Raw genomic sequence first — 43,160 nt, forward strand, 5'->3', positions numbered from 1 at the left:
TGACCCTGAAGGAAAAGGGCCTGGCGTTCGACACGCTCACCCTGGACTTGGACGCTGCGCAGAACCAGACGGCTGATTTCGCCCAACTGTCCCTGACCCAGCGTGTGCCCACCTTGGTAGAAGGTGAATTTGCACTGTCGGAGTCTTCGGCGATCACCGAGTACCTGGAGCAGGTTTATCCCGAAACGCCGGTGTACCCGGCCGACCCCAAACAGCGGGCGAGGGCGCGGCAGGTGCAGGCGTGGCTGCGCAGCGATTTGCTGCCGATTCGCCAGGAACGCTCGACGATGGTGGTGTTCTATGGGCAGAAGATGCCGCCGCTGTCACCCGTGGCCGAAGCCGCCGCCGCGAAGTTGATCAGTGCGGCACAGGCGTTGTTGGTGGGTAACCCGGCCTATCTGTTCGGCGCATGGTCAATTGCCGATGTGGACTTGGCGGTAATGCTCAATCGCTTGATTCTCAACGGCGACAACGTGCCCGCCGAGTTGGTGGAATACGCGCAGCGCCAGTGGCAGCGGCCGTCGGTGCAGGCGTGGGTCAATCAACAACGCCCTGCGCTGTAGAGCGTTCAGTGATCTGCAAGACGCGGCGGTCCAGGTCTTCCCAGTCCGCCATGCCCAGCACTCGCGTGGTGTTCAGGCCGCGCAGGTAGCCGCGCAGTTGCTGGGCGCTGGCCGTGACTCGGCTGGCATCCGCCGCGTCATCCTGCAGCACGTTTTCATAATCGACCAGGTAATCGGCGACCCGCTCGCGAAACTCCGGTAGTACGGCTTCGCGGATGCGGTCGAAGGTTTTCTGGTGGGGCTTCATGGCGTGGTCCTTATAGGTTTTATGGGTGCACTATCGGTTCAGATAATAGTCACCATCACGGATCGCAAGTTCTGTTTTTGCAGGAAAAGCGGAAAATCCCCCCATCGAGACGCTGTTCAAGGAAATGCGCGATGAGGACGTTTATTCAACTAGCTTTGATGGCCCTGATGCTTGGCACGGTCGTCGTGAACAACGTCGCACTCGCCGATGATAGCCATTTGCTACCTATCGTCAGTAGCGTAGACTCGCTACAGCACACGCAGTCGGTAGGTGTGTTGTTGAGCGATAACACCCGCGACAACCTCAGCTACCTTGAACGCTACCACGACATGGCCTTGAATGGCGCCAAGGATGCCCTCGACGGGCGCATCCGCCAGGCGTTCGTCAACAGTTCCGACCCGGAACTGGCCATCGATTGGTTGATGAACTCGCTGCAAGGCAGTTTCTTGTCGGTGACTGTCTACGACAACCTGGATGCCCTGGTGCAGGCTCATCCGGATGTGGTGGTGATGCTCGATACCCATAACCAACTGCTGACCCAGCGTAACGACCAGGTCGAGGCGCGTTTTATTGCGCGGTTCTATGACGCGAACCTGCAATACATCGCCAAGGCCGAAGGCTCGGTGCACAAGCAGGTGCCATCGGTGTGGGTACGTGACAAGGCCGCGCCAGAGATTGCCGCGCAGATCGAGCAGCAGCGGGATGTGCAGCTGGATGCCTTGAAGCAGTTCGATGCGTCGCTCAAGGCGTTAGTCCGTGCGGGTTGATGTGAACCCTTATTTTTATAGTCAGGAATTTTTCATGCGCTCTTTTTTCGCCCCGGGCTTGGCCTTTGCTTCCCTGTTGCTTGCCGGTTGTGTTTCTGCTCCCAACGCACCAACGCTGACCCTGCAAACCAGCAAGGCCCCCGAGGCTTATGTGCAATGTGTATTGCCCAAGCTGGAAAAACACGGGATTACCTCCACCGTGACACAAGGCTCGCGCCACGCCAGGGTGTTGTTGACCAGCAAGATTGCCGCCGACGATGTACTGGAAGCCTACAAGTCCCAGGAGGGCGCCAAGGTGTTCTTGTATGAGCGCAAGCCGCTGGCGTCGACGATTACGCCGTCGCGGTTGGAACTGGCTGCACAGGAATGTAAGTAACACACGATCCCTGTGGGAGCAGGCAAGCCAGCTCCCACAGTTTGGATGTGTGTAGGGCCTAGGGTTTGGCTTCGTTGCTGAAGGTGTTGACCGTCTTGATCAGCCCTTGAGCCGCCAGTGCCACCAATTCCCCACCTTTCTCTACCGTCGCCAGCGCTGGGTCCGAGCCCATGCGCCCATCTGGGAAACGCGCGCGGAAGTCCAGCGCTTCGCGGATCGGCCCGGTGTTGGCGATTTGTGGCGAGTAGTCGGCGGTCTTGATCGATTCCGGGTACGCCCACTGCGTCACCGCGATCTCCGATGGCGTGGCATGGCTGCCATGGCCCACCGGGAATTGGCGTTGAGCCAGGTCACTTACACCTTCCAGATCCCACCAGTTCAGCAGTTTCAGCGCAAACCCGGTCGGGCGGCGGGCGAAACTCGCTTCGGCGTACAGTTCGGAAAATGCCGCTTCAATGGTGGCAACATTGCCGCCGTGGCCGTTCAGGAACAGGATCTTCTCGAAACCATGCCCGGCCAGCGAACGCACCCAATCGCCAATTGCGGCCATGAAGGTGGAAGGGCGCAGGGAAATGGTGCCGGGGAAGCCCAGGTGGTGCTGGGCCATGCCGATGTTGAAGGTCGGGCCGATCAGGATGTCGGCATTCTTCTGCGCCTCATGGGCGATGATCTCCGGGCACATCCAGTCGGTACCGAGCAGGCCGGTGGGGCCGTGCTGCTCGTTTGAGCCGATGGGGATCACCACCGTGCGGCTACGCTCCAGAAATTGCCCGATCTCGATCCAGGTGGATTGGTGTAGAAGCATTCGACGCTCTCTTTTTTATCTATGGGGACAGGCTATCCGCCACGGATTGTACGACTACTCGCCACCTGTTGGGGTTTGCAATTGAGGTACGTCGAGGACTTCAACCAGCGCTGGTCGGGGTACCACGAAAACATGAACTGCCCATCCTTGAGTTTATCCACCACCTGGCGCGCCACCTGCGGGCGCACGGCCGGGCAACCCTGGCTGCGGCCGATACGGCCTTCGCGCTTGCTCCACAACGGGCTCACGTAGTCGGCGGCGTGAATCACAATGGCGCGGTCGCGGGCCTGGTCATTGAAGCCCGGCTCCAGGCCATCCATGCGCAGTGAGTAACCGTGGGTGCCCAGGTAGCTCTCCTGGGTGCGGAACAGGCCCAGGCTGGATTGATGGCTGCCCTCAAGGTTGGAGAACTGCGTGGCGAAGTTCTCTCCGGATTTGGCGCCATGGGCCACCAGGTCGCGCAGCACCAGGGTCTTCTTGCGCAAATCGAAGATCCACAGCCGACGGGCGGTCGAGGGCTGGGAGTAATCAATGACGGCCAGGCGATCGGAACGTTCTTCGCCGTTATTGACCGCGCACTGCACCGCGTTCAGGGCGCTTTTCAAGACAGTGGGATTGAGTTCTGGAGCCGAGCGCGCCAGGCTGCTATACAAGGAAGGAGGAATCCCATTGGCGGCGAGCGCAAAATTGCTCAACGTAACCAAGGGCATGGCGATCAGGCCGAGGCGGCAAAGAAAATTCAACATCTACAGTACATCCCCCCGCTGTGGATTGGAGCTAAGACAATTGTTCAAAAAACACGCATGTTACTTGAGCATTTGCCTGCTCGTTGCACCATTGGTCGCGACAGCCGAGGCACTGCCGGTTGAGCCGTTGCCGGTGACCACGCCGGCGCCGGTCGATCTGGCGCCCGTGCAACAGGCGTTGGCGCAACTGCCCAGTGTCTGCCCAGGCCTGGCAACGCAGATCGATGCCGTCGGCCAACTGCGCCTGCAAGCGTTCTACCAACAGCAGGGCAACGCGCCGTTGTGGTCAGCCGAAGAGCGCCGCCAAGCCTTGCACACCCAACTGCAAATGCTCGCCGATGACGGCCTGAACCCCACCCACTATAGCTTGCCTTCGGCGGACGCCACGGCCAACGTGCTGTGCAGCGATATCAGCATCAGCCAAAGCTACCTGCAAGCCCTGCAGGATCTGCACTACGGGCGCCTGCAGCAATCGCGCTTCGAACCGTTGTGGCATTCCCAACCGCCCACCCGCGACCCCAACATCGAAGTGCTGGCCTTTGCCGCCACCGGCCTGCAAGACATGGCCCAGGCGTTTGACCAGGCCCGTCCCAGCGCGGACCTCTACCGCAGCCTGCGTAACGCCTATTCCACTGTGCGCCAGCAGCCGTTGCCCCATTGGGACCCGGTCGCCAGCGGCCCACTGTTGCGCCCCGGCATGGAAGACCCGCGCGTGCCGGAACTGGCGCGACGCCTGATCAGTGGCGGCTACCTGGCCAAGGCCTCCAGCGGCAAGCAGTACCACGACGAGCTGGTCAAGGCGGTCAAGGCCTTCCAGCTCAGCCACTCATTGCAGGCTGACGGCGTGATCGGCGCCGGCACCGTGGCGGAACTGAATATCAGCCCGGCGATCCGCCGCGAACAACTGCGCATCAACCTTGAACGCTTCCGCTGGCTGGCCCAGGACCTGGAGCCTGAAGGCGTGCTGGTCAACGTCGCCGCTGCGCAACTGAGCGTGTATCAGAGCGGCATCCCGGTATGGCAAACTCGCCTGCAAGTGGGTCGCGCCGAACGTCAGACGCCACTGCTCAAATCGCGCATCACGCGGCTGACGCTCAACCCCACCTGGACCATCCCGCCCACCATCATGCGCGAGGACAAGCTCCCGGCCATCCGCCTCAACCCCGAATACCTGCGCCAGCAAAACCTGCAAGTGCTCGACGCCGAAGGCCACCCGCTGGCACCCGAGCAAATTGACTGGGCGCGCCCCGGCAATATCCTGCTGCGCCAGGAAGCCGGCCCGCGCAACCCGCTGGGCAAGATTGTGATGCGCTTTCCCAACCCGTTTTCGGTGTACCTGCATGACACGCCCAGCCAGCCGCTGTTTACCAAAGGGCCGCGGGCGTTCAGCTCGGGCTGTGTGCGGGTCGAGCAACCGTTGTTGCTCAGGGATTTATTGGTAAGCCCGGCTGAGCGCGCCCGTACGGATGAGCTGCTGGCGACCGGCGTGACCCATGAGTTCAGGTTGGCGACACCGGTGCCGGTGCTGTTGGGCTACTGGACGGTCGAGGTCGACCGCCAGGGTGGGTTGGTGTACGCGCCGGATATTTATGCGCGGGACCTGGTGTTGATGAAGGCGATGGGGAGTGTGCTCTGAGGCACTCGCTCGACACCACCGCGGGCCTGTAGTGAGCGGGCTTGCCCCGCGCCGGGCTGCGGAGCAGCCCTGAATTCGGGCTAGGTTCTCACGGGAGTGATGCGGGGTGGTCTTACTGGGGCTGCTTCGCAGCCCGGCGCGGGGCAAGCCCGCTCACTACAAAGACCTCTCTTGCCGTAGAGGTGAGACTTGTCAAAATCATTGCAGTTGCCTGATCTGGCGTCATGAAGGCGGTGTCGACTGTCAGCGGTGCTTCATTCCAATCTTGGTACTCATGCACCAGAACCGACGCCCAGGTTGGAGGCGCCAGGCCGGCAATATCCCCCGCACGGGCTTCTACCCGCCGTTGATGTTCCAGCCGGTCAGAGCAAATCACCCTGACATCCAGCAACGCCACCTCTGCCGTTGCCGCTACGGTCTTCCACGCTTCCCGACTTTCCTCGACCGGGTTCACGCAATCGGCCACCACGGTGTGGCCCAAGCTTAGATTACTCAACGCCAGCGCATTCGCCACGCCATAGCCGCTGGCGCCCACATCAGTCGACAGTACGCCAGCTTCGCGGATCGCCTGTTCGATCACGTCGATGCGCAGGTAAACCGCGCCGATCTGGCGCGCCAATGCCTGGGCAATCGTGGTTTTGCCGGTGCCGGGCAGTCCGCTGAAGACAATTAACATGCGTTGCTCTCGATGGGGTTGGGCCGGTTCAGAGTATCCTTCAGTTCCCCCACAGGTCGACCACTGGACAGCCGATGCCTTTGCCGTTCGTAAAAATGCACGCCCACGGCGACGATTTCATCATCGTTGACCGCCGTGGACTCGACGATCCGATTAGCCCGCAAATCGCCCGCCAGTTGGGTAACCGCCACACCGGAATCGGCTTCAACCAGCTGGCTGTGCTGCTCGACTGTGAAGACGCCGCCGCGCGCATCAAGTTCTGGAACCCCAACGGCACGCCACTGGCAACCTGCGGCAGCGCCACCCGTGGTGTGGCCGACCGTTTGATGCATGAGGCCGGCACGGATTCGGTGGTGCTGCGCACTGATCGGGGCCTGCTGACCTGCGTGCGCGCGCCGGGGCGGCAAGTGTCGGTGAATATGGGCGAGCCTTCGCTGGAGTGGTCGGCAGTACCGCTGGCTGAAGCCATGGACACACGCACCTTGCCTCTGGAAGGCAACCCGGCGGCGTGCAGCATGGGCAACCCCCATTGCACGTTTTTCGTGGAAGACATCGCGGTTGTCGACGTAGCGGCCCTGGGCCCGGCGCTGGAAAACCACCCGCTGTTCCCGGCCAAGACCAATGTGCATTTCGTGCAGGTGCTCGACCGGGGCCACATCCGCCTGCGTATCTGGGAGCGCGGCGGTGGCGTGCCGTTGGGTTCCGGCTCGTGCTGCTGTGGGGCGGTGGTCAATGGGATTCGGCGTGGGTTGCTGGATGCCACGGTGCAGGTGCAATGCGACGGCGGCACCGTGACCGTGCACTGGGCAGGCGAGGGCGATGTGGTGCTGACGGGCAGTGTGGAGCCGGTCATGCAGGGCAGCGTCTACGTGCCCTGAAACTTCACGGTAAATGTGGTGCCGAGTGTGGTACAGGAACTCACCGCCACATCCCCGCCGTGTACCTTGGCCAACTCGCGCACGATATACAGGCCAAGGCCCACACTGCGCACATCGCTGCCTTGGTCGGTGCCACGGGTCATGGGCTCGAACAGCCCGGCCAGCAGCACTTTGGGAATCGCCGCCCCATAATTGTGTACTGACACTTCGCAGGCACCATCGCCCAGCCGCGACGTCACCGTGATCGGCTGTTGCAGGTCGCCATAGGCCACGCTGTTGGCCACCAGGTTGCCGATGATCTGCTGCACGCGGTCGGCGTCCAGGTTGGCATCGCCATGGCCTTGTGCGTGATGCTCCAGTGTTGCCTTGGGAAACGCCACGCGCAGTTCATCCACGGCGCGGTGAATCACGCTGTGCAAATCCAGAGGGGCCGCCTTGATGACGATGCCCTGGCCGACACGGGCCTGGGTGAAGTCCAACAGGTCGGCGATCATGCGCTGGGCGCGCTCGGACGATTGACCGATATGCCCCAGCAGTTGGCGTTCCTTGGCCGTGCGTTCGCCACGGCTGAGAAAGTCGGACGCCATGCGGATCGCGGTGAGCGGGTTTTTCAGGTCATGGCTGACAATCGCGACCATCTGCTCGGCGAACAGCGCACGGCGTTGAGCGATGGCATAGGCCTCGCTCAACTCGGCCTGGGCTTGATGCAGTGCCAGTTCAGCGGCGGTTTTTTCCTGCAGCAGCGCTTCGGCCGTTTTGTGGGCGTTCAGCAGCTCCCGCTCGTATTTGTCGCGATCAGTCGTGCCAAACAACGCGAGGTCGTAGACCACGTGATCGGCCAGTTCGCGTTTATTGCCGTTGAGCAGCATGGTCAGCTTGTGCCCGTCGCGGTGCAGCAGGTCCAGTTTCACCTCGGCGACACTGCCGTGCATGCGCAGCATCGGCGCCAGGTGGGTCTGGTGGAAAATCCGCCCGCCCATGGTCAGCAGGTCCTGGAAACGCTTGCCGCACAATTCGGCAGTGCTGAACCCCAGCCACTCGCTGAAGCGCGCGTTGGCCTGCAGGATCGTGCCGTCTTGCGCGGTGACTGCCAGGGCGCAGGCGGCGCTGTCGAATAGCTCAGCCGGCATCGGGCACGGCCCACGGTGCCAGAAACGCTTGCATGGCAGTCGCGCAGGCGTGCGGCGCGCTCATGTGAGGGCAATGGCCGACGTTGTCCACCAGGCAATAGGTGCTGTTGGGCAGTACGCTGTGCAGGTATTCGCCCACGGCGATGGGGGCGATCAGGTCATCGGTCGATTGCAGGATCAGCACCGGGGTGGTCAGGCCGATCACGTCCTTGCGGTTGTCCGACATAAACGTGACCCGCGCGAATTGCTTGGCGATGTCGGGTTCGGTGCGGCAGAAACTGTCGGTCAGCGTGTCACTCAACGCCGGTTGGTCGGGCGCGCCCATGATCACCGGGGCCATGGCACTGGACCAGCCGAGGTAATTGCTGTCGAGGGTGTCGAGCAGGTCATTGATATCGCTGCGCTTGAAGCCGCCGACATAACCGTCTTCGTCGATATAGCGCGGCGACGGGCCGATCATCACATGGGCGGCAATACGGCCGGGGGCCAGGCGGTCGGCGAGGGTGCCGATCATCGCGCTGACCGAGTGGCCCACGTGAATGACGGGGCCGACCGCGTATTGATCAATGATCTCGTTCAGATCGCGGGCGTAGCCATCCAGAGCACTGTATTTAGCCTTGTCAAAGGCGCTGAGGTCCGACAGCCCTGCGCCAACCAAGTCGTACAGCACGACCCGAAAACGCTCGCAAAATGACGGGACCAAGTAATTCCACATGGCTTGGTTGCAGCCAAACCCGTGGGAAAACACCAGCGTCGAGGCGCCGTTGCCCATGACACTGACGTTGTTGCGCTTTTGTAAGTCCATGCAGGGCCCCGGTTATGGCGTATTGCTATGCGTGCGGCAGTTTAAATAGTCAATGCCGCAGGGTCACGCGTTATAGCGCTGATAAGGTAAAGTCGGCGCCTTCAGGAAGAAACTTCAGGTAACAAAACATGATGCGGTGTGTGCGGCAATCCGTCTTGAGTCTGCTGGTGCTGGTGATTGCCAGCCTGTTTGCCACCGCCCAGGGAGACACTTCGCCCATCGGCGTGGCCCTTGACCAGCGAGTGATCGACCTCACCAACACCCTCGATGCCATCACTACCACCCGTCTGAAAAAGCAACTTGCCGATCTGGAGCAGCGCAAAGGCTCGCAGGTTGCCGTGTTGCTGGTGCCCAGCACCGGCGGCGCGAGTATCGAGGATTTTTCCAACCAACTGTTCCGGGCCTGGAAGCTGGGGCGCAAGGGCGTTGACGACGGCATCCTACTGGTGGTGGCCAAGGACGACCGCAAAGTGCGCATCGAAGTGGGCTATGGCCTGGAAGGCACGGTCACCGATTTGCTGACGCATCAGATCATCGAAGCGCACATCAAGCCGGCGTTTGCTCAGGGGGATTTTGCAGGCGGTGTCTCCGAGGGCGTGAACGACCTGGTGGTGTTGGTGGACGGCGGCGACTTGCCCAAAATCGCGGAGCCAGGGATCAATCCCCAGTTCATTGGGATATTTCTCGCGTTTATCATCGGTGCCATTGGCGGTGTGCTGCTTGCCGCCGGCAAGCTGCATTGGCGCCGCGCCGTGATTGCCGCAGTGGCGGTCACCGGCCTGTTGGCGATTTTTTGCGGCGGCCGCGAATGGCCGATGTTCCTTATCGTAATGCCGCTGATCCTGCTGATCGGCGGCGCCGCGTTTGGCGCGTTGTGGCTGGCGCGCGGGGTGTTTTACGGCGTGACTGGGCTGCTGGCCTACACCCTTGGGTTGGTGGCGGTGGATCGTTGGTACGCAGACGTCAACTTCATCCACTGGCTGGGGTTTCCGGTGGGGGCGTTGGTGGTACTGGGCTTATACCTGATCCTGTTCGTGGTGTTGAGGGACGCCTGGAAGCAAAGCCGAGTGGGCTTTTTCGCGCGGCTGGCGGCTGCTGTGGCGGTCTATGTCGCGGCGGGGACGCTGATGGAACTCGGCCGTAATGGCTGGCTGTACGCGTTCCCCATTGCTTCGTTTGCGGCGCTGTTCATCTTTGGCAAGACCCGCGGTGGGGTGGGGTCGAGCTCGGACGACTCTTCAAGCTCAAGCTCCAGCAGTTCCAGCTCCAGCAGCAGCTCGAGCAGCAGCTCCTCTGGTGGCGGTGGTTCCAGCGGTGGCGGCGGAGCGTCCGGAAGCTGGTAGTAGCTACTGCAAATCGCCAGTGGCATTCACCTCAAGATATTCGCGATGATGTCGATAGGATCTCATCGCTCACAAGGACAGTCCTCCCGATGAAACTGCTGAAACTCGCCGCCGTATTGACCCTTCCACTGCTCGGCGCCTGCTCCGACTACCACTACAAAAACTACCAGGGCGACTGGGCCCCGGAAAAACTTCACCCCGTCGACCTCTCCAACAACGCGCCGGACGCCGTGCTGGTGTACTTCGACACCTGGCGCGAGCGCGAGCTGGGCGTGCCGTTCCACCGCCTGGTATTGGCCGTCGAAGTAGATGGCCAGCCGCTGCCCGGGGCAGGGCGTCGTTCGATCCTGGACGTCAGCGGCGAGCAAGCCCTCAAACTCACGCCGGGCAAGCACTCGCTGCGCTGGTGCAACGTGTCGATGAATGCTCTGGGCACCGGTGGCGCGTTCTGCAACAAAGGCGCGGACGACGTCGACTTCAAAGCCGGCCAGCGTTACATGGTGACCTACCGCCTGACGGCCAGCACCAAAGGTATCGGGCCTGTGGGGCCGCACTACAGCACTGAATACCGCACCTATTCGAGCATCCGGAACCTGGACACCCAGGAAGTGATTTTCCCATTGCCGGGTGAGGAAGAATGACCCCGCCGGTGCGCGTCACAACACCTTAGACAAAAACACCCGGCTGCTGCCCTGCGGTTCGCACGGTATCTCGCCGAACCGCACCCAGCCACGCCTCTCGTAAAACCCCGGCGCCTGGAAACTCAGGGTATACAACACCGCGTTAGCACAACCCCGGCGCCGGGCCTCATCTTCAAAGGCTTGCAGCAACTGGCTGCCGAGCCCAGTGCCGCGCAGCGAATCGGGCAGGTGGAACAGGTCGAGGAAGGCCATGCCCAAGGTGGTCTTGCCGGTGATGCCGCCGAGGATTTGCTGGGTGTCGGGGTCCTTGATCAGCACCGTGAGCAAGCGCCGATCGTTGTAGCCGGTGATGGCTTCGTTGAAGGCCGCCAGGCCGCTGCCCAGGATGCGCTCGGCGTCGGGGTTGGGTTGGTCGCTGACCTCAATACGCGGCACGTTCATCCCTGGAGCGCCATGACCATCTCATGCCACGCCATCCCGCCGTGATCCGACGGCGAAGGTCGCACATAGCGATAGCCCATGCGCTCGTACAGCGGCACATGCCGTTCCTTGCACATCAAGTGAATCGTCTGCTTGCCCATCCCGCGCATGCGCTGCACAAACTCGGTCATCAACGCCGTGGAATACCCCTTGCCCTGATGCGCCGGGTCGACCACCACCGACATGATCACCACATTCGGCGCCTCGGCCGAATGCCCCACCAACTCCTTGAATGCCTCGTCCGACATCACCACATCGTGAGCGCAGCCGCAGTTGATAAAACCTACCACCTCGCCATCGGCTTCCAGGATCAGAAAGCCCTGCGGATATTGCGCAATGCGCGTGGCGATTTTTTCCAGGGTGGCGGCTTCGTCGCCTTCGTAGGCGGTGGTTTCAATCTCGAAGCAACGAGCGGCGTCAGCGGGGAGGGCGTTGCGGAAAGTGAGGGCGGGCATGGGGTGTCCTGGGGGTGTTGAGCGAAAGGCCACATCATAGGCATCACGCAAGATCACTGCCAGTCATGCTGCCGTCTTCGCGGCCTCGCTAAAGCTCGACGGCTCCCACAGGGGAACTGCATTGTCTGATTGTTCGGCGATCAAAATGTGGGGAACTGACGAGCTTTAGCGAGGCTGCGAAGGCGTACAGCTCGCGGGGTGCGCCAAGACAACATCCGGGCAAGGCCAGTAAATTGCGAACCGGAGTTGGGTAATGAAAGAGGGAGATGGATGTACATAGGTGAACTTGCCAAGTTGTCGGGGGGGCACTCCCAAAGCCATTCGTTTGTTTGAAGCTGGGAAAGTAGACTTTTGGCATTTCTTCCCGCTTTGACAATTTGCCGACGCGCGTTCACACGTTCTGGGCTTGCAAGTAGAGTTTGGAAATCATCTCTTCCCTTTTTTAAAGTAGGTGCAAATGGTGACTCCCTTCGTTCTTCAAGACTTTGATGTTGGATGGGTCGCCACCGACGCCGTCGGGCAGGTTGCGCTCTTCACTACGGGTGGCCCAGGGCCGGTCCCTGATTCCGCATTGCCCTCAGTCGAGAACTCCAATAAAAACGGGGTTAAAAACGGGGTCAGACCACCATTATTTGTGTCATTTTGGCATCGCTCCAGCCCCGGTCAACCTTCCTGTTATCGGAGTGCAAGCCCGACTCCACTTATACTGCCTGCCGCCGCAAGGTCAGGATGTCAGCTCGGGTCGGCATCTGCCCGTCATGATAGACGTCTGTCGGCCAAAAGCAGCCTCTCAACGCGTCGCACATTGACCTCTGCGAAGAAAATCTTTAAGCACCGCCTGATAGAGCGTCAATGGCTGATTGCCCGTATTGAAGAGTGCAAACGGAATCATCGTGAGATGTGAAAACGACGTGGAGTTTATCGAGTAGGTTTTCTGCCTGCAAAAGCGCTGGTCCTTATTCAATATAAAATCAAACTTGAAAAGGTTTGTCCGCGTACACCAACTGGGGATCAAACCCAGACTCAGGCCCGTCAAGTAATCTTGTCCGCAAGCGCCGTCAGATGAGAACTCCGAGATCTTTATTTCTAATGCCGGCAGACTCGGGGCGGCAAGGCTGGAGTTCTTATCCTGTGCATCGGGAATAACGTTGAGTGTCGCTGCGTATGCGTCCTTGCCGAAGCGACTGTCTTTCCATGGGGAGTTTATTGCGTAACTGAAGCTGGAGATGATTTCTTGTGTTTCGGGTTCAACGGGTTCGTTGATTGTCGGCTGGGACGAATAAGATGTGCAGCCGCAACAGAGTATCGCAATGCTGACAAACACAAACCCGTTGGCTATTAAGCGACGCATACTCAGTTTTCCCTAACTATCAATTAGCCAACATACCTGTCACTTAACGCCGTATAGCATCTTATCTACACGCCGGACGGCTGAATCAGCATAACAGGGCAGACTGTACGCGCGACACTTCGGGAGAGAGAAAAGGCCGCCGCCATGCTTTCTTTACCCCAACCCAGTGCGAACCCGCGAACGTTGAAGGCAAACGCTGAACGACAACACCTGCCCAAGCTGTCCAGCGGCTCTTATTGGCCGGTTGTTGCCGGTAGCCACCGGCGACATTGACCCGATGCAGCCAGTGACAATTGGCAGTGATCGACCAGAATCGGTTGATCGTGAGGTGGATCCGAGCCCGTTCCGCTACGCGTTAGACGCAACGCTTAAAGCGAATAAACACTTCACCCGTTTTACTCGTAGATTTTTCCGCAGTACAAAAAATTAGCGAATTGCCCCCATGGGTTGGAGCCTTGAAGCCCCTGATCGACGCCAAAATTACTGGCCTCGGCCCATGCAATAGCTCCGTCTAGGAAAGCTTCTATAGTCCCGTTTTCCCAGTCGTCATTCGATTTGTCTGCCGCTAGGGCGTGGGCAAAAGCCAGAAAGGTCGCGGCGTCCTTGACCTGATCCAATTGCTCATGAAGCTCCATGGGTTTCTCCGCTCAACGTCATAAATAGCTCGTCGGATTATCCATCGAGCGACTAATGTCTGCTATGGGGCCAGGCCATGTGAAAACATTGCCGATGAATCCAAATAGCATTAGACAAACAACCTCAGGTCTTTCACATTCCATCTAAAGCGGGTCAGGAAAAAGACATGCCTTCACGTTTGGCATCCAGCTACCCAGATGTTCAACATGCATTGGACGCGATTATTCCAAGCAAAAAATTGGACGTGGCTACGCGTATTGCCCTATGGGCGGCGAGTGACGCAGGGCTAGATCCAGCCGAAATTATGGTCACGCTGTCAAAGCTAGATCCAGTGCTTTTTGACAACCTTTGTTCTGAGATGGAGATGCAGTATTTCAGACTCTTCGAGCGCGGAGATGAAATGCACCTATCGTTTTTCTGTAAGGGTCGAGCCTATAGCGCCAGCGCTTGGCTGGCTCGTGAGGCACCCTGCGAAGCAATTTACGAGTCAATCTTTGCCACAGAGAAACCACTTGTGATTGCTGATTTTTTGTAGGTGAAAGAACCTCCAATACGACATCTACTTAGCGCTGAGACTGCAACTTTCGGGGCTTCACCCAGTGAAGTCTGATGATGGGCAATTTAAAAACTGATGACACGCCGCTATCGACCAAGAGGCGTCCCGCAGAGCCGTCCGCTTTGGGGCGACTCCCTCCCATTGTGACCGGCAGAGGTCGGCCAAAGTGGTCCCGCGAACTATGCCAGCATGTGAAGCATGTCCATGAACATCGGACCTGAGAGATCACGTATCTCTCCGTCGTCAGCAACCAAGCAACCTACAGATCCAGCGAATGACTCTTGGTCATGCGCTGGGATGTCCAAGCTGCAAATGATCCTGTAGCGGAACAGCCAGCCGCAGGCGACGCGACCGCACAGTTCTACCGTTTGATGATAGCCATCAACGGACAGGGGCCAGGCACCGTGGGCCTGCGCAAGGTTATATGCTGTACTGCTGCCGGTAGATTCGCGCTGGGAAAATTCGTTGTTCATACGCACTGGAAATGGCTGGAATGGCAGTCGATTATCTACTTGTTTGGTTTGAATGTCTGGGCATCCGCTTTGGGTCGATTACGGCCCTCGCGACAGGTCGTAATCGACCCAAAGGGGACACGAGTTGCCGGAAGAAATCGGCGCAAAAGCAGCTTCCGATCAACAATCGAATCTCAGCTTCTGTGATTCACACCTACAAGCCGCATAGGAGTTCGCGCCTCACCTGAAGAGCAATTGCTGCGAAGCCCTTTCCAGTACCGCGCTTGTGGGGCGCGTAGTCCTGATTAGCAGAAACATCCTCCCATTGACTCACCGATTCCACGTACCTATGAGTGTCATCGGTATCAATTTCAAACTCTATGAACCGCTCTGCGTGAGTGAGCAAAAGACCATAAAGGCTGGGCATACCGGGAAAGTCGACTTCAAGATCCAGTACTACGGTTTCTGACCATCTAATGCCTTTCGACTCGCCATAGTTTTTTAAGGCTAGGGGAATCCCTCTGGCCAACCAAGCTTTGGCGGTTACCATGAGTGTGTGGGCCACAAGAGCATTTTGCTCTTGCACGTTCAGTTGCCGCTTTTTTAACAGACGGCCAATGTCCACTTCAATCTCCTCAAAAATCGTCGCTTCCAGAATGACGATGACCTATCAAACGCGCAACGACTCAGGCGACTCCCATCTCCACGCTGCTATCCGGTCCGCGCGGGGCGTAGCGACGTCCCGATGTCTTTACCGAAAGACGTCTTTTGACCCACATCAGACGTCGAGGGCCCTAGTTATGTGCCGCTCAGCAAACGATTTCGCACCGTGCTTCAGCGGCCTGTATTCGTAATGTCAGACCAGACTCGAAGCGCATGACAAGGTGATGATCTGGTTGGATGTTATCTGTGAGGTAGAAGGTTTGTGTCTCAGCACCGGACTCCACCGCCCCAATCGAATGAAGAATATTACCGTCACTGTCAACCGGGTTTCCATCCCGGCCACTCGCTGAAAAGTAGTCAACCTCATGGAAGCTGATAGTAATCTTGCGTGCTTCTTCAGGCGGCACCCAAGCGTCACTCCGTCGAGTAAAGCTAAGTACAACCGACCGATCCACGATGTCGTAATTAATGCCGCTGGCTTGGTAGAAGTTATGCAGATCGTACGCACGGTCGTGAATCTCGACCTCGATATGCCCAAACACGAAACCATGGAATTGCATGGATTAGCCCTAATGATCTAACGGTAGGAGTGCATCGTACTGCATGGTCGCAATGGCCGCTTCTGGCCGACAGTAGCCGCTCATGACAGACCGCTTCCGGTCAATTTTCGAGCCTTGGCACCCCATTATCGGCCCCAATTTTTCGATGCTGATAATTGACTACTTTTCACCGAAAAATCCTCCTGGCTTAGGTCGAAGGCGTCGATACGACTACCACCGCTTCCACCACGCCTTCTGAGCAACCACCTTAGGCGCTAGCGAGACGATCTCAGAACCTGCAATCGTTATCGGAGCGACCTCCATACCTTCGAAGCTACCTAGGCCTAGAGGGGGTCTTTCTGCTTGTAGAAAGCGAGTGGTTTCTGCTGAAGCCACTGCATGAAGTAACGACGAAGGCGTTATATTCCGACTCAAGACGTGAATGCCACTCTCTGGGTCATGCAGACTACTCACGTCGGTGCCTTTAACGCCATCTATCAGAAGCGGCTGGATGATGACTGTCCCAAGCTCATAGGTGATATCCAGATCACCGCAAACGCAACGCAGCTTCTGCAGTTCACCATTCGACGATACACACACAAAATCCAGCCCGTCGTCATCCGTGCAAAAGCTGCAAACGGGTAATTGAAGGCTTTTACTTAGCGCTAAATTTACATTCAGGAAAGCTCTCTTGAAGTAGTCAGCGAGCTGAGCATCCTTAAGCACTTTGTATATTCGCGATAAAGCTGCCAATTCTTGAGGGAGCTCAAGTGGTACATCCTTGGTGGGTGGCATCGATGTAAAGGGCCATTTCCGTTCTTCGCCAGCCTTGAACGTGTCTAGGTAGAACGACGTGGCGCTTTCATCCTGGTGCAATGACCACCCAATACTCATCGGCAAAGTAGAAAGTGGCTTTAGCTCCGGCATCACATTCATCGCGTGAGCAACGACAAGGTACCCCATTGTTTAGATCCTTCAGGTACAGGGCTGAATCGCCCCAAGCATAGTCGATACTTGAGTGTGTGCTATTGGCCGATTCTGTTGAAAAAGTCGACCATGGTTTCCGCAGTAGAAAAGTATGCGTCCGAGCTTGAAATCTTTACTTTCGGCAGACATATACGGGCTCGGATTTCACATAGCAGCGTGAAAAAAACGCGTTTTAACCGGTCAGTGACCAGGCCGTTTGGGCGAACCGACTTTTTCAACACAATCGGCCGATAGCAGTCTTTAGGAAGTGCGGGCGCTGGACAAGCATGCGGGCACCACTATGGCCAAGCGACTTCGCAATGATCAGATCCGGTCCGTTGTTCCGAGCGTTACCAACGGCAGTGTCGACCTGAACCACTCGAGCACCTCTGACTGCTCACTTTGGTGAAGCATCATCTGCTCCGCAAGCTCCGTTGGCGTGGCCGGGTTAAGCCGTTCCCTTGTTCCAAGGCTGATGGCTGCATATTGCAAAAATGTTCATGACTTATCCTCCGCGTTGAGTGAGAGCAAGGCTGGATAAGTGCGAGGCGGGCTTGCGCTGGTTCCGCGCTGTCATTGCCCGATGGGTTGATTGTATCGATCCTGGATGCGCTCCAGCTCGCCCGAGTGGCGCAGTTGCTCTAGGGCGTGGGCCCAGGAGGCTACCAGTTCGTCGTCACAGTCGCGGCTGAAGGCGATGTACAGCGATGAGCGATAGAGCTCGATGGGAATCTGCCGCAGCGTGCCGGGGGCGATGTTCAACTGGCGGCTGTAGTAAGCCACTCCCGCATCGGTGTCGCCTATGATGATATCGGTGCGTCCGGCTAGCAGCATGCGATAGAGCTGCAGGCTCTCGGTTGCAGTTTTTTCCAGGTTGTTGAAGCCCCGCGACTGCAGAATCTCGGGTATCAGGCCGGCATGTCTCGTGGTAATTTTTGGGGCGTGCAGTAGCTGCTCCAAGGAATTCACCGGCTGCTGCGCATTGGCTAACTGATAGGGGTGAATGGACTCTTCCACGATCGGTCCGACCCACTTGTATAGCGGTTCGCGCTCTGCCGTGCGGAATAGTGAATACATGATGGTCTTGGGCCGGGTCTTCAATGCGCGGGCGCTTCGCATACTGGGCAGCAGCACCACCTCAAAGTCATCCCCGGTCCGCGCCATTATGGCTCGAACGATCTCCGTGGCCATGCCGGTGAGCTGATTGTTCTCCTGGTAGTTGTACGGCGCCCACTCTTCAGTAACGACCTGATACTGCTCGGCCCTGACGGGAGTGCCAAGTAATAGGCAGAGCAGCGCGGCAGTAAGTGTCGAATGTTTCACGTGTTCTGCCTGGTGGGCTGTGCGGTGATCAAGGGTGGATCTGATCAAAAGAGCGAAATTAGTATAGACCCTGACACGCGTCAAACGCCTGATCCAGTCCCGTAAACCGTCACCACGGCGATTGATACATACGAACCAGTACGCATGGCACAGGTTTCTCAAGAGCGTTTAGCGGATTGCCTCTTATCGGTATCGGTTGGGACATATAGTGACCGTCCGGTTCTGGCCGAACGCAGCCAATAGCAACTGCAGATTTCGACCAATCGCGCACGCTCAATCTCGCTTCTCAGACTCTCCTGATGCCACTGACAAGATCGCCCCATATGCGCCTTCCTCAGGGACATAGGAAACAAATCTGTCACTGGCATCCTTTTGCACCCAAAGGCGTCCACAGTTCTGGCATTCGTAGACATTCGACATGCGGTGAATGTAGATGCGGGCTATTCGGCCTTGCAGTTCGTCAGTAGCGCTGCTCCAGGGTGCGAACCCGCCAAATGCCTCAGCTATCGCAGCCTTGTCTCCGGATTCCGCAGCCTCTACCAGAGGTTTGAGTTCGCGGTGCACCTCATCCCAACATTCATTTTCTACCTCGTCGCGAAGCAGGCTCGCCTTATAGGGCAAGCTGTCGGTTTGATCGGTAATCACATGACCACACTTACAACCCAGTTTGCTCATTTGCGGTTCATCCCTAGTGTTCGATCACTTCGTTAAATGGCGGGCAACTCTTTGGCAAAATTTTCGACTTGGGCAGGGGTAATTCATTCAGCCCTTAGGCTTTCATCAGCCTGTAAAAGTCCTCCAGCGCCTCGCGAAATTCCGCCAGGGAAAAACTGATCGGGCGATTCTCGGCGTCCCATCGAGTGGTAATACCGACTTCCAGACCGTTGGATACGCTCAACCCAAAACGGCGCCAGTGCAGAGTCTCTCCGTCAATCACCTGTTCGGTCATCAGCACAAAGCAATCGAAGTCCATGTCATCGCCGCAGTGGGAACGCGCTTGAGTCCGCGCGAGTCGCCGAACAGGTTATCGCCAGGTTCAACGCTTGCTGAAGGGCACCCGCGTGGTGAGCGGCGAGTGCCAATAGCGGGCGTCAAACCTTGGCATTTTTTTGTTTACGTGTCGTAGCATAGCCGATGCGGGAAGTGTTCCAATTACGGAATTTCCGACAATGATAGATAGGTACCCAGCAATGCCAGATGCCACCGATGAAGCATTCTTTGATCGTGCAGACGCGCATATAAACCTGTCGAACGAGCAGCTTAGGGCGCTCGGAGACCTTGGAAAGGTTAGCGCGTCGATGATGTTTGGCACCACTCGATTCAATGCTTGGGTGAGCACTCGCAACTTCAAATCAGGCGAGGAAATGGCGCAGGCTCGCGAAGCGATGTTGAAGTATTTTTGTGAGCAGTACCGGATGATGCTTGAAGATAACCTCGACGACCATATCAACAACTTCAGCAAGTACATGACTGCGCAAGACGCCTGATTAATCTTGGTTACTCTCGGTGATTGACTGTTTTTTAGCAGTCGATCTCGATGGGCCACTATCGACCAGACGCATGCTGGCACACCTCGACGGTTAGATTGGCTGCCGCTTCACAACCTGGCGCGGGGCAAGCCCGCTCACTACAAAAAAGGCGATGCCCGGCCATCCCCTAAAATCAGAAAACCCGCCAAGGCGGGTTTTCTGACAGCTCAAGTCACAGCCGACGGATGTTTCAAATCCCGCCCACCAACTTGCCCCCCTCCATCCTGCGCTTATAAGCACTGTCCCGACTCGCCAACCAGAAATACAACGGCGACGTCACCACCAACCCCACCACCCACGACAAATCCGCCCCGTTGATGTGCTCCGAAATCGGCCCCACGTACAGCGGCGTGTTCATGAACGGAATCTGCACCGCAATCCCAATCCCATACGCCAACAAGGCCTGCGGGTTGTAGCGCCCGTAGATCCCGCCGTCCACGCGGAAGATCGAGGCAATGTCGTACTTGCCCTTATGGATCGCGTAGAAGTCGATCAGGTTGATCGCGGTCCACGGCACCAGTACCACGAGCAGCACCAGCACCATGTCGACGAGGTGGCCGATGAAGTCTTTGGAGGCGAATACCGCTGCAATCGCGCAGGCGGCCAGCACGATAATCGAGATCACTGCGCGGCTTTTCGCGGTGGGAATCCAGCGATAGGCAAAGGTCTGCACCAGGGTGATGATCGACAGCACTGCGCCGTACAGGTTGAGGGCGTTGTGGCTGATCACGCTGAGCAAGAACAGCACCAGCATCAATGGGCCGATGGCGCCGGTGGCGAGTTTGACGGCGTCCATGGTGTCCATGCCCACCGGGGTGGCGAGCACGGCGACGGCGCCGAAGATGAAGGACAGGCTGGAACCCAATGCCGAGCCGAGGTAGGTGGTCCAGAACGTGGACGCGACGGGTACGTCTGCCGGCAGGTAGCGGGAGTAGTCGGAGACGTAGGGCGCAAATGCGATTTGCCACAGCGCCGCCAATGACACGGTCGCCAGCCAGCCGGAGATGTTGAAGCTGCCGCGTGTCAGGAAGTCCGTGGTCTGCACGTGGGTGAAGATGTAGCCAAACCCGAGCACGATCCCGGCGCCCAGTACCCAGGTGCCGATGCGGTTGAGCACGTGGATAAAGCGGTAGCCGATGATGCCGATGATCCCGGAGCCGATGGCGCCGATCACGATGCCCACGGGTACGGGCACTGCGTCGACCACGCCGTGCAGGGATTTGCCGGCCAGCACGATGTTGGAGGCGAAGAAGCCGATGTACATGACGCCGGCGATGACCACCACCAGCAGTGCGCCGAGGGAGCCGAACTGGGCGCGGCTCTGGATCATTTGCGGGATGCCCATTTGCGGGCCCTGGGCCGAGTGCAGCGCCATCAGCACGCCGCCGACCAGGTGGCCGACAAGGATGGAGACGATACCCCAGATGAGGTTGAGGTGGAACAATTGCACACCCAGCGCACCGGTAACGATCGGCAGCGGCGCGATGTTCCCGCCGAACCACAGGGTGAACAGGTCTCTTACCTTTCCATGGCGATCTTCCGGGGGCACGTATCCAATCGTGTGTTTTTCGATAAGCGGGGCGGAGGATGTTGCAGTGGTAACCAGGTCATGCCTTGCTGGGCCAGTTCGCGGAAGTCGATGGTCTTGCCGCCGTGTGCGCCGCTGACCGCGATGGTCACGTGTTCACGGCCCGGTTTCATGGCTGCCTGATCCCACTCGCCCAGCACCCCCAGCCACCAGCAGAAGTCGCGGTTGCGATAGGCGCGGGGCGGGCGGTCATGGGCGCCAACTGACAGGTAGACCTGGCGGCCCGAGCGTTGCAATTCATCGGCGATCTGCACACCGGACGAGCCGGCACCCACCACCAGCACGGCGCCCGTTGGCAATTGTGCAGGGTTGCGATAGTCAGCGGAATGGATCTGGTGCAGTGCCGTGTCTTTGGGTGCGATGGCTGGGATCACTGGCGTCTGGAACGGCCCGGTCGCCGCCACCACGCGGTTGGCTTCGATCACACCGTCGCTGGTGTGCACGGTGAAACCGGGGCGGCCGACATTGCGTACAACGGAGGTTACGTTCACGCCGGTGCGGATCGGCGCATTGAACGTGCGTGCATAAGCCTCAAAGTAATCCGCTACGCGTTCTTTCGGCGCGAAGCCATCCGGGGCGACATCATCGAATACCAGGCCTGGAAACCGGTCATGCCAGGCCGGTCCGTTCGCCACCAGCGAATCCCAACGCCCGGTGCGCCAGCGCTCGGCGATGCGGCTGCGCTCCAGCACCAGGTGGGGCACGCCTTGCTTGCTCAAATGCTCGCTCATGGCCACGCCCGCTTGACCGGCGCCCACCACCAGGGTGTCTGTTTTTATTATTGCTTCAGTCATGTCTCTGTCCTTGCGTGATGCAGTTGGATTCAGCGTTGGCATGACTTCAAGGTAGGGGGAGGGGGGTTATAAATAAAATATTATTAAGCTGGGAATTGAGCATAAATATCGGATGCAACGAGGCGGGCCCGGCTGTGACTAGAACTCCCCGGAATACTTCACCGCCGCTGCTGCCCGCGAAGGCACATCCAGTGCGCGCAGCAGTGACGACACATGGATGCGCACGGTAAACGGCGAGATATCCAGGGCCTTGGCGATTTCCTTGTTGGTCTTGCCCTGGGCGATCAGGCGCAGCACGTCATGCTGGCGGGCGGTGAGGGTGTGGGTGTCGAGGGGCAACAAGCCTGAGGGCGCGAACTTGACCAGCACTTCGCCCTCGCGGATGGCCAGCAGCGCCTGGCCGATTTCGTCGGGGGCGATGTTCTCGCCGATAAAACCGTCTGCGCCCAAGGCCATCACCTGATCGATCAGCGCCGGGTCGTCCACCATCGACACTACGATCAACGTGGTGCGTCGCAGTTGCTGGCGCAGTTCTGCCAGCTGGCTCAGGCAGGTCAGGCCCGGAAAGCGCAGGTCGAGGATCAGGGTGTCGATCTCGCCGTCTTCACGGAGCAGCGCGTGTACCCGGTCCAGGTCGCCGGCCTCCTGCACCACGGCCTCGGGCAGCAGGCGCTGCACGGTGCGCAGCATGCCTTCGCGAAACATCGGATGGTCGTCGGCAATGATGATGCGACCGGTCATGAGGGTGCTCCTTCCTGGGGCAGGGTTGTGCTCTGGCATGCTACCTTACCACTGCGCCCGGGGCCTGCCTGTGGAGCGTGAAGGAATTGATGATTGCCGCACAAGGACGTAACCCCATGAGTCTTGAGACCAACTCCGAGCTCGACCAGGCCAACCTGCGCATCGTGGTGGCCGGTATCGCGATTGTCTACATCAGCATCCTCGGCTTTTTGCCTGGGCATTCGTTGGACACGTACCTGCCGGTAATCGTGTATATCGTCCTGTTCCTGCTGGCCTCCATCGTATTTCGCCAGGTGATCGCCCGATGGCCCGGGCATTACCCGGCGCGGCGGATCTTCGGCATGATCCAGGACTACACCGGCACCTCGTTCGGCATGGTGGTCGGCGGCGAGGCGGCACTGCCGCTGTATGCGGTGATGGTGTGGGTCAACCTCGGCAACGGCATGCGCTATGGCTCGCGTTACCTGGCGATTGCCACGGGCCTGGCGTTGCTGGCGCTGTTGATCGTGTACCGCCTCACGCCGGTGTGGCAGGCGCAACCATTCATGGTGCTGATGCTGATGACCACCAGCACGGTGATCCCGGTGTACGCGCATATCCTGCTGGAGCGCACGCGCAAGGCGTCCGAGCAAGCCATCGCCGCCAATCTGGAAAAATCGCGTTTCCTCGCCCAGGCCAGCCATGACCTGCGCCAGCCCATCCACTCCATCGGCCTGTTCACCGCCTGCCTGCGCGAAGCCCGGCTGGGCGATGAAGAGCGCCGACTGGTGGACAACATCGACCGCTCGCTGCTTAACGTGTCGCAGTTGTTCCGCTCGATTCTCGACCTCTACACCCTCGACAACGGCCGCTTGCTGCCCAAGTACCAGGCGGTGCACCTGGGCGAGTTTCTCGCCGACCTGGTGCGCCAGAACGCCGAGGCCGCACGTTGGGCCGGCGTGGAGTTGCGCCTGCGGCCTTGTGCGCATTGGGTGCTGGTCGATCCGGCGCTGTTGGCGACCATGGTGCAGAACGTGCTCTCCAATTGCTTCAAATACGGCGCGCAACGGCCGGTGCTGATCGGCGTGCGCATTCGCGACGGCGGCTTGGCAGTGGAGATTCATGATCGGGGGCGGGGGATTGCCGAGGAGCATCTGTCAAAGGTCTTCGAAGAGTTTTATCGGGTGCGCCACCTGCGTGACAAAGACGTCGAAGGCGTAGGCCTGGGGCTGTCCATCGTCAAGCGCCTGGGGCAGTTGATGAGCGTGCAAGTGAGCCTGCGTTCACGGGTCGGCCGTGGCACCTCGGTAAGCCTCTACGGCCTGACCCTGGCCACCGCGCCGCATGCAGCGGCACCTCGCGACGACACACGTCAGACCGGCCTGCTGACCGGCTTGAAGGTGTGCCTGGTGGAAGATGACTACAACGTATTGCTCGCCACCCAGGCGCTGTTGGAGCGTTGGGGCTGTGAGGTACAGGCTGAAACCTCGGGGCGCGACTTGGTCAGCGACTGCGACATCATCGTTGCCGACTACGACCTGGGAAACCACGCCACCGGTATCGAATGCATCGATGCCCTGCGCGAACAACGCGGCTGGGCAGTCCCGGCGCTGATCCTCACCGGGCACGACGTGGAGAAAATCCAGGCCGCGTTGCACGACCGTCAGATCGCGATTCTCTCCAAGCCGGTGCGCCCCGCTGAACTGCGCGGTGTTCTGCGGGACTTGAGCCAGGAGGCCGTTACTGAGTGAAGCCCTGCAATGCATTGCCGCGCGCACCTTTGGGTTGGCAGTAGGCTGCAGGCTTTATCAGGCCAAAGCTTCCTACCGCATGCAGCGCCCCGCCGACGCCGGTTGAGAGCACGCAGTTATAGTCGCCGGACGCGGTGCTGGCGATGTAATAGGTGGTCATGGAGTCACTGCGCACGTTAGCAATACGCTTTACCGGCTCGCCCAGGTTGGTTTCCGACAGCGTCTTGAGATGGTCTTCGGTGGGCTTGATGTTGCTGCAGCCGGCCACGCCAATGATCAAGGCGCCCAACAAGGTGAGGCGGGTAACGGAGGATTGCAGTTTCATGGTGATTCTTCCTTGGGGTTGTTAGGGCTTTTCCGGCGCGCAACAGGCCCACCCGCGATAAATGCGCGGTGCCAGAGGAGCGTTGGAAGTGCCGAGGAATATAGCGCCGCAAGGGGGAGGGGTCGATTAGCACAAGTGTGCTAGTGGCGCGATGATTTCATGGAGGGAGAGTGAAATGCTGGAGATAAAACGGGCTGCCCCGGAGGATGCCCAGGTGGCGTTCGACATCCGCTTGCAGGCCATCCGTAGCCAGTGCATCGGCGCCTATACGCGCGAGCAAATGATGCTGTGGACGCGGGGAAAGGCCGAGGATGGCTACGACGTGCTGATGGATAAACTGTTTTACCTGGGGTGTATACAGGGGGAGCCGGTTGCCACCGGGATGCTCGACCTGGACAACAACGAAGTAGGTGCGCTGTTTGTACTGCCCGAATTCACCGGGCGTGGATATGGCAAGGCAATGCTCGATCACCTCGAAAACGTTGCGCAGGAACGGGCGATTGAAACCGTGGTGCTGGATGCGACGTTGAACGCAGCGACATTCTATCGAGCCTGCGGCTACGTGGGGGACGAGCAGGCGATTTACCACTCGCCCTCGGGGTTAGCGTTAGCGTGTATTCCGATGACAAAACGACTGAGTGCCTGACTGAACACGGTTCAAGAGGTGGGAGCTGGCTTGCCTGCGATGGCGGTGTGTCAGGCGCTTAAAGTGTTGGCAGTGCCGCCGCCTTCGCAGCCTCGCCGGGGCTCGACAGCTCCCACAGTTGATCTGCGTCGCTGCTGCAATTGCGCCCGCAGCTATAACCGAAATCCAGCCAACACAGCAGATCCCCTGTGGGAGCTGCCGAGCTTTAGCGAGGCTGCGAAAGCGGAGTGTCAGGCGACGAAAATGCTGGCAGTGCCGCCGCCTTCGCAGTCTCGCCGGGACTCGACAGCGCCAACGTTCATCACGCCGACCGAAAGGCCGTGCGCAACCGCGCAATCACTGGGTAGATTGATTCCCCCTGGACCTGCGGCGGCGTAGTGCTCTCGCCAAATTCGCGCCACACAAACAGCGTCAGCTCGGCCCCGTCGGTCAGCGCCTGCGCGGGAGGCTGCGGGCCAAAACCCTGCAGAATCCGATATCGCTCATCCCGCCAAAACGCGTCCTCCACCCAGTCGTACACCGGGATGAAATGAAAATGCAGCGGGAATCCCGGCATGTGCCCATATCGGCTGATGTACAGCCATTTCGGCTTGAGCTGCGCCTCGATCACCCGCTGGGTCTTCGCGAGCAATCCGCCCAACTCGGCCAGCGCTGCGTCCGGCATATCCGCCAGGGAGTGGATTGGCGCTTTGGCACCCAGCATCAGGTACCCCGGCAGTGCCGAAGCCACGTGGTGGTTGAGGCGCCAGTGTTCGGTTTGGTGGAGGACGAAGGCAGGGTCGATCTGCATAAGCGTATCCATGGGAGCTGGACCGGTAGAATACCTGTATCCCACAAATGCGGTCGATCTGTGTCTATCGCACGCGGCACCCGGTGGATAGCCTCAAACGACTCCAACCACCACCGAGCCCACCATGGATCTCACCGCCGTCCCCTTTGGCACCACCGATTGGTCCACCCTCGAACCCAGTATCCACGCTGGCGTCACCGGCAGCGCCTTATGGCGTACCTGTCACTTTGGTACCACCCGGGTGCGCATGGTCGAGTACACGCCCGGCTACCTGGCGGATCACTGGTGCTGGCGCGGGCATGTGCTGTTGTGCATTGAAGGCGAGTTGCACACGGAGCTGGAAGATGGCCGCCAGTTCACCCTGACAGCTGGAATGAGTTACCAGGTGGGCAATGACATGGAAGGGCATCGCTCATCGACGGGCGTCGGGGCGAAGCTGTTTATCGTGGACTAAACCGTCATTCTCCGTAGGCGCGAGCAGGCCCGCGCCTACGGTCTTCCATCAATGCATCTTGCTGTGGTCCATATGGCCATGGTCCATGCCATCCAACCCACGCGCCTTGGCGTTGACGCCGACAACCTGCTTTTCGCCCTTGGCGTTTTTCACGGTGAGGGTCAGTGGCACCTGGTCGCCTTCCTTGATCTGGCCGGTCAGGCCCATCAGCATCACGTGGTAACCGTTGGGGTCGAGGGTCACGGCCTTGCCGGCGGGCAGCGCCACCGAATCCACCGGGCCCATGCGCATCACATCGTCCTTCATGCTCATCTCATGGATCTGCACGTCCTTGGCCACGGGCGAGGCCACGCTCAGCAGTTGGCTGTCGCTGTCGGCCGTGACGGTCATGAACGCACCGCTGGAAGGCTGGCCCGGCACGGTGGCGCGCACCCACGCGTCGGTCACTTGCACCTGGGCACTGGCGTGCGCTGCGAGGCCGAGCAGGGTCAGGCCGAACGTCAGGCGCTTGAGGTGTTGAACGGCAGTCATTAGCAGACCTCCATGACGGTGAGCAGGTCTTCTGCGCACTCTTTAGCGGTAAGGGATGCCTGCAGGCCCAGGCGCAGGTTGCCACGGGTGTCGAACACAAAGCTGGTGGCGGTGTGGGACAAGGTGTAGGTGTCGCCGGCGGGGATCTTTTCATAAAAGATGCCGAATTCCTTGGCGGCCACGGCAATTTCTTCCGGGGTGCCATACAGCGCTTCGAAGCTGGGGTCGAAGGCCTTGACGTACTTGTCGAGAATCTCGGGCGTGTCGCGTTCCGGGTCCAGGGTGATAAACACCACCTGCATGATTTCGCCGTCGCGGCCCATCAGCTTCTTGGCCTGGGCAGCACGCGCCAGGGTGGTCGGGCACACGGCCGGGCACTGGGTGAAACCAAAGAACACCACCGGCATCAGGCCACGGTACGAACTGAGGGTGACGGTTTCGCCGGCGGTGTTCTTGAGCTTGAAGGTGCGGCCCATGATCTTGTCGCTCAAGTCCTTGCCGTACTTGAAGTTCAGCTTGGGGCTGTAGTCACAGCCGCCCAGCAGGCTGCCCAGGCCCAGCAGGCCCATACCGGTCAGCACTTTGCGGCGGGTGAATAGCGTACTCATCAACGGTGCGTCCTGTGAAACGCCTGCATTGCTCTGGATCTACACATCAGGCTTTGAAAAGGAGTAAAGGAGGAGGGCGCCAAGTCTACCAACCCTGGCTGCGACACGTAATCTGCGACGTTCTGTCACAGGGGCGTGCCGTGCTTCATCCTTTTGCGGCTCTGGTGGTAGAGTCGCCGCCATGAAATTGAGCCACCCCGACCGTTCACTGATCGCCTGGGCCCTGTACTTTTGCGTGCTGATGAACCTGTTCGTCTGCGGTTTGGGTCATGGGCAGATGATGGGCCAGGCACTCAATGGCGTCGGCGGGACGTTCTGTTCGATGGACGGCAGCCAGGCGCCAGTTTCCGACAAAGGGTTGGGCAGCCCGTCTTCCAGCAACATCTCGAACTACTTTGCCTGCCCAGTCTGCAACGCGTTGACGCCTGCGCTGGTGTTTCTGGTCGGGTTGGCCTGGCTGTTGGGCCTGGGCCGAACGCCACGTCCGGCCCATGAACGGCGCAACAAGGCGCCGCCGCGTTATTCCTGGCCCTCGGCCAACCCCCGCGCTTCACCTGCATGCTGACGTACGCCCCGGGGCCTCCTGAAACCAGGAGGCGTTCCATCGTCATGACTGTGAGTGCGTTTGATGAACCTCCTATTGCCCGCAGGCGCCAGCCGCCTGGTCAGCAAGGCGTCCCGTCGCCTGCACGCGGAACCTGTTCCGCCTGAATATCCCAGTAATTCGCGTAATTTCGTGCATCTGGATGCGCGCCTTTTGCCCTATTGGCACACCCTGTTCGATATCTGCCCGGCGCTGCTCAAGCTCGACCCGCCCGAAGGCCTCAACCTGTTTCGCAGCTTCATGACCTGGGCCTATCGCAACCGGCCGCCGCTGGATTGGACCTACCACGTGAATGTCTGCCGCTGGCTGCTGGGCTCGGTGTATGGCGCGCAGATCGATGATGAGCCCATCGAGGCATTCATGGCGGCGGCGGCCGCGGGCTGGGTCAATACGGACGAAAGCCAGGCCCAGGGTGTGGTCCTGGCCTGGCAGTCGTCGCGGGTTGTCGATTGGAAACACGCTCAGCGTACCGGGACCGAACTCCCGGCGCTGCCACCGCCACCCTGGGATTTCGCATGGTGCCCGTTGACGGTATCGCGTGGCTTCAGCGGATGGTTGCCGGTGCCTTGAGCGGCTGCCGAGTGCCTCTGGTCGAGCTTTTTCCGCTTCACCCCAACCACCAACCACCGGGTCACGGATGAGCCGTCAACTGCCTGAGCGAGGTTTTTCCTTGCTGTCTTTATGGCTATCGGCGGGCTTAGCCGGTTTGCTCGGCGGTTTGTCGGTGTCTTTGGTTTTCTTGTCGCTGTCGGAGGGGCTGCTGGGGTAGGTCCCAGGCGGCAGCGCGGAACCGGCGGCGCTGTCGCCAGTCAAGGCGTTAGCGGCAGGCTCGGGGTTATCGCCAAAAGCGGCGAGGGCGGGGCCCGCGAGCAAGGCTGAGAGGCCGACGATATGCAAAATCCGTTGGTACGATCTGGTCTTCATGACGCAATCCCCTACCGTGTGGGTACATCCAGAAACAGCCCCGAAGCCTGGATCACGTCCAGGCTTCGGTCATGCTTCGATCAAGCCGCCATTGGCTTGGTCGACTGCGCCTTTTTATGCGCGGCTTTCATGGCTTCCATTTCAGCGCCCAACTCTTCCAGCAGCGCCTTACCCAGCAGTTTTTTAGCCTGCGGGAACATCTCGGTTTCCTCTTCTTCGATATGGTGCTCCAGTAACTCCTTGACCACTTTAACGCGGCCGGAGAACTCGGTTGTCGAAGGCTCAGTCTGCTTCAAGTCCGGCAGCACCAGCGAGTCGACGGTGCGATGCTCTTCCTTGGCTTCGTGGTACATGATGTCCTGCTCCTTGCCGCCGGCCTTTCTGAATGCCGGGTATAGAATCTCTTCTTCCAGCTTAGTGTGCAGGCTGATTTCTGCTTCCAGCTTGGCCAGTAGCTCAGTACGCTTTTTAACCCCGCGTTCGGTTGACTCACTCAATTGAGTCAACAGGGCCTTCACGCGTTCGTGGTCGGCTTTGAGCAGGTCAATGGCATTCATGGGTGACACCTCACGGGAAAATCAGGGCGTGTCGAAATGCACGCCTCGTCCTGAGGAAACATTGCATCAGGTGTACCAACCTGAGATTTTTCTGAATGTTCAGATAAATCATGCGGTTAGCTGCTACAGAACAGGCCGGGTGTCGTGCAGCTTGCATGGTTGCCTGCGTGGAGGGTTGCATTCCACCCTGAATGACGGGCGTATTAGCTGTTGCAGGTATTTTTAATGAACCCTCAGCGCCGATACTTGACCTAATGCACAAGACCTCAGGAGGTGACTCATGCAATTAGAATATATCTGGATCGGTTTGGCGGTGATTTTGCTGCTCGCGGAGCTGTGGGCGATTAACGTTGTGTTGCGTAGCACAAGTGGCTGGGAGACTAAGGGGTTGTGGCTGATAATCCTGATCTTCGTGCCGCTGTTTGGGTTGATTGCATGGGCAGTGCTCGGGCCGAAACGTGAGATGCCCGAGCAGCATCGAGGCTAAATCAGAGGTAAAAAAAACAGGCGCCCATTGGGCGCCTGTTTGCGTTCAAAGCCAGCTGTTTAGCCTGCGACAGCCTTGGCAATCGTGTCGTTGAACGCCGGCAAGTCGTCCGGCGTGCGTGAGGTAATGAGCGTCCAGCCATTGGCTGTGCACGTTTTGGTCTCGGCATCGACCCAATCCGCGGCGCCGGCATTGACCAAGTCGGTGCGCACGCTCTTATACGAGGTCAGGGTCTTGCCCTCGACCACGCCCGCATCGATCAACGCCCACGGTCCATGGCAGATCGCTGCCACGGTTTTACCCGCCGTGACGAATTCGTTGATCAACTTCAAGGCTGCTGCATCCTGGCGCAAGGTGTCGGCATTGACGGTGCCACCGGGGATCACCAGGGCATCGAAATCCGCACCGGACAGTGCCGACAGCTTGGCGTCTGACTCTACGGTGCGGTCCTTTTCGGTGTCGCCGACAAACGTCTGGGTGGTGCCGCCCTCACTGGATCCATGGGTCACCGTAGCGCCAAAACCGCGTAGCGCTTCCAGGGGCTTAAGCAGTTCGTCGCGCTCGATACCCGTGTTGGACGTGATGATGAGGATGTTCTTGCCGTTGAGTTGCGAACTCATGTTTGAGTACCTCCTGAGTCGTGGGGTTACTTGGCGTATTTGGCTTGCAGATCCTTGGCGGCCTTCAGGTGAGCTTCAAGGGTTGGCAGCGTCTTGGTGGCGAAGGCTTTCAACTCGGCATTGTCCGAAGACGTGGATTCTTTCTTGAACAGCTCGACGGTTTTTTCATGGGCGGCGACCTGATTGTTGGCGTAGGCCTCGTCAAACGATTCGTCGCGCATTTCCAGGATGGCTTTCTTGGCCTTATCCGTCAGGGCAGCATCATCCGGTACTTCGATGTCGAGCTTTTTAGCCAGGGTCGCCAGTTCCTGATTCGCCTTGGTGTGTTCGGTCACCATGTGTTGGGCAAAGGTCTTCACATCAGCCGAACTGCTCTTTTGCAGGGCCAGCTTGCCCGCTTCGATTTCGGTGATGCCACCTTCGGCCGCATTGTCGACAAAACTATTGGACGTGGCGGCCATGGCGGTCGAAATCGAGCCTGCAACCAATACGAAGGTCAGGCCCATTTGTTTCATTAACTGAGTAGTCATGGTGTGGCTCCTTAAAGGTGGCTTGATGCCGTTACCTGAGTGTTGAGAGGGCGGCTGTGCAAAAGGTTTAATTTAATTCGCGCTTATTTCGCCAATGGCCGTGCCCGGTTGAATTCTTGAACTATCGAAATTCAGTGGCCTCTGCTGCTTAGGTGCCCGCGGACTTTTGCGGGCTGCAACTGCCAGGAGATTGACCATGACCGATCACAAAAATGCTGACAAAACCCCAGACCCGATCAGCTCGGAAAACGTGCAGAAAGGCATTGAACAGCCGTCCAAGGGGAAGACCCTGGACCGTCCGAACCCCAAGACCGAAACCGTCGATAAAGTGCTGACGCCGACTTCGATCAAAGAGACTGAGCGCCAGACCGATGCCATTAACGAGCAGGCCGACAAAGCCGAGCGCAAGTTGGGGCACTAGCCATGGCTCGGGCGATTAGCGCGTCTGAATTGGGCATCGAGCTCAAGCCTGATGATGACGCGAGCCTGTTCAAATGGTTGATCGCCAGCTTCTTGATGGGCAAGCGGATCCAGGCACCCATCGCTGCACAGGCCTACAAGGTGATCGTTGAAGAACAAGGTCGCGACACTGCACGCAAGTTGCAGCACTGCACTTCACGGGAATTGGTCGCAATGTTAGGGCGTGCTCACTACGTGCGTTATGACGAAACCACCGCGCAGCGCTTGCTGGACCTCAGTGCCAAGCTGAATGCCGAGTACGCCGGCAAGCTCACCCAGATGCGCAGTGCCAGTAAAGACCGGCAGGCGTTTGAAAAGCGCCTCGGGGAATTCGACGGCGTGGGACCTAAAACCATCGAGATTTTCATGCGTGATGCGGCGACGGTGCTGTTTTGACCGCGCCGCTTTTTGTGGGATGCGCGGGCTGGAGTTTACCGCGTGAGCATTGGCCGGCATTTGTGGCCGAGGGCACGCATTTGCAGCGCTATGCGTCACGCTTCAATGCAGTGGAAATCAACAGCTCGTTTTACCGCCCCCATCTGTCAAAGACCTATGAGCGTTGGGCGCAATCAGTGCCGTCGACGTTTCGTTTTTCGGTCAAAGTGCCCAAGCGCATCACCCATGAATTGCGCTTGCAGCGTTGTGAAACCGCGCTGGATGAGTTTCTTGAACACAGCCTGCAGCTGCGTGAAAAGCTCGGCTGCTTGTTGATTCAACTACCGCCGTCGCTGAGCTATGAACCTGCCATCGCCAGCGCTTTTTTTACGGCGTTACGCCAACGCTTTGCCGGCGCCGTGGTGCTTGAGCCGCGTCACGCTACCTGGCTCGCAGCCGAGGTGATGTTGCAGGATTTTGAAATTGGCAGGGTCGCCGCTGACCCTGCGGTGATTGAAACCGGCGGCGTGCCCGGCGGTTGGCGGGGCGTGAGTTATTGGCGCCTGCATGGATCACCGCGTATCTATCACAGTGCTTATGGCCCTGAGCGAGTGCAGGCATTTGCGCAGGCATTGGTTCAGGCTACGAACGCCGGCATTCCCACGTGGTGCATCTTCGACAATACCGCCAGCGGGCATGCGACGCCCGACGCCTTGTCACTACTCGACCTCTACTCGCAACACTTCCAAGCCTAACTGCTCATACGCTTCCACACTCGGCACATGCCATTCGGTAATCAGTGTATGAATGCGGCTGCAGGGCGCCACCACAAAGGGCTCCACCGCACCGAGCTTGTCCGCCAGGGTCACCGCCACTACATGGGAGGCGCTGTCGAGCAAAGCTTGCTTGACCGCCACTTCATCAAAGTGCAGCGAGCTGATGCCCACTTGCGGATGCAGCGCGCACACCCCGGTAAACAGCAGGTCGGCCTTTATGCTTTGGATAAGGCGCACCGTTTCGTGGCCGCTGGTGGAGAGAGTCGCGGGGTTGAGTTGGCCACCGGTGAGGATCACTTTTACATCGGGGTGGTCGGCCAGTGCGATGGCGATCATGGGCGACGTTGTGACCACGGTCAGGCGAATCGAGCGGGGCAATGACTGCGCGATCTGCAGCGTTGTGGACCCGGAATCGAACAGCACGATCTGGCCATCTTGCACGCGGTCGGCCGCCAGTCGGGCGAGGCGGCGCTTAGCCTCGTTGGTTTCGCCGACGCGGGTGAAAAAGTCTTTGCCAGTGTCCTTTGGCCGAGGCAGGGCGCCGCCGTGCACGCGTTGCAACAGGCCGGCGGCGGCGAGTTCGCCGAGGTCGCGGCGGATGGTGTCTTGGGATACGGCAAAGTGGTCCACCAATTCCGAGGCGGTGACCTTGCCGTCGCGTTCCAGCAACAACAGGATCTTCTGTTTGCGCAAAGAAGGCAGGTCAATGGCTTGATGAGTGTTGTGCATGGTTCTGCATCATTTTGCGGGTTTATGCGAGATTATGCGCCTACCGATATAAACGCAATGGCTGGTTGAGCAGCCGATGGGCGGTTACTCTCAGTGTTCAGTTCAGGGAGAGGTGACTTAGATGTCGTTGATTACAACCATCGAAGATTTACGCAAGCTCGCGCAAAAACGTGTCCCACGGATGTTCTACGACTACGCCGACTCCGGCTCCTGGACTGAGAGCACCTACCGGGCGAATGAAAGCGATTTTGCCAGCATCAAATTCCGCCAGCGGGTGGCGCGCAATATCGACGAGCGCTCGATCCGTGCCAGCATGATCGGCCAGGACATGGCCATGCCGGTGGCGCTGGCACCGACCGGATTGGCCGGCATGCAGCATGCCGATGGTGAGATCCTGACCGCCCGCGCGGCTGCCGCGTTTGGCCTGCGCTACACCTTGTCGACCATGAGCATCTGCTCCCTGGAAGACATCGCCGAACACGTCGGCCAGCCGTTCTGGTTCCAGTTGTATGTGATGCGCGACCGCGCTTTTATCGAACAATTGATCGAGCGCGCCAAGGCTGCCGGCGTGGATGCGTTGGTGCTGACCCTCGACCTGCAGATCCTCGGGCAACGCCACAAGGATTTGATCAACGGCCTGTCGGCACCGCCCAAGCTGACCTTGCCGAATATCCTCAACATGGCCACCAAGCCGCGTTGGGTGATGGGCATGCTGGGCACTAAGCGCCGTGGTTTTGGCAATATCGTCGGGCATGTGAAAGGTGTGGCGGACATGAGTTCACTCTCTTCCTGGACGGCCCAGCAATTCGACCCGCGCCTGAGCTGGGACGATGTGGAGTGGATCAAGAAGTGCTGGGGCGGCAAGTTGATCATCAAGGGCATTCTCGATGTAGAAGATGCGCGCCTGGCCGCGAATTCCGGCGCCGATGCACTGGTGGTGAGCAATCACGGCGGTCGCCAGTTGGATGGCGCACCGTCGAGCATCAGCCAACTGCCGGCAATCGTGGAGGCTGTGGGCGAGCGTATTGAAGTGTGGCTCGACGGCGGCATTCGTTCCGGCCAGGACGTGCTTAAGGCGATGGCGTTGGGGGCAAGGGGCACCATGATCGGTCGGCCGCATTTATATGGCCTGGGCGCGATGGGCGAGGCGGGCGTGACCAAGGCACTTGAGATCATCGCCCGTGAGTTGGACGTGTCGATGGCGCTGTGTGGGTATAACGATATACGCGATGTGAATCGCGAGATTTTGTTGCCGGGTACATTTCCAGAAAACGTTTACTGAGCAAAAAAAACGTAAAAATATAAAAAGAGTTGTCCACGAAAACCGTGGGTATCTCTGTGGATAACTTTGCGAAGCCCCGGCAGGGTTGGCGATTTAAGCCAAGATCAATATTTGATCAACTTCTGATTTGGCCCAGCATGGGCAGGGTTTGCGCTTGACAGGCAAGCGCGAACCCAGTGCCGGAAAGTGTTTTCAAGAGTCGCCGTTGCGGCCTGTGGCGTGCGTGACAACCTGGGGCGGCATCTTCGCTTGCATCAGTTTGTCCAGCGCCTGGCCGTAGCTGCGACCGCCCAGGCTCATGCTGTTGTTATGGCTGGCGCCGGGCACCAATAACAGTCGTTTAGGTTCCTGGGCGGCTTCAAACAATTGTTGGCTGAAACGCGGCGGCACGTAGCGGTCGTCCAGGCCATGCACCACCAGCAGCGGCATATGGATATCGGCAATCTTGTCGATGGAATCGAATTTCTGCGACAGCAGCCAGCGCACCGGCAACGAAGTATTGGCCACCGCCGTGGCTACATCTGCCAGCGAGGTAAAGGTGGATTCAATCACCAAGCCGCGAACCGGCAGTGGTGTTTGTTTGCCTAACTCGGCGGCCAGGTCGATGGCCACCGCACCGCCCAGGGAGTGCCCGTAGATCAGGCGTTTGCCGGGGTCCGGTTGCAGCACTTGGAAACGTTCCCAGGCAATTCGAGCGTCTTCATACACGCTGGTTTCCGACGGAAGCTCGCCGTGGCTCTGGCCGAAACCGCGATAGTCGATGGCCAGCACCGAGTAGCCCAGGGCGTGCAATTGCTCGATGCGAAACAGTTGCCCGGTGAGGTTCCAGCGGACGCCGTGCAGGTAGAGGATTGCGGGTGCGTCCTTCTTATCCGCCGGGTACCACCAGCCATGTATGTTCTGCCCCGATTTGAAACTGGTAGGTTTGAGTTCGAACTCCTGCACGGCCTTGGGCAAGCCGCTGTACCAGCTGGCGGTGCCCGGCTCGATGCGAAACACCAGTTCGCGCTCCTTGTGTTGCAGCACGGCGCACCCCACCGGCAGGCCGACGATCAACAGCGCCATGCACAACAGCGGAAACCAGCGCAGGCTCAGGCGCGAGAGAAAACGTGAAGACATGAAGGTTCCAGAGAAAAGTTGAAGCAGGGTTTTTACCAGATGGCCCACACAGGCAGGAATTAATTCGACAGCCGTCCACCGGGATTGCTTGCAAAGTGTTACAGCATTGAACAATGCGTGCCGGGATTGTTAGGGTGGGGGCTGAACAGGAGAGCAAGCACATGGATTTCACAGGCAAAACCGCAATCGTCACGGGTGGCGCCCGCGGGTTGGGACTCAGCTATGCACGGGCACTGGCCCAAGGTGGCGCGCGAGTGGTGATCAGCGATATCGGCGCCGACAATGCCGGCTCAGGCAGCGATGCCTCGGTGGTGCTGTCGGCGGCAGAGGCCTTGCAGGCCGAAGGCTTGACTGTCATCGGCCATGGCGGTGACTTGTCCACGAACGAGGGCTGCCAACAACTGGTTGCGTACGCCATCGAGGCATTCGGCCAACTCGATATCCTGATTCACAACGCTGGCTGGGTGGGTTACCAGAACATCGCCGACCTCGACGTGGCGTTCCTGCAACGTGCCATGGACATCAACCTCTACGCACCACTTTGGCTGTGCAAGCACGCCTGGCCGCACCTGCTGCGTTCATCTGCGCCGCGCATCATCCTCACCACTTCCGACCGCGCCATGTATGCGCAATATGAACAGACCGGCCTAGTGGCCTACAGCGCAGGCAAGATGGCGCAACTGGGCATCATGAACGCGTTGAGCCATGAAGGCTTTGATGCGGGCATCAGAGTCAATGCGATCTCACCGGTCGCCAAGACGCGCATGTGGGGCGTGACCGAAGAACCGGATGAACTCAAGCCGGAGTGGGTGACGCCGGGGGTTGTGTTCCTTGCATCAACGCAGTGCGACGACACGGGTTACATTCTGCGTGCCAGCAACGGGCAATTCACCGCCACGCGCTTTACGGAAAATCCCGGTGTGGAATACCCCCGTGATTTGGCCCGAATCAAAGCCCGCAGCGCAGAAGAAGTCGCTGCCGCCTGGGATCGCATCAAACAAACGCAGACACTTTCTTGAGAAAACCGATCATGGACAACAGCCCCGTTCGCATCACCGCAGAAGAGACACTCTCGGAAAACTGGTACCTGCTGAAAAAATACAGCTTCGACCTGCGCCGCCGCGACGGCAGCTGGCAAGCCCAGACCCGCGAGGTGTACGACCGCGGCAATGGCGCGACCATCCTGCTGTACAACCGCGAGCGGCGCACAGTGTTGTTGATTCGCCAGTTTCGGATGCCGACGTTCGTCAATGATTACCACGGTTACCTGATCGAAGCGGCGGCGGGATTGCTCGACAATGCCAGTCCCGAGGAACGTATTCGCCTGGAAGCGGAAGAAGAAACCGGGTATCGCGTGGGGCATGTGGAGAAGGTTTATGCGGCGTTCATGAGCCCGGGCTCGGTGACGGAGCGGATTCACTTTTTCATCGGTGAATATAAACCGGGGGATCAGGTGGGCAGCGGTGGCGGTCTGGAAGAAGAGGGCGAGGATATCGAGGTGCTGGAGCTGGGCTTTGAGCAAGCGCTGGCGATGGTGCAAAGCGGGGAGATTGCGGACGGGAAGACCATCATGCTGTTGCAGCATCTGGAGTTGCGGATGTTGAAAGAAGGATGGTGAGTCAGCTTTTGTAGTGAGCAGGCTTGCCCTGCGCTGGGCTGCGAAGCAGCCCCACAACAGGCGATGCCTAACCACCTGAAGAAATTCCATTACCCTGACCGGGGCCGCTTCGCAGCCCAACGCGAGCAAGCTCGCTCGCCACAGGGCGGGCAGTGTTGCCTCGGAGAGCGGTTTTGGTTTACCAAGTTGATTGGTCTTCGAGGCTGGCTTTTTGGAGATCGTCTCTCCAGACTTCGTTGGCAAGCCGATAGATATCGGCGAAGAAGCCACGGGGATCGGCTATTTCTGTTTCATTCCAAGCCATGGTTATATATTCGTCGTAATCGCTTTTAAATTCTTTCGAAAAGTCGAAGTCGGGATTGTCTAGTGCATCCCTGAGCGTCGAGATTAATATAAAGCGATGTCTGTATGAAAAATACATAAGGTCTTTCAGGATAAAAGAAATTATGATTTTTTCCCTGTCTTTCATGTTGTTAGGGTCATGCTTCCATAGTTCTTTCCCAACTGTTTCTTCAAGATCATATATCGATAAAGCTCCTAATATGTGAGAGATGTTAGGGGTGTAAGGAGTGTTCATAAATGGGCATTTCAGCATTGTCTGCTCACTTCGGGAATGCGGTGAATGGTCGAGTCGGGTTGTTTCTATCAAATCTGGTTTCCGCTCTTTCCATGTTTTCAATGTATCTAGGGTTGTTTACGTCCCTGCCGTTAGGTTTATAGCCTCGTCCGGCTCCAGGTAGCTCGACCACAACCACAGGGTTGCCGCTTCTATCAAAAGCTGTGGGAGATGGTGAATCGCCTTGCATCTTGCCCATAGCCTTATTTATAGCGTGGAGCTGCATTCTCCAGGATTTAAATTGAGAACTGGAGCTGATGGCTCCTCTCTCCCCCGTCGTTGGATTTATTCCATCAATAGATCGTTGCCTTAACTCGTTGTCTGGTATCTCTGGACCATGCTTTTCAACCGTATGCATATCGTACTCCCGCTCCCAGCCCAGCACTTTTCGTTTTGCATTTACCTCTGTCAGTTTATCTATTCTCGCCTGTCGCTCAGTTCGCGTCAGTTGAGGTAGTTGGAGAGCGTGGTGCCGCGGGTTTATTTGCTTAGTCGGATGATTATGGAGCTTTCGAAGCGGTGACTCCCGCTGATAGAGGCTCGTGTAGTGAGCAGGCTTGCCCTGCGCTGGGCTGCGAAGCAGCCCCAACACAGCCAATGCCTATTTACCTGAAAATACCCATTGCCTGTACTGGGGCCGCTTCGCGGCCCAGCGCGAGCAAGCTCGCTCGCCACAGGAGGCCGGTGTTGTCCTGGAGAATGGATTTTTTTTTTTAACTTTCTGAGTTTGGCGTGTAGTAGTAATTTTTTAAACAGCTCAAAAGGACGTGCATAAATTTTTTCTTATCAATTACAGGAGCGCTGAAATACGTTGCCATGTTTTTAAAAACTGCATCGAAACTGTCGTTTGTAGCTAGGAAGTGCGTTATCGAATCAATGAACCACTCTTGCTCAGTCTTTGTATATGCTAGGAATTCTGGTTTGGTCAATTCGTCAAAAAGTTTTATAAGCTCTCTTTCGTTGTTTATATCTTTTGAAGCGATAAGTTTCTCTCGCTGTAAGTCGTCTGTATTTTCAATGTCGTACGTGAACAATAGTCCCCGGATTATTGACATGCTAGGCTTGTTTTTCATTTTGGTCATTTCTCGGTGTACGCGGTTTTTGGGGCGCCTTGGTTATTTAATATCACCCTTGCTTTACGTTGTTGACTATATTCCATTCCATCGCTTGAATATCCTTCGCCAATGATCTTGCCCATGTCCATTGGTTTTAAAGACGCAGCGAGTCCGTTTCTTCTAAAAATGAGCTGGGCTCGGTATATCGAATTTAACTGATCCCTGTGGCTGAGATAATGCGTTGCAGCGGGTGGGTATTTAGGTTCTCCTGTGTTTGGACCTGATGTGTAACGCTCGATAATTCCTGTCGTTGGGTTTCTTGCGGTATTCATTCGTTCGAGCTGAGATTCGAGCGTTGTCTGCGCGCCATGTTTCTCCAAAAAGTGTGCTCCTGGCGTTGCCCTCTCAAGTTCTTCTAGACGCCTATAGGCGTTTGCCTCAGCAAGCTCATCAATTCTTGCCTGACGATCGGCGCGCGTTATTTGCGGTAAAGCGGGCTCTCCGTCATTAACATTTGGCGCAGAGTTTTGAGCATTAGCATTCGGCTTGCAATCATCTCCGCCAGGACAAGAACTCAACCCTAACGGATCCACCCATCCCGTGGGATTGGGCACGTACTGGTACGCATTGATCCCACCCGCCAGCTTCACCGGGTCAGGCGTCAGGTAACGTCCAATATCTGGATTGTAGTAGCGATGGCGGTTGTAGTGCAGCCCGCTTTCCGAGTCGAAGTACTGGCCTTGGAAGCGCAGCGGGTTGTCGACTTTTCCTATGTCGAGGCGGGTGATTTCACCGTAGGCGCGGTAGTGGGCGGACCAGACGATTTCGCCATCTTGGGCTGTGAGTTCCTGTGGGGTGCCAAGGTGGTCGAGTTGGTAGTGGTAGGGCTTTGTTTCTTTTGGGCCGAAGCCTTCCAGCAGCGCCAACGGACGGAAGCTGTCGGGTTCGTAGAGGTAACTGCGGTGGCGGTCCGCGTGGTGTTCGGCGATGAGTTTGTCGCCTTGCCAGAAGAATTCGGTGGTTAGGCCGTCGATGGTTTTGCTGATGCGGCGGCCGAACGGGTCATAGCGGTAGCTGGCGGTTTGGCCGTTGGGTTGGGTGAGGCCGATGAGGCGGTGCTGGCAGTCGTAGCGGTATTCGGTGACGAGTTGATGGCCCTTTCCGCGACTTTCGCGGATCAGGTTGCCGAAGGCGTCGTAGTCGTAATGGTGGTCGCCTTGGATCATCAGGCGGTTGCCGGCGACGATGTCCGGACCGGGGCGGTCTTGCATGAGCAGGTTGCCGGCGGGGTCGTGGGCGAAGCGTTCCTGCTCGCTTTGGGAATGGTTCGCGCGGGTTAGGCGGTTTAGCGGGTCGTAGTGGTAGTGGTGTTCGCCTTTGCGGGTGTCATTGAGGCGGGTGAGGTTGCCGGCTTTGTCGTAGTCGTAGTGGCGTTGGTAGAGGGTGTGTTGCTGTTGGGTGACGGCGTGGGCATGCAGGCGTTGCTGATCGTCGTAGTGGTAATGGCTGATCAGTTGGCCTTGTTGGCGTTGGTGTTCCTGGCCGGCTTTGAACAGGTGCGAGGTGAGGTTTTTACCGTTCAAGTCGACAGTGGCCAGATGGCCGCCTTTGTCGTGGTTGAAGGTGAGGCGGTTGTTGTCGGGTAGTCGCAATTTTTGAAGTTGGCCGCAGGCGTCGTAGCCGTAACGCAAAGTGCCCCAGCCTTGGTGTTCGGCCGTCAGGCGGTTTTGCGGATCGTATTCGTAGGACAGCGCCCAGTGGCCGTCTTCGACGCTGAGGAGGTTGCCTTGGCGGTCGTAGGCGTAATCGACAATGTTGCCGTCGGGCAGGGTTTTTCTTACGAGTCGACCGGCGTGGTCGCGCTCGTAGCGGGTGACTAACTGACTGCCATCGTCGCCATGTTCGGTCTTTTCTTGCAGGTTGCCGTTGAGGTCGTAAACGTAGGCAGTGCGCTGGCCGTCAAACCCGGTTTCCTGTTGGATCAGGCCGTTGTTGTGGTATTGGAGCCGGTAAGTTTCGCCGACTTCGTTTTCGATTTCGGTCAGCAACAACCGCACGTTGTCGTAACGGTATTTGACCTGGGTTCCGTCGGCGTTGATGCGGCGGCTAATGAGGTGCAGGCCGTCGGCATATTCGTAACGGGTGACGTGGCCGAGTTCATCGCGTTCAGCGGTGATTTTTCCGTAAGCGTTGTAGGAATATATGCGCGTGTCACCGCTCGGCAAGACGATTTGGACTAATCGCCCAACGCTGTCCCACTGATACTGGGTCAGCGCACCCTGTTCATCCTCACGCGCAATCTGCCGCCCCAGATCGTCATAGCGATAGCGCTTTACGCCGCCATTCGGTAATTGCTCTTCAAGCAACTGCCCACGCTCATTCCAGACCAGCCGCTGACAACTGTGATCCGGAAACCAAACCCCAATTAGCTGGCCGTATTTGTTGTAGCTGTAGTCCGTGGAATTACCGTCTGGATCGGTCCTGCGCGTAACGTCGCCCTGGTCATTGCGCTCATATTTCCAAACCGCCAGACCACGCCGCACAACCCGTACGAACCCATTCTCATGCTCGTAGGAAGTCGGCTCGTCATCCCCCGGAAACAACGCCACCAAACGCCCAGCGTCGTCATACTGATACGCCGTCACCGCCCCCAGCGGATCCTGCTCAACCGTCAGCCGGCCTTTGTTATCGTAGGATTTGAAATGCTCAGCACCATCCGGCTCCACCCGCTGCACCAGCCGCGCCCGCTGGTCATGCACGTAGACTTCCTGGCTGCCATCGGCGTTATGAACCGTGACCTGTCCGTTGTCATCCCAGACATACCGCGTGTCCATCTGCGAAAAGCTCGCCCAATGCCGGACACACCGCGCAGCCTTGCCAGACCGTTCCCATTCCCAAAAGAAACTCGCCCCACCGGCCAATCCGCGCTCAAGAATGACGTGCTGATCGTCGTACCGATAAACCTCACTTTCGCCTACAGCGTTAGTCGCTGAAACCAACCGACCAGCAGCGTCATAGGCGTAGGAAACAACGTTCTGCTCCGTCACCCAGACAAACGGACCGTCATCCACAGCCCGCTCAATCTGGTAATCCACCGCAACAATGCGGCCCGACGCATAGCGCAAAAACAACGAGCGCCCGACGCCGTTGTCCAGCCGCTCGATCTGCCCGAGGTAGTTACGGAAAATGCGCAACCGGTTGTCATACGCATCGCTGATCGCCGTCAGCACACCGTCACGGAAGTGGTAGAAACGCGACGCCTGAGCCAGCACTAACTCATCAGGCAAAGACCCCAGGTAGATCGCCGCTTCAGCCAGGCTATTGGTGATTGCGGGCCGAGAAACAGACGGCAAGGGCAGGGTAGTCGAGCGATTCTCATGGTCTGTCCACACCACCGAATCACCGGAAACCGCGAGCCGATGCGCCAGCGAGTGACTCCAGCCAAACCCCAACCCACAATCCACTTCCACCGCACTGGTGCGGTACAACCGGGTCCATTCAAACGGCAAGATCCCATCGAGCGCACCATCGGTCAGTGTCAGCAGTTCCTCCCCGGTAACCATCGATACCGGGCAGCCATTGGTCGCGGTCTTATCCGCAGAAGCCGTCGCATCCCCCGCCGGATTTTTCGAACCAACA

Annotated in this window: 53 protein-coding genes and 1 pseudogene (1 of these 54 cut by a window edge); 21 read left to right on the plus strand and 33 right to left on the minus strand. The window is 58.4% G+C overall.

Going from position 1 to position 43,160, the window contains the following annotated elements; genetic code table 11:
- Nucleotides 1–563: the 3' portion of a glutathione transferase gene (gene yfcF / locus BFP95_RS28355; protein ID WP_065890812.1), read on the plus strand. Its footprint begins 70 nt before the window's first position; the window shows 563 of its 633 coding nt (coding positions 71–633); its start codon lies off the left edge, out of view; the stop codon is at nucleotides 561–563.
- Here yfcF and BFP95_RS28360 read toward each other — a convergent pair.
- A complete protein-coding gene (locus BFP95_RS28360) occupies nucleotides 538–810 on the minus strand; it encodes a hypothetical protein (protein ID WP_049712787.1) in 273 nt (90 codons plus the stop codon). The genes yfcF and BFP95_RS28360 overlap by 26 nt on opposite strands.
- A gap of 131 nt (nucleotides 811–941) precedes the next feature.
- Between BFP95_RS28360 and BFP95_RS28365 the strand changes: the two genes are divergently transcribed.
- Both BFP95_RS28365 and BFP95_RS28370 read left to right on the plus strand, forming a co-directional pair.
- Nucleotides 942–1,577, plus strand: a complete 636-nt coding sequence (locus tag BFP95_RS28365) for a hypothetical protein (RefSeq protein WP_049712788.1) — start codon at nucleotides 942–944, stop codon at nucleotides 1,575–1,577.
- 34 nt (nucleotides 1,578–1,611) lie between these two features.
- On the plus strand, nucleotides 1,612–1,953 hold the full coding sequence (locus tag BFP95_RS28370) for a hypothetical protein (protein ID WP_049712789.1): 342 nt from the start codon (nucleotides 1,612–1,614) through the stop codon (nucleotides 1,951–1,953).
- 58 nt (nucleotides 1,954–2,011) lie between these two features.
- Here BFP95_RS28370 and BFP95_RS28375 read toward each other — a convergent pair whose 3' ends face one another.
- Together BFP95_RS28375 and BFP95_RS28380 are read right to left on the minus strand one after the other, a co-directional pair.
- Nucleotides 2,012–2,758: a creatininase family protein gene (locus BFP95_RS28375; RefSeq protein ID WP_049712790.1), complete on the minus strand. Its 747-nt coding sequence runs from the start codon at nucleotides 2,756–2,758 to the stop codon at nucleotides 2,012–2,014.
- Between the two features lie 32 nt (nucleotides 2,759–2,790).
- Entirely contained in the window at nucleotides 2,791–3,504 is a 714-nt protein-coding gene (locus BFP95_RS28380; RefSeq protein ID WP_049712791.1) for a murein L,D-transpeptidase catalytic domain family protein, read from the minus strand.
- A gap of 40 nt (nucleotides 3,505–3,544) precedes the next feature.
- On the opposite strand from BFP95_RS28380, the gene BFP95_RS28385 reads away from it, so the two are divergent.
- A complete protein-coding gene (locus tag BFP95_RS28385) occupies nucleotides 3,545–5,140 on the plus strand; it encodes a L,D-transpeptidase family protein (protein ID WP_065881997.1) in 1,596 nt (531 codons plus the stop codon).
- A gap of 112 nt (nucleotides 5,141–5,252) precedes the next feature.
- Here BFP95_RS28385 and BFP95_RS28390 read toward each other — a convergent pair whose 3' ends face one another.
- A complete protein-coding gene (locus BFP95_RS28390) occupies nucleotides 5,253–5,816 on the minus strand; it encodes an AAA family ATPase (RefSeq protein WP_065911035.1) in 564 nt (187 codons plus the stop codon).
- A 74-nt stretch (nucleotides 5,817–5,890) separates the two neighbouring features.
- Between BFP95_RS28390 and dapF the strand changes: the two genes are divergently transcribed.
- A complete protein-coding gene (gene dapF, locus BFP95_RS28395; RefSeq protein ID WP_065882000.1) occupies nucleotides 5,891–6,694 on the plus strand; it encodes a diaminopimelate epimerase in 804 nt (267 codons plus the stop codon).
- On the opposite strand, the gene BFP95_RS28400 is transcribed toward dapF, so the two are convergent.
- Nucleotides 6,682–7,824 (minus strand): PAS domain-containing sensor histidine kinase, encoded by a 1,143-nt coding sequence (locus BFP95_RS28400; protein ID WP_065911036.1) that lies wholly within the window; start codon nucleotides 7,822–7,824, stop codon nucleotides 6,682–6,684. The genes dapF and BFP95_RS28400 overlap by 13 nt on opposite strands.
- Nucleotides 7,814–8,629, minus strand: a complete 816-nt coding sequence (locus BFP95_RS28405; RefSeq protein WP_065872177.1) for an alpha/beta fold hydrolase — start codon at nucleotides 8,627–8,629, stop codon at nucleotides 7,814–7,816. The genes BFP95_RS28400 and BFP95_RS28405 overlap by 11 nt, the downstream gene beginning before the upstream one ends.
- Nucleotides 8,630–8,757: 128 nt before the next feature.
- Here BFP95_RS28405 and BFP95_RS28410 point away from each other — a divergent pair, with 128 nt between their 5' ends.
- On the plus strand, nucleotides 8,758–9,972 hold the full coding sequence (locus tag BFP95_RS28410) for a TPM domain-containing protein (protein WP_065911037.1): 1,215 nt from the start codon (nucleotides 8,758–8,760) through the stop codon (nucleotides 9,970–9,972).
- Between the two features lie 89 nt (nucleotides 9,973–10,061).
- Nucleotides 10,062–10,613, plus strand: coding sequence for a hypothetical protein (locus BFP95_RS28415; protein WP_065872179.1), 552 nt, complete (start codon nucleotides 10,062–10,064; stop codon nucleotides 10,611–10,613).
- A 15-nt stretch (nucleotides 10,614–10,628) separates the two neighbouring features.
- Here the strand turns inward: BFP95_RS28415 and BFP95_RS28420 are convergent, their stop codons facing one another.
- From BFP95_RS28420 to BFP95_RS28435, 4 genes are all read right to left on the minus strand, one after another.
- Nucleotides 10,629–11,054, minus strand: a complete 426-nt coding sequence (locus BFP95_RS28420; RefSeq protein WP_065872180.1) for a GNAT family N-acetyltransferase — start codon at nucleotides 11,052–11,054, stop codon at nucleotides 10,629–10,631.
- A complete protein-coding gene (locus tag BFP95_RS28425; RefSeq protein WP_065872181.1) occupies nucleotides 11,051–11,548 on the minus strand; it encodes a GNAT family N-acetyltransferase in 498 nt (165 codons plus the stop codon). The genes BFP95_RS28420 and BFP95_RS28425 overlap by 4 nt, the downstream gene beginning before the upstream one ends.
- Nucleotides 11,549–12,338: 790 nt before the next feature.
- Nucleotides 12,339–12,899 (minus strand): hypothetical protein, encoded by a 561-nt coding sequence (locus BFP95_RS28430; RefSeq protein WP_065872182.1) that lies wholly within the window; start codon nucleotides 12,897–12,899, stop codon nucleotides 12,339–12,341.
- Nucleotides 12,900–13,294: 395 nt separating this feature from the next.
- Nucleotides 13,295–13,534 carry a DUF7660 family protein gene (locus tag BFP95_RS28435; protein ID WP_065872183.1) on the minus strand — a complete coding sequence of 80 codons (240 nt, stop codon included), beginning with the start codon at nucleotides 13,532–13,534 and terminating at the stop codon, nucleotides 13,295–13,297.
- Nucleotides 13,535–13,701: 167 nt separating this feature from the next.
- Here BFP95_RS28435 and BFP95_RS28440 point away from each other — a divergent pair, with 167 nt between their 5' ends.
- Nucleotides 13,702–14,070 carry a hypothetical protein gene (locus tag BFP95_RS28440; RefSeq protein WP_065872184.1) on the plus strand — a complete coding sequence of 123 codons (369 nt, stop codon included), beginning with the start codon at nucleotides 13,702–13,704 and terminating at the stop codon, nucleotides 14,068–14,070.
- A 687-nt stretch (nucleotides 14,071–14,757) separates the two neighbouring features.
- On the opposite strand, the gene BFP95_RS28445 is transcribed toward BFP95_RS28440, so the two are convergent.
- The 6 genes from BFP95_RS28445 to BFP95_RS28470 form a co-directional block, all read right to left on the minus strand.
- The gene (locus BFP95_RS28445; protein ID WP_065911038.1) at nucleotides 14,758–15,168 is read right to left on the minus strand and encodes a hypothetical protein; all 411 of its coding nucleotides are present in this window, start codon (nucleotides 15,166–15,168) and stop codon (nucleotides 14,758–14,760) included.
- Nucleotides 15,169–15,352: 184 nt separating this feature from the next.
- The gene (locus tag BFP95_RS28450; RefSeq protein WP_065872186.1) at nucleotides 15,353–15,766 is read right to left on the minus strand and encodes a hypothetical protein; all 414 of its coding nucleotides are present in this window, start codon (nucleotides 15,764–15,766) and stop codon (nucleotides 15,353–15,355) included.
- Nucleotides 15,767–15,976: 210 nt separating this feature from the next.
- On the minus strand, nucleotides 15,977–16,708 hold the full coding sequence (locus tag BFP95_RS28455) for a hypothetical protein (RefSeq protein ID WP_065872187.1): 732 nt from the start codon (nucleotides 16,706–16,708) through the stop codon (nucleotides 15,977–15,979).
- 576 nt (nucleotides 16,709–17,284) lie between these two features.
- Nucleotides 17,285–18,034 carry a substrate-binding periplasmic protein gene (locus BFP95_RS28460; protein WP_065911064.1) on the minus strand — a complete coding sequence of 250 codons (750 nt, stop codon included), beginning with the start codon at nucleotides 18,032–18,034 and terminating at the stop codon, nucleotides 17,285–17,287.
- A gap of 273 nt (nucleotides 18,035–18,307) precedes the next feature.
- Nucleotides 18,308–18,709 (minus strand): hypothetical protein, encoded by a 402-nt coding sequence (locus BFP95_RS28465; RefSeq protein WP_065890820.1) that lies wholly within the window; start codon nucleotides 18,707–18,709, stop codon nucleotides 18,308–18,310.
- 94 nt (nucleotides 18,710–18,803) lie between these two features.
- Nucleotides 18,804–19,007 (minus strand): hypothetical protein, encoded by a 204-nt coding sequence (locus BFP95_RS28470; RefSeq protein ID WP_175403059.1) that lies wholly within the window; start codon nucleotides 19,005–19,007, stop codon nucleotides 18,804–18,806.
- A 217-nt stretch (nucleotides 19,008–19,224) separates the two neighbouring features.
- On the opposite strand from BFP95_RS28470, the gene BFP95_RS28475 reads away from it, so the two are divergent.
- Nucleotides 19,225–19,521, plus strand: coding sequence for a DUF3144 domain-containing protein (locus BFP95_RS28475; RefSeq protein WP_065872237.1), 297 nt, complete (start codon nucleotides 19,225–19,227; stop codon nucleotides 19,519–19,521).
- A 232-nt stretch (nucleotides 19,522–19,753) separates the two neighbouring features.
- Here BFP95_RS28475 and BFP95_RS28480 read toward each other — a convergent pair whose 3' ends face one another.
- The 3 genes and pseudogenes from BFP95_RS28480 to BFP95_RS28490 form a co-directional block, all read right to left on the minus strand.
- A complete protein-coding gene (locus BFP95_RS28480) occupies nucleotides 19,754–21,169 on the minus strand; it encodes a purine-cytosine permease family protein (protein WP_065911039.1) in 1,416 nt (471 codons plus the stop codon).
- A pseudogene (locus tag BFP95_RS28485) lies at nucleotides 21,157–21,987 on the minus strand (flavin-containing monooxygenase); the annotation flags it as partial. The pseudogene BFP95_RS28485 and the gene BFP95_RS28480, both read right to left, overlap by 13 nt.
- 96 nt (nucleotides 21,988–22,083) lie before the next feature.
- Entirely contained in the window at nucleotides 22,084–22,686 is a 603-nt protein-coding gene (locus BFP95_RS28490; RefSeq protein WP_065911040.1) for a LuxR C-terminal-related transcriptional regulator, read from the minus strand.
- Nucleotides 22,687–22,802: 116 nt separating this feature from the next.
- Here BFP95_RS28490 and BFP95_RS28495 point away from each other — a divergent pair, with 116 nt between their 5' ends.
- Nucleotides 22,803–24,416 carry an ATP-binding response regulator gene (locus tag BFP95_RS28495; protein ID WP_065882023.1) on the plus strand — a complete coding sequence of 538 codons (1,614 nt, stop codon included), beginning with the start codon at nucleotides 22,803–22,805 and terminating at the stop codon, nucleotides 24,414–24,416.
- On the opposite strand, the gene BFP95_RS28500 is transcribed toward BFP95_RS28495, so the two are convergent.
- A complete protein-coding gene (locus tag BFP95_RS28500; protein WP_049712816.1) occupies nucleotides 24,406–24,741 on the minus strand; it encodes a hypothetical protein in 336 nt (111 codons plus the stop codon). The genes BFP95_RS28495 and BFP95_RS28500 overlap by 11 nt on opposite strands.
- 175 nt (nucleotides 24,742–24,916) lie before the next feature.
- On the opposite strand from BFP95_RS28500, the gene BFP95_RS28505 reads away from it, so the two are divergent.
- Entirely contained in the window at nucleotides 24,917–25,387 is a 471-nt protein-coding gene (locus BFP95_RS28505) for a GNAT family N-acetyltransferase (RefSeq protein WP_065882024.1), read from the plus strand.
- A gap of 301 nt (nucleotides 25,388–25,688) precedes the next feature.
- Here the strand turns inward: BFP95_RS28505 and BFP95_RS28510 are convergent, their stop codons facing one another.
- Nucleotides 25,689–26,177 (minus strand): HIT family protein, encoded by a 489-nt coding sequence (locus BFP95_RS28510; RefSeq protein WP_065911041.1) that lies wholly within the window; start codon nucleotides 26,175–26,177, stop codon nucleotides 25,689–25,691.
- A 124-nt stretch (nucleotides 26,178–26,301) separates the two neighbouring features.
- Between BFP95_RS28510 and BFP95_RS28515 the strand changes: the two genes are divergently transcribed.
- A complete protein-coding gene (locus tag BFP95_RS28515; protein WP_065911042.1) occupies nucleotides 26,302–26,631 on the plus strand; it encodes a DHCW motif cupin fold protein in 330 nt (109 codons plus the stop codon).
- Between the two features lie 48 nt (nucleotides 26,632–26,679).
- Here the strand turns inward: BFP95_RS28515 and BFP95_RS28520 are convergent, their stop codons facing one another.
- Both BFP95_RS28520 and BFP95_RS28525 read right to left on the minus strand, forming a co-directional pair.
- The gene (locus BFP95_RS28520; protein ID WP_065911043.1) at nucleotides 26,680–27,162 is read right to left on the minus strand and encodes a copper chaperone PCu(A)C; all 483 of its coding nucleotides are present in this window, start codon (nucleotides 27,160–27,162) and stop codon (nucleotides 26,680–26,682) included.
- The gene (locus tag BFP95_RS28525) at nucleotides 27,162–27,770 is read right to left on the minus strand and encodes an SCO family protein (protein WP_049712821.1); all 609 of its coding nucleotides are present in this window, start codon (nucleotides 27,768–27,770) and stop codon (nucleotides 27,162–27,164) included. The genes BFP95_RS28520 and BFP95_RS28525 overlap by 1 nt, the downstream gene beginning before the upstream one ends.
- Nucleotides 27,771–27,951: 181 nt before the next feature.
- On the opposite strand from BFP95_RS28525, the gene BFP95_RS28530 reads away from it, so the two are divergent.
- Both BFP95_RS28530 and BFP95_RS28535 read left to right on the plus strand, forming a co-directional pair.
- Complete coding sequence (locus tag BFP95_RS28530) at nucleotides 27,952–28,335, plus strand: DUF2946 domain-containing protein (protein ID WP_065911044.1); 384 nt, start codon at nucleotides 27,952–27,954, stop codon at nucleotides 28,333–28,335.
- Nucleotides 28,336–28,398: 63 nt separating this feature from the next.
- A complete protein-coding gene (locus BFP95_RS28535; RefSeq protein ID WP_065872201.1) occupies nucleotides 28,399–28,944 on the plus strand; it encodes a putative natural product biosynthesis protein in 546 nt (181 codons plus the stop codon).
- Between the two features lie 75 nt (nucleotides 28,945–29,019).
- Here the strand turns inward: BFP95_RS28535 and BFP95_RS28540 are convergent, their stop codons facing one another.
- Complete coding sequence (locus BFP95_RS28540; RefSeq protein WP_065872202.1) at nucleotides 29,020–29,298, minus strand: hypothetical protein; 279 nt, start codon at nucleotides 29,296–29,298, stop codon at nucleotides 29,020–29,022.
- An 80-nt stretch (nucleotides 29,299–29,378) separates the two neighbouring features.
- Nucleotides 29,379–29,855, minus strand: a complete 477-nt coding sequence (locus tag BFP95_RS28545) for a hemerythrin domain-containing protein (protein WP_049712902.1) — start codon at nucleotides 29,853–29,855, stop codon at nucleotides 29,379–29,381.
- 280 nt (nucleotides 29,856–30,135) lie between these two features.
- Between BFP95_RS28545 and BFP95_RS28550 the strand changes: the two genes are divergently transcribed.
- The gene (locus tag BFP95_RS28550) at nucleotides 30,136–30,342 is read left to right on the plus strand and encodes a PLDc N-terminal domain-containing protein (RefSeq protein WP_065872203.1); all 207 of its coding nucleotides are present in this window, start codon (nucleotides 30,136–30,138) and stop codon (nucleotides 30,340–30,342) included.
- Nucleotides 30,343–30,401: 59 nt separating this feature from the next.
- Here BFP95_RS28550 and BFP95_RS28555 read toward each other — a convergent pair whose 3' ends face one another.
- Nucleotides 30,402–30,962, minus strand: a complete 561-nt coding sequence (locus tag BFP95_RS28555) for a type 1 glutamine amidotransferase domain-containing protein (protein WP_065872204.1) — start codon at nucleotides 30,960–30,962, stop codon at nucleotides 30,402–30,404.
- Between the two features lie 26 nt (nucleotides 30,963–30,988).
- Entirely contained in the window at nucleotides 30,989–31,492 is a 504-nt protein-coding gene (locus tag BFP95_RS28560) for a DUF4142 domain-containing protein (protein WP_065890822.1), read from the minus strand.
- Nucleotides 31,493–31,688: 196 nt separating this feature from the next.
- Between BFP95_RS28560 and BFP95_RS28565 the strand changes: the two genes are divergently transcribed.
- Genes BFP95_RS28565 through BFP95_RS28575 form a run of 3 tightly spaced genes read left to right on the plus strand, consistent with a single transcriptional unit; the run spans nucleotide 31,689 to nucleotide 33,081 of the window.
- Entirely contained in the window at nucleotides 31,689–31,913 is a 225-nt protein-coding gene (locus BFP95_RS28565) for a hypothetical protein (protein ID WP_065882037.1), read from the plus strand.
- Nucleotides 31,914–31,915: 2 nt separating this feature from the next.
- Nucleotides 31,916–32,347 carry a DNA methylase gene (locus BFP95_RS28570; RefSeq protein WP_065882039.1) on the plus strand — a complete coding sequence of 144 codons (432 nt, stop codon included), beginning with the start codon at nucleotides 31,916–31,918 and terminating at the stop codon, nucleotides 32,345–32,347.
- Entirely contained in the window at nucleotides 32,344–33,081 is a 738-nt protein-coding gene (locus BFP95_RS28575) for a DUF72 domain-containing protein (RefSeq protein WP_065882041.1), read from the plus strand. Before BFP95_RS28570 ends, BFP95_RS28575 begins: the two co-directional genes overlap by 4 nt.
- On the opposite strand, the gene BFP95_RS28580 is transcribed toward BFP95_RS28575, so the two are convergent.
- Entirely contained in the window at nucleotides 33,046–33,831 is a 786-nt protein-coding gene (locus BFP95_RS28580) for a DeoR/GlpR family DNA-binding transcription regulator (protein WP_065872210.1), read from the minus strand. The two genes, BFP95_RS28575 and BFP95_RS28580, sit on opposite strands and share 36 nt — an antisense overlap.
- A gap of 121 nt (nucleotides 33,832–33,952) precedes the next feature.
- On the opposite strand from BFP95_RS28580, the gene BFP95_RS28585 reads away from it, so the two are divergent.
- Nucleotides 33,953–35,113, plus strand: coding sequence for an alpha-hydroxy acid oxidase (locus BFP95_RS28585; protein ID WP_065872212.1), 1,161 nt, complete (start codon nucleotides 33,953–33,955; stop codon nucleotides 35,111–35,113).
- A 192-nt stretch (nucleotides 35,114–35,305) separates the two neighbouring features.
- Here the strand turns inward: BFP95_RS28585 and BFP95_RS28590 are convergent, their stop codons facing one another.
- Nucleotides 35,306–36,232 carry an alpha/beta hydrolase gene (locus tag BFP95_RS28590; RefSeq protein WP_065872214.1) on the minus strand — a complete coding sequence of 309 codons (927 nt, stop codon included), beginning with the start codon at nucleotides 36,230–36,232 and terminating at the stop codon, nucleotides 35,306–35,308.
- Between the two features lie 161 nt (nucleotides 36,233–36,393).
- Here BFP95_RS28590 and BFP95_RS28595 point away from each other — a divergent pair, with 161 nt between their 5' ends.
- Both BFP95_RS28595 and BFP95_RS28600 read left to right on the plus strand, forming a co-directional pair.
- On the plus strand, nucleotides 36,394–37,251 hold the full coding sequence (locus BFP95_RS28595) for an SDR family NAD(P)-dependent oxidoreductase (protein ID WP_065872215.1): 858 nt from the start codon (nucleotides 36,394–36,396) through the stop codon (nucleotides 37,249–37,251).
- 11 nt (nucleotides 37,252–37,262) lie between these two features.
- Nucleotides 37,263–37,850: an NUDIX domain-containing protein gene (locus BFP95_RS28600; protein WP_065911045.1), complete on the plus strand. Its 588-nt coding sequence runs from the start codon at nucleotides 37,263–37,265 to the stop codon at nucleotides 37,848–37,850.
- Between the two features lie 178 nt (nucleotides 37,851–38,028).
- Here BFP95_RS28600 and BFP95_RS28605 read toward each other — a convergent pair whose 3' ends face one another.
- From BFP95_RS28605 to BFP95_RS28615, 4 genes are all read right to left on the minus strand, one after another.
- Nucleotides 38,029–38,427 carry a hypothetical protein gene (locus tag BFP95_RS28605; protein WP_371914468.1) on the minus strand — a complete coding sequence of 133 codons (399 nt, stop codon included), beginning with the start codon at nucleotides 38,425–38,427 and terminating at the stop codon, nucleotides 38,029–38,031.
- Nucleotides 38,428–38,452: 25 nt separating this feature from the next.
- Entirely contained in the window at nucleotides 38,453–38,824 is a 372-nt protein-coding gene (locus tag BFP95_RS29730) for a hypothetical protein (RefSeq protein ID WP_139115333.1), read from the minus strand.
- 355 nt (nucleotides 38,825–39,179) lie between these two features.
- The gene (locus tag BFP95_RS28610; RefSeq protein WP_065872238.1) at nucleotides 39,180–39,539 is read right to left on the minus strand and encodes a hypothetical protein; all 360 of its coding nucleotides are present in this window, start codon (nucleotides 39,537–39,539) and stop codon (nucleotides 39,180–39,182) included.
- 5 nt (nucleotides 39,540–39,544) lie between these two features.
- A partial coding sequence (locus tag BFP95_RS28615) for an RHS repeat-associated core domain-containing protein (protein WP_256534344.1) occupies nucleotides 39,545–43,160 on the minus strand: 3,616 nt, incomplete at its 5' end.

The sequence above is a fragment of the Pseudomonas sp. 58 R 12 genome (assembly GCF_900005865.1).
GTDB classification, from domain to species: Bacteria; Pseudomonadota; Gammaproteobacteria; order Pseudomonadales; family Pseudomonadaceae; genus Aquipseudomonas; species Aquipseudomonas tritici.

What these genes read in the sequence shown, in the direction of transcription:
- BFP95_RS28415 (WP_065872179.1), top strand. Translation starts at nt 10,062, where the DNA reads ATGAAACTGCTGAAACTCGCCGCCGTATTGACCCTTCCACTGCTCGGC.
- BFP95_RS28470 (WP_175403059.1), bottom strand. Translation starts at nt 19,007, where the DNA reads ATGGACTTCGATTGCTTTGTGCTGATGACCGAACAGGTGATTGACGGA.
- BFP95_RS28570 (WP_065882039.1), top strand. Translation starts at nt 31,916, where the DNA reads ATGGCTCGGGCGATTAGCGCGTCTGAATTGGGCATCGAGCTCAAGCCT.
- BFP95_RS28595 (WP_065872215.1), top strand. Translation starts at nt 36,394, where the DNA reads ATGGATTTCACAGGCAAAACCGCAATCGTCACGGGTGGCGCCCGCGGG.
- BFP95_RS28515 (WP_065911042.1), top strand. Translation starts at nt 26,302, where the DNA reads ATGGATCTCACCGCCGTCCCCTTTGGCACCACCGATTGGTCCACCCTC.
- BFP95_RS28475 (WP_065872237.1), top strand. Translation starts at nt 19,225, where the DNA reads ATGCCAGATGCCACCGATGAAGCATTCTTTGATCGTGCAGACGCGCAT.
- BFP95_RS29730 (WP_139115333.1), bottom strand. Translation starts at nt 38,824, where the DNA reads ATGCATACGGTTGAAAAGCATGGTCCAGAGATACCAGACAACGAGTTA.
- BFP95_RS28440 (WP_065872184.1), top strand. Translation starts at nt 13,702, where the DNA reads ATGCCTTCACGTTTGGCATCCAGCTACCCAGATGTTCAACATGCATTG.
- BFP95_RS28580 (WP_065872210.1), bottom strand. Translation starts at nt 33,831, where the DNA reads ATGCACAACACTCATCAAGCCATTGACCTGCCTTCTTTGCGCAAACAG.
- dapF (WP_065882000.1), top strand. Translation starts at nt 5,891, where the DNA reads ATGCCTTTGCCGTTCGTAAAAATGCACGCCCACGGCGACGATTTCATC.
- BFP95_RS28390 (WP_065911035.1), bottom strand. Translation starts at nt 5,816, where the DNA reads ATGTTAATTGTCTTCAGCGGACTGCCCGGCACCGGCAAAACCACGATT.
- BFP95_RS28435 (WP_065872183.1), bottom strand. Translation starts at nt 13,534, where the DNA reads ATGGAGCTTCATGAGCAATTGGATCAGGTCAAGGACGCCGCGACCTTT.
- BFP95_RS28510 (WP_065911041.1), bottom strand. Translation starts at nt 26,177, where the DNA reads ATGCAGATCGACCCTGCCTTCGTCCTCCACCAAACCGAACACTGGCGC.
- BFP95_RS28365 (WP_049712788.1), top strand. Translation starts at nt 942, where the DNA reads ATGAGGACGTTTATTCAACTAGCTTTGATGGCCCTGATGCTTGGCACG.
- BFP95_RS28590 (WP_065872214.1), bottom strand. Translation starts at nt 36,232, where the DNA reads ATGTCTTCACGTTTTCTCTCGCGCCTGAGCCTGCGCTGGTTTCCGCTG.
- BFP95_RS28520 (WP_065911043.1), bottom strand. Translation starts at nt 27,162, where the DNA reads ATGACTGCCGTTCAACACCTCAAGCGCCTGACGTTCGGCCTGACCCTG.
- BFP95_RS28430 (WP_065872182.1), bottom strand. Translation starts at nt 12,899, where the DNA reads ATGCGTCGCTTAATAGCCAACGGGTTTGTGTTTGTCAGCATTGCGATA.
- BFP95_RS28585 (WP_065872212.1), top strand. Translation starts at nt 33,953, where the DNA reads ATGTCGTTGATTACAACCATCGAAGATTTACGCAAGCTCGCGCAAAAA.
- BFP95_RS28495 (WP_065882023.1), top strand. Translation starts at nt 22,803, where the DNA reads ATGAGTCTTGAGACCAACTCCGAGCTCGACCAGGCCAACCTGCGCATC.
- BFP95_RS28540 (WP_065872202.1), bottom strand. Translation starts at nt 29,298, where the DNA reads ATGAAGACCAGATCGTACCAACGGATTTTGCATATCGTCGGCCTCTCA.
- BFP95_RS28400 (WP_065911036.1), bottom strand. Translation starts at nt 7,824, where the DNA reads ATGCCGGCTGAGCTATTCGACAGCGCCGCCTGCGCCCTGGCAGTCACC.
- BFP95_RS28530 (WP_065911044.1), top strand. Translation starts at nt 27,952, where the DNA reads ATGAAATTGAGCCACCCCGACCGTTCACTGATCGCCTGGGCCCTGTAC.
- BFP95_RS28610 (WP_065872238.1), bottom strand. Translation starts at nt 39,539, where the DNA reads ATGAAAAACAAGCCTAGCATGTCAATAATCCGGGGACTATTGTTCACG.
- BFP95_RS28410 (WP_065911037.1), top strand. Translation starts at nt 8,758, where the DNA reads ATGATGCGGTGTGTGCGGCAATCCGTCTTGAGTCTGCTGGTGCTGGTG.
- BFP95_RS28465 (WP_065890820.1), bottom strand. Translation starts at nt 18,709, where the DNA reads ATGAGCAAACTGGGTTGTAAGTGTGGTCATGTGATTACCGATCAAACC.
- BFP95_RS28490 (WP_065911040.1), bottom strand. Translation starts at nt 22,686, where the DNA reads ATGACCGGTCGCATCATCATTGCCGACGACCATCCGATGTTTCGCGAA.
- BFP95_RS28370 (WP_049712789.1), top strand. Translation starts at nt 1,612, where the DNA reads ATGCGCTCTTTTTTCGCCCCGGGCTTGGCCTTTGCTTCCCTGTTGCTT.
- BFP95_RS28525 (WP_049712821.1), bottom strand. Translation starts at nt 27,770, where the DNA reads ATGAGTACGCTATTCACCCGCCGCAAAGTGCTGACCGGTATGGGCCTG.
- BFP95_RS28565 (WP_065882037.1), top strand. Translation starts at nt 31,689, where the DNA reads ATGACCGATCACAAAAATGCTGACAAAACCCCAGACCCGATCAGCTCG.
- BFP95_RS28545 (WP_049712902.1), bottom strand. Translation starts at nt 29,855, where the DNA reads ATGAATGCCATTGACCTGCTCAAAGCCGACCACGAACGCGTGAAGGCC.
- BFP95_RS28405 (WP_065872177.1), bottom strand. Translation starts at nt 8,629, where the DNA reads ATGGACTTACAAAAGCGCAACAACGTCAGTGTCATGGGCAACGGCGCC.
- BFP95_RS28450 (WP_065872186.1), bottom strand. Translation starts at nt 15,766, where the DNA reads ATGCAATTCCATGGTTTCGTGTTTGGGCATATCGAGGTCGAGATTCAC.
- BFP95_RS28550 (WP_065872203.1), top strand. Translation starts at nt 30,136, where the DNA reads ATGCAATTAGAATATATCTGGATCGGTTTGGCGGTGATTTTGCTGCTC.
- BFP95_RS28535 (WP_065872201.1), top strand. Translation starts at nt 28,399, where the DNA reads ATGAACCTCCTATTGCCCGCAGGCGCCAGCCGCCTGGTCAGCAAGGCG.
- BFP95_RS28455 (WP_065872187.1), bottom strand. Translation starts at nt 16,708, where the DNA reads ATGGGGTACCTTGTCGTTGCTCACGCGATGAATGTGATGCCGGAGCTA.
- BFP95_RS28500 (WP_049712816.1), bottom strand. Translation starts at nt 24,741, where the DNA reads ATGAAACTGCAATCCTCCGTTACCCGCCTCACCTTGTTGGGCGCCTTG.
- BFP95_RS28600 (WP_065911045.1), top strand. Translation starts at nt 37,263, where the DNA reads ATGGACAACAGCCCCGTTCGCATCACCGCAGAAGAGACACTCTCGGAA.
- BFP95_RS28375 (WP_049712790.1), bottom strand. Translation starts at nt 2,758, where the DNA reads ATGCTTCTACACCAATCCACCTGGATCGAGATCGGGCAATTTCTGGAG.
- BFP95_RS28420 (WP_065872180.1), bottom strand. Translation starts at nt 11,054, where the DNA reads ATGAACGTGCCGCGTATTGAGGTCAGCGACCAACCCAACCCCGACGCC.
- BFP95_RS28425 (WP_065872181.1), bottom strand. Translation starts at nt 11,548, where the DNA reads ATGCCCGCCCTCACTTTCCGCAACGCCCTCCCCGCTGACGCCGCTCGT.
- BFP95_RS28360 (WP_049712787.1), bottom strand. Translation starts at nt 810, where the DNA reads ATGAAGCCCCACCAGAAAACCTTCGACCGCATCCGCGAAGCCGTACTA.
- BFP95_RS28505 (WP_065882024.1), top strand. Translation starts at nt 24,917, where the DNA reads ATGCTGGAGATAAAACGGGCTGCCCCGGAGGATGCCCAGGTGGCGTTC.
- BFP95_RS28380 (WP_049712791.1), bottom strand. Translation starts at nt 3,504, where the DNA reads ATGTTGAATTTTCTTTGCCGCCTCGGCCTGATCGCCATGCCCTTGGTT.
- BFP95_RS28555 (WP_065872204.1), bottom strand. Translation starts at nt 30,962, where the DNA reads ATGAGTTCGCAACTCAACGGCAAGAACATCCTCATCATCACGTCCAAC.
- BFP95_RS28560 (WP_065890822.1), bottom strand. Translation starts at nt 31,492, where the DNA reads ATGACTACTCAGTTAATGAAACAAATGGGCCTGACCTTCGTATTGGTT.
- BFP95_RS28605 (WP_371914468.1), bottom strand. Translation starts at nt 38,427, where the DNA reads ATGAACACTCCTTACACCCCTAACATCTCTCACATATTAGGAGCTTTA.